The sequence below is a fragment of the Streptomyces sp. STR69 genome, assembly GCF_024519455.1.
Lineage (GTDB): Bacteria > Actinomycetota > Actinomycetes > Streptomycetales > Streptomycetaceae > Streptomyces.
The window spans coordinates 1-57671 of record NZ_JALJRY010000029.1 but is presented as its reverse complement, the minus strand read 5'-3'; the positions used below and the strand labels follow the sequence as shown (position 1 = coordinate 57671).

Here is a 57671-nt window from a genome sequence, read left to right as displayed (position 1 = left end):
CGCCCTGGAACCCAGTGGCGATCTGGTCCTCTACCAGCCAGCGCCGGGCGTGCACCAGCTCGGCGAACTGCTCCCACGCCGCGTTGTTGACGTGCCCGGAGGGCCAGGCCAGCGTCAGCTGCGCGTCCTCCTGGGAGACCAGCTCCGCCCCGTGCTCCAGCGCGACGAGCGGCTCCGCCTGCGAGGTGAGGTCGCCGTCGTCGACCTGGGAGAGCTGCTGGAACGCCTGGATCTGGTCGTCGATGATCGACGTGTACTGGTCCAGCACCTGCTGGGGCGTGATGTCGGTGGGCTTGTCCACCTGGCTGCGGTAGTACTCCAGGCTGTCCACCGACGCGACGACCGAGTACATCCGGTCCCTGATGCGGGCGGGCGCCCTCTTGATGGCGTCGGTCTGGCCCACGAGCCGGGCCACCGCCTTGTCCGTCTCCGCGCGCTGTGCCGTGAGCGCGGCCTCGGAACCGTGCGGCGAGGCCATCCAGGCCGCCGACAGACTGCGTTCCTTCTGGAGCGCGAGCGCGGCCTCGGTGCCCATGGCGCCGGTCGACCGGCTCAACTCCGTCTGCGAGCGCAGCCGTAGCCCCTCCGTGAACATCTGGGTCGTCGTCACGCCCCACATCGCGGCCAGCGTGACGCTGGGGACCAGGGCGAGCAGAATCAGGGAAAGACGTATGGAACCGACGCGGCGCCGGGCACCTGTCCGTGGAGACATCGTGGTCGTCCTCGCTACATCCTCGTACGAAGTGTCCGGTCAGCGCGTTCCGTTGGCCGCGAACTTCGCGACCGCGCCGACGTTCGTCCTCGTCACGAACGCCGGGCCGGTGAGCACGGGAGCCGCCCCGCCGCCACTGATGTTGCCGTTGGTCTTGTACAGCCACAACGAGTCCACGGCCAGATAGCCCTGCAGATACGGTTGTTGATCGACCGCGAACTGTACGGCCCCGCTCTGCACGGTCTTGACCAGGGCCGAGTTGAGGTCGAAGGTCGCGACCTTGGCCTTGCTGCCCGCCGACTTCACGGACTTGACCGCGGTCAGCGCGAACTGGGCGCCCAACGTGACCACTTCGTCGATGCTGGGGTCCTGCTTGAGCCGGTCCGTGACACTCGCGGACACGGCGTTCATGTCGGTGCCGTCCACATAGAGCATGTCGGTCTCGCCGGTGAACGCCTTCTTCACGCCCGCGCAGCGCGCCTCCAGGGCGACATTGCCCCGCTCGTGGATCACGCACAGGGCGTGCTTGGCCTGGAGCTCGTCCAGCTTCTCGCCGACGGCGCGGCCCGCGACGCTCTCGTCCTGCCCGAAGAACTCCAGCACACCGTCCGACTGCCAGGAGTCGATACCGGAGTTGAGACCGACCACGGGAATGTCCGAGGCCTTGGCCTGGGCGATCGGCGCCTTCATCGCGTCCGGCTTGGCGAGCGTCAGCGCGATGCCGTCGACCCCGTCCCGGATCGCGTCGCGCACCAGCTCGGCCTGCCCGGTGGCGTCCGGGTCGCTCGTGTACGTCAGCTCCACACCGTCCTTGGCGGCGGCGGCCTCGGCGCCCTTCTTCACCAGCACCCAGAAGGCGTCGCCCTTGCTCGCGTGGGTGACCATGGCGACCTTGAGGCGGCCGGTGCCCGCGGCACCGGCCGCGCCCGTGTCCGACCCGGACCCGGAATCACCGGTTCCGGAGCAGCCGGCGAGCAGCAGACAGACGGCGACGGCGCCGGTCAGCGCCGTGCCACGTATGCGACGGAAGGGGGTGTGAGGTGAGGGAGGAGTGTTCATGGGGGGTGCGGCACCTCGCTGTGCGGCCGAGCTCGGGGACGGGGAGAGTGCGCCCGGAGCCGTATGAGGTGCGCGACCGGGTGACTCCCGCTGGGCCGGAGCCAATCGTGTGTGACCGCTGGTAGTCAAGTGAGCGGCGACCCGGAGTGAGTTGTTGCTGCCGCATTGTGATCATCTCGACGTCGTAAGGAGGTTGAGGAGGCTGCATACAGGGGGACGGACGGTTACGTCGGCAACTAGGGCTCGTGGTGCGGGAGTTCGCCGTCAGGGGAGCCGCGGATGGAGGAAATCCGCGATCCCGGGGACCGCGCTGGAAGATACCGCCCCCACGATTCCACGCTTCGGCCATGAGACAACTGAGCACACCCGCACGGCCGGCCACCCCCGAGGGGGCTCACCCTCTGCGCGGCGGGGCGCAGCGCCGCGCGACGGTCTGGGCCGAGACGCCGAGGACCGCGGCGATCCTGCTGAAGGGCGCCCGGCCGTCGATGTGCAGGGCGTGGATCAGTCCGCGGTCCAGGTCGTCCGGCAGGTTCCCGGTCATGTCCTCCGAAGGCCGGTCAGAGGTCGAACTCGTGCGGCGGCAGGTCCAGGGTGAAGCAGGCCTCGCGGACCACGGCCTGCTCGGTCTTGTCGAAGTCGCCGTCCGCGCCGCCGATCACGATGCCGATCTGGATCACGGCCCGCGCCTCGGCGGGCTTCTTCTTCGCCTTGGCGATCTCCTGCAACACACTGACCTTGCCGAAGGCGAAGTCGGCCGTCAGCTTGTCCAGGTTCGCGTCGAAGCGCCGCTGGAGGTCCATCGCGTCGAAGTTCTGCAGCACCTCGTTGCTCGCGATGAGCTGCGCGACGCGCTGCCGCTCCGAGGGGTCGACGGTGCCTCCCCCACTGCCTAAACGGCGTGGGAGGTGCCCCCAGCAGCCGCCACGAGCGCGCACATCGCCATGCTCGCGTCGCGGAACGCCCCGCTCTTCAGATCGTTCTTCTTCGCCACGAGCTGGGTCTGCATCGTCGACGCGGACTCCTTGAAACGGTCCCACAGGGCCATGCGAACTCCATGCGTAGTAGTGGTGCGTAGTCATGCGTAGTCGTGCGTATACAAATCCGTGTCTGCGACGCCGTGGAAACTCCCCGGATCGGGGAGAAGTTCCGGCCCCCTAGACTGGGGCGGTTCGTACGAAAGCAACGGCCAGGGCGGGAGGCGACGACGGTGCAGACAGTCGGCCGCGGCTTCGACGACCCGTCCGCCGACGTGCTCGCGGAGGCCGCCGCGGCCTTCGGCCTCCTGGCCTCGCCCGCGCGGCTGCACATCGTGTGGGCGCTGGCCCAGGGCGAGAGCGATGTCACCGGACTCGCGGAACGGGTCGGCGGCGCGCTGCCCGCCGTCAGCCAGCACCTGACCAAACTGAAACTCGCCGGCCTGGTCCGCTCCCGCCGCGAGGGCCGCCGCCAGGTGTACTTCGTCGACGACCCGGACGTGGTCGACGTGGTCCGGCTCGCGGTCGCCCGCCGCACCGACCGCGCCGACCGCGATGTGCCCGCCCCCCGACTCCGTGGCCTCTGACGCCGCCGCGCACCGGCACACCCCGCTCCAGGCGCTACGGCACCTCGACACCGGCCCGCGCGGACTGACCGACCCGGAGGCCGCCGCCCGGCTCGCGGCGACCGGTGAGAACACCCTCCCGGAACGCCGTACGACACCCTGGTACCGCCTGTTCCTGCGCAGCCTGCGCGACCCCTTCACCGTCGTCCTGCTCTGTCTCGGCCTGGTCTCCGCACTCGTCGCGTCCTGGGGCACCGCCGCCGTCATCCTCGCGCTGGTCGCCGTCAGCTGTGTGCTGCGCGCCGGCGGCGAGCACCGGGCCGACCGCTCCCTGCACGACCTGCGCGAACTGGTCGCCTCGACCGCCTGCGTGCTGCGCCGCGCGGACGCCGGGGCACCGGTGCGGGCCCGGGAGATACCAGTCGCCGAACTGGTCCCCGGCGACGTGGTCCGGCTCGGCCCCGGCGACCTCGTCCCGGCGGATCTACGACTCCTGCGCGCGAGCGGGCTGACCGTGCACCAGGCCGCGCTGACCGGGGAGTCCGCGCCGGTCGCCAAGGCCGCCGTGGAACTGCCCGGTGCGGCCGTCGAGGGTCCCTTCGCCCAGCCGCACCTGTGCTTCCAGGGCAGCGGGGTCGTCTCGGGCAGTGCCACGGCGGTCGTCCTGGAGACGGGCGCACGGACGCGGTTCGCCGCCGCGCACGGCGAGCCGGTGCGACGCGAGGCGAGCGCCTTCGACCGCTCCGTGCACGGCGTCTCCTGGGTACTGATCCGCTTCATGCTGCTGACGCCCCCGCTGGTCCTGATGGCCAACGCGGCACTGCGCGGCCGGGGCCTGGAGACGCTGCCGTTCGCCGTCGCGGTGGCCGTCGGACTGACCCCCGAGATGCTTCCGGTGATCGTCACGACCTGCCTCGCGCGCGGGGCCTCGCTGCTCGCCCGTACGCACGGCGTCGTCGTCAGACGGCTCCCCGCCCTGCACGACCTGGGCGCCGTGGACGTCCTGTGCCTCGACAAGACCGGCACCCTCACCCAGGACCGCCCGGTCGTGGAACGCGCCCTCGGCCCGGACGGCCTCGACGACCCGGACGTCCTGAACCGGGCCGCCACCGCCGCCTGGTGGACCCTCCAACTCGCCGAGGCACCCGTCCCGGACGCCCTCGACGAAGCACTGCTGGCGGCGGCCGGACCGGTGGGGGAGGAGTACGACGGGATCGCGGCCGTGCCCTTCGATCCGCTGCGGCGGCTCGCCTCGGCGGTGGTGCGCGGCGAAGCCCTCGGCACACACACCCTCATCGTCAAGGGCGCGGTCGAGGACGTCGTGGAACGGTGTCTGCTGGAGCCCGGCGAACGGGAGCGGCTGCTCGCCCTCGCCACCCGCGAGGCCGAGTCCGGACTGCGGCTGCTGGCAGTCGCCACCGCCGAACTTCCGGCCCGCACGCGCGCGTACACCCCCGCCGACGAACGGGGCCTGACCTTCCGCGGCCTGGTCACCTTCCACGACGCCATCGACCCGGCCGCGCCGGAAGCCCTGCGCACCCTGGCCGACCTGGGGATCGGCGTGCGGATCCTCACCGGCGACCATCTGGCTACGGCGGCCAGGGTGTGCCGGGAACTGGGACTGGACCCCGGACAGGTGCGGGTCTCCGCCCGCTGCACCCCTCAGGACAAGGCCCGCGCGGTCGCCGCCCTCCGCGCGGCCGGACACACCGTCGGCTTCCTCGGCGACGGCCTCAACGACGTGCCCGCGCTGCGCGCCGCCGACGTCGGGATCGCACCGCGGGCCGCCGTCGACGCGGCCCGCGAGGCCGCCGACGTGGTACTCGCCGGGAAGGACCTCGCCGCGATCCGGCACGCGGTCACGGCCGGCCGGCACAGCAGCGCGAACATCGCCTCGTATCTGCGGGTCACGTTCTCCTCGAACCTCGGCAACGTCACCGCGATGCTCGCCGCGGGTCTGCTGCTGCCGTTCCTGCCGATGCTCCCGGTCCAGGTGCTCGCCCAGAACCTCTGCTTCGACCTGGCCCAACTCGCCTTCGCCCACGACCGGCCGGGCGCCGCCGCGCTGCGCAGGCCGACCGAGCTGCGACCCCGGGCGTTCCTGCGGTTCATCACCGGGTTCGGGGTGCTCAACGCGGTCGCCGACCTCGCCACCTTCGCGGTGCTCGCGCTCGCGCTGCGCGGCCCCGACGCCGTGGACGACGAGGTGCTGTTCCACTCGGCCTGGTTCACCGAGAACCTGCTCACCCAGGCCCTGGTGATGCTGCTCCTGCGGACCGGCCGGAGCCTCGCGAAGGGCGGCGGGCCGGGGCCGGTGGGGCGGGCCGCGGCCGTGCTGGCCGCCGTGGGGCTGCTGCTGCCGCCGAGTCCGCTGGGCGCGGCGCTCGGCATGACGGGGCTCGCGCTGCCCTACTACCTGCTGCTCGCTGCTGTGCTCGGCCTGTATGCCCTGGCCCTGAGGGGTCTGCGATCCACTCGTGGGTTGTACAGTTGCGCAACATAGCAACTGTTGTCAGGGACGAAAGGTCGAGATCATGCTCCGCAACGGACTGGAACCATGGCACCTGCTGGTCGTGGCGATCATGGTCATCCTGCTGTTCGGCTCGAAGAAGCTCCCCGAGGCCGCGCGCGGGCTGGGCAAGTCCATGCGCATCCTCAAGAGCGAGGCGAAGGCGATGAAGGAGGAGAGCAACCTGGCGGAGTCGGTCCCCGTGGAGCCGACCGCCGTGCACACCTCGACCGAGTCCCCGGCGACCACCGGCACCGAGCCGCCCGCGACCGCGCACTGACGGCACTGCGGGCACACGTCGAGCCCCGGCGGTTGTGACTGCCGGGGCGTGACGCCTTGGGGGCCCTACGGTCAGGCCTGGTGCTGGAGTTCCGTCTTCGTGGCCGTCTTCGCCTCGCGCTTGCGGCGCCTGCGCTCCGACCGCGGTTCCTGGTCCGGCAGCCAGCCGAACGTCATGCAGCTGCCCGCGATGCCCAGCAGCAGCCCGATGAAGAAGCCGCCGAGGTTCGAGGTGAGCCAGCTGCCCAGGGTGCACAGGATCCCGACGATCGAGTAGAACAGCCGCTGGCCCGGGCTGAAGAGGATCAGCAGTCCGCACAGGAGCATCACCACGGGGAGCAGGTAGCCGGTGACGCCCTGCATTCCGAAGTGCATCGCGACCTTCAGCGACACCTTCTCCGTGAGCAGGATCTCCGCCCCGCCCAGGGCGAGCAACAGCCCGCCCCAGAACGGACGACGGGCCCGCCAAGCACGGAAGGCGGGCCGCGTCCCTTGCCGTGACAGGTTGTCGGACATCAGCAACCCGAGTCGCTGAAGCTGAGCTTGAGGCCCGGCAGCTTGAACACACCAGCTGTGGTGGAGTAGTTGGTCTGCCGCAGGTTGTCGATGTGCACGGTGTCGGACTGCTGGCTGAAGACGCCCTTGGGACCCTGGACGCCCGCCTTGGTGAGCGTGCTGGCGTCGTTGCCGATCTCGATGTTGCCGAAGGACGCGTCACCCGACAGCTCGGTCGAGTCGGTCGTCAGGTTGGTCGCCGTCACCTTCGTCGAGCCGCTGCCCGCCTTGATCAGCAGGTTGATCCCGCCCAGGTCGACGCTCTGGCAGAGGCTGTCGAGCGTGGCGTTCTTGATGGCGGAGGTCATGACCAGCACCTGGCCGCCGGTGTCACCCGCGTTCGGGCTGTTCGGGATCATGTTGTCGAGGCCGCCGAACTGCTCGAAGCCGGTGCCGTCGAGCGACTTGGCGGTGACCGTGAACGGCATGCCCGAGATGGAGAACTGCACCCCCAGGGCGCCCTGGGCGGTGAGTATCCCGAGGGCCGCGAAGGCCAGGGTGGCCGGCACCGCCATCACGGCGGCGCGGCGCAGTCGGACCTGACCGCGTCTTTCGGGAACCTCGGCGGTCTCAGGTGCGGAACCGGTTTCCGGGTTCTCGGGGGTGTTGCCTGCGGACGAGTTGGCGTCCGAGGGTGAAGCCATGTCTGCTCCCATGTGCTGCTCTAGTCAACGCGAGTCGGTATGCAATGTGGCGCGTTGTCCTGGCGCGGACAGCGAGTGCGGCGCAGCCGTCCTCACAACTCCCGGCGGGTGCAAGGGCTTTCAGGTTACGCAGCAGTAGCCGTCGAGGAAGTTACCGGGGGTTACATTCGAGGGTCAAGGGAGTTGTGGAAAAAGAGTGTTGATGATGTGCCACCTGTGGGGCAAGCCCTGTCGGTGACCTCGTGGAGTCCGGCACCGCACACCGAACAGCGCACCAACTTGACTTGCATGTCTTGACGTTGACGGACACTCAGGTCTACAACTCTCCCTTGTTTGCCGGATCCGTGGCGCCGGATCCGGCACGTGGCAGGAGCCGCGTTCCCGGACTTCCCTTTCCACAGGGGCACTTCACTGCCCCAGAGTCCGCACCCCCGCGGCCCGGCACGGCCGCTTCCCCCCTGGTCCGTGCCGTCCGCCCCACCGCCCGGCCCGGCCGGAAGCCTTCAACCCCCGTGGGCCTCCGGCCGGTCCCCGGCCGGCCGCCGTCGCCGGCCCGTTGCGTACGGAGAAGGCGTCACGGGCCGGCGACGGCCAACTCACGCGCCCCAAGCCCCAGTTACCTCACCTCGAAAGACCCCCCTGTTCCCCCACCCCCCAAAGAACCCCCTGGTTCGGCCCTCCACTTCGGAAGAAGAGGTACACCCGCATGCGCACTCGCACCGTCCTCACCCTCGTCGGCTCCGTCGCCGCGCTCACCCTCCCCTTCACCGTCCCGGCGTCCGCGGCTGACACCCCGGTGCTCACCACCGGCAGCCTCGGCGGTACGGCCGTCGCCGTCGGCGATGTGCTGACCGCGCCCCTGGCCACCGGCACCAGCGCCACCCTGTACTCCAGCGCGACCGGCACCAGCGGCATCAAGTGCACCTCGTCGCAGTTCACCGCGACCGTCACCGACAACCCGACCGCGCCGGGCACCGCCACCGAGACCGTCTCCGGACAGACCTTCGACAGCAGCAGCTGCACCAGCAACGTCCTGGGCGTCCTCGGCGTCTCCAGCATCACGGTCGACAACCTGCCCTACACCACCGCGGCAGCCTCGGACGGCACCCTGACCGTCACCCCGGCCAGCGGCTCCACCATCCAGACCACGGTCAAGCTGACCACCCTGCTGGGCAGCATCACCTGCGTCTACCAGGCCCCCAGCCTGAGCGGCACGGCGAGCAACACCGACACCAGCATCAACTTCACCAACCAGGCCTTCACCAAGACCTCCGGCTCGTCGCTGTGCTTCAGCGCGGGCTACTTCACCGCGAAGTACGCCCCGGTGACGGACAACGGCGTGGCGGTCTACACCAACTAAGCAGCAAGCAGGGCCTGTTCGCGCCGAGTTCAGCGTCGGCGCAGTCGCAGGGCCAGGGCGGCGCCCCCGGTGAGTACCAGCACCGCGGCGGCGCCGCCCGCCAGCATGGGCGCCGAAGGGCCGCCCGAAGAGGCGTCGACGTCGGACGCCACCGGACTGCTGCCGGGCGCGGTGGTCTCCTCGGCGGGGGACGCCTTCTGCGCCGCGGCAGAAGCCGTGGCACTGGCCGAAGTGCTCGCTGCCGCAGGGGACTTGGTCGCGGACGCCGACGGACTCGCTGTCCTGTCCTTCGAACCGGCCGTCCCCGTCGTGGACTTCGACGAAGGGGTGGCGCCCCCGGGGAACACCACGTCCGAGCACGAGTAGTACGTGTCCTCGGTGCTGCTGTTCTGCCAGATCGTGTAGATCAGTTGCCGCCCCGTCCGGCCCGTCGGCAGCGTCGCCTTGATGCGGTACGCGCCACCCGTCAGCGGCGGGTCCTTCACCTCGGCGAACGGCTGCGTCGGCAGCTCGGACCAGGTGAGCGGCTTCGACGGGTCGTAACCGGCCTTCGTCAGATACAACTTGAACGTGCCGGTGTGCGCGATCGTCGACGCGTACGTCATCGTCAGCTTCGCCCCCGGAGTCAGCCGCGTCGACGGAAAGTCGGTACGGGTGATGTCCAGTCCCTTGTAGTCGGACAGGCCACCGCTGCACAGCTTCCCGTCGGGGATCAGCTGCCGGTCCCGCCCGTTGATGTCCGGGACCCGGATGTTGTCCCAGAAGGTGAAGGGCCCCCCGTTCGCCGCCACGGCCGCCTTGCAGGCCGCCGAACCGGCCGCGCTGCCGCCGTCCGGCGAGCAGGCGTACACCCGGCTGACCGGATACGTCGGCGCCCCGTGCGCCTGCGCCGGACCCGCCGCCCAGACGGTGAGCAGCAGCGGGGCCATGGCGGCGCCCACCATGGCGGTGCGATGTGCGGTCATCCGGGACATCCGGAACGTCTCCTCGGCCGGGGCAGAACGGTCTGTCCGTGTCATACGGCCCTGGGGTCCCACGCGTTCAGTCCGCCCCCACCGCCCCAGGCCCGACGCGTTCAGTCCACCCCCGCCGCCGTGAACCGGGGCACATCGGTCAACCGGCCGATGTCGAGGGCGGTTTCCGGCCCGATCGAGGGTTTCCCCCGTATCCGTATGACCTTCTCTTTGCCTATCGTTTGGCCACAGCTGACCCACAGGCAACCCCTGTTCGAGGCAGCCGCCCGCGCCCGGCGCCCGCTGGATCGACCCCACGCCGCTTCGACGACGAAGCGAATCGACCGCGGCTCCGCCCTGCTCGGAGTCCGGCCACGAAAGGCAAGCCCTTGCGCACTCCCACGGCATTCCCCACCGGACGGACCCTGATATCCGTTGCCGCGGTCTCCGCGGCCCTCCTCGCCACGGTGGCCACCTCGGCCGCCGTCGCCCAGGAACCCACCGCCCAGACCACCGCGCCGGCCCTGTCCGGCCAGACCGAGGCCGCCCCCGGCACCCTCGCCCAGCGCCTCATCGTCGGCTACAAGTCCGGTGCGGCGGAAGCGAGTTCGAACCGGGCCGCCGAAACGGACGCCACCGCCAAGGGCAAGGAGACCGGCGAGGACGTCGACTTCCAGCGCCGCCTCGGCACCGGTGCCGCCCTCGTCGGCCTCGGCGACGCCAGGAGCACCACCGAAGTCGCCGACGTCATCGCCGAGTTCAGGGCCGACCCGCAGGTCTCCTACGTCGTACCGGACCGCCTCAACACCCCGCAGGCCGACCCGAACGACACCGAGTACGGCAAGCAGTGGGACCTCTTCGAGTCCACGGCCGGCATGAACGTCCCCGCCGCGTGGCCGACTTCGACCGGCAGCGGGGTCACCGTCGCCGTCATCGACACCGGCTACGTCACCCACTCCGACCTAGCCGCGAACATCGTCGCGGGCTACGACTTCATCACCGACACCGCCGTCTCGGTCGACGGCGACGGCCGCGACAGCAACCCGGCCGACCCCGGCGACTACTACGCCGCGAACGAGTGCGGTACGGGCATCGGGGCGAGCAACTCCTCCTGGCACGGCACCCATGTGGCCGGCACCATCGCCGCAGTCACCAACAACGGCAAGGGCATCGCGGGCATCGCCTACGGCGCGAAGATCTCCCCGCTGCGCGTCCTCGGCAAGTGCGGCGGCTACGACTCCGACATCATCGACGCCATCACCTGGGCGTCCGGCGGCACCGTCTCCGGCGTCCCCGCCAACGGCAACATCGCCAAGGTCATCAACATGAGCCTGGGCGGCGACGGCGCCTGCACCTCGGCCACCCAGAGCGCGATCACCGCAGCCGCGAACCGCGGCACCACGGTCGTCGTGGCCGCCGGCAACGACAACGACAACGTCGCGAACCACTCCCCGGGCAACTGCGCCAATGTCATCTCGGTCGCCGCCACCAACCGGACCGGCGCCAAGGCCTCCTACTCCAACTACGGCTCCGGCGTGGACATTTCGGCCCCCGGCGGCCAGACCAGCACCGGCACCGCCAACGGCATCTACTCCACACTGAACTCCGGCACCAAGACGCCGTCCTCCGAGTCCTACGCCTACTACCAGGGCACCAGCATGGCCACCCCGCACATCGCGGGCCTGGTCGCGCTCATGAAATCGGCGAACTCCACGCTCACCCCGGCCCAGATCGAGTCGGCCATCAAGACCAACGCCCGCGCCCTGCCCGGCAGTTGCTCGGGCGGCTGCGGCGCAGGACTCGCGGACGCGGCCAAGACCGTCCAGGCCGTGAGCGGCGGCGGTACGACGACGGGGACCACCTTCTCCAGCAGCACCGCCGTGGCCGTCCCCGACGCGGGCGCGGCCGTCGAGTCCCCGATCACCGTCAACGGCCGTACGGGCAACGCGCCTTCGGCCCTCCAGGTCGGCGTCGACATCACCCACACCTACCGCGGCGACCTCGTCCTCGACCTGGTCGCACCGGACGGCTCGACGTACCGTCTGAAGTCCGCCAGCACCTCGGACTCCGCCGACGACGTCAAGGCCACCTACACGGTGGACGCCTCCGGCGAGACCGCCAACGGCACCTGGAAACTGCGGGTCCAGGACACCGCCGCCCAGGACACCGGAACCCTCAACAGCTGGCAGCTCACCTTCTGATTCCACAGCTCACGCACAGAAACCGACCGGCCGACCCGTAATGAGAGGTGCGCCCCCACGGGCGCCTCCCCGGGGCGGCCGGTCGTCCGTATGGCCGAGAACGGTCGTTGACACGTGCCACAGATACCGAAAGTGGTCAAGAGTCGGGGTGAGGGTGACAGAGAGGTGCAAGTGATGGGAACGTGAGGGGTGTTGGTGGTCTTCGGGGGCAAGGTCGAAGACGTCGGACGGTGAGCTACTGTGTTCAGGGGGTAAGAAAAAACGGCATGGGCCGTTGTTTTTCCTTCACGGGAGTGTTTCAGTCGATGGTGAGGCAGCTACGGGCCGAACAGACCCGCACAACGATCATCACGGCCGCCGCCGAGCTGTTCGACCGGCAGGGCTATGAGTCCACCAGCCTCAGTGACATCGTCGACCACGCCCAAGTCACCAAGGGCGCCCTGTACTTCCACTTCCCGGCCAAGGAAGACCTCGCCCGCACCATCCTGGAGATGCAGGTCAAGGCCTCGCGTCAGATGACCAAGGACATGGACAGCCGGGGCTACTCCTCACTGGAGACACTGATACGTGTCACTTTCGGCATGACCCGGCTGGCCGTCGAGGGCCCCATCCCACGGGCCGGACTCCGGCTCGCCGCAGGGGAGATCGAGATACGGCCCCCGATGCCGCACCCCTTCACGGAGTGGCTCGACATCGCCGCCCGCAAACTCGCCGGCGCGGTCGCGGAGGCCGACGCGCACCCCGACATCGACGTGGACGCCGTCGCCCGCACCCTCATCGGCCTCTTCGTCGGTATCCGCGTCATCGGGCGTGCCCTGGAACCGGTTGCCCTGCAGCCCCGCAGAACCGCCGAGATGTGGCACCTGGTGATCCGCGGCGTGGTTCCCGTCCCGCGCCGCGCCCGCTATCTCAGCCTCGCCGTGCGGCTGGAGCGGGAGATCGGCGTCGGCTGACCCGCCCGGTACGGTGAGCCGCATGCCCGACACCCCCGCCGCGCCCGTGATCCTCGGCAACGAGCCCGGCTCGTTCCCCCGCAGCGTGCTGGCCGAACGGCACCCCGCGATCATCCAGCAGGTACGCGACGCCTTTCCCTACGGCCCCGCACAGCACCGCGCCCTCGACGCCCTGCTGAAGAACTGCACCGAGGGCACGGTCCAGCCCCTCCCCACCGACGCCCCCGACCGCGCCCAGTGGGCCGGCTGGGGCACCGACGAGTACGCGGGACAGTCCTGGTACGACATCCCCTGGCTCTGGTCCGAGAGCTACTTCTACCGCCAACTCCTGGGCGCCGTAGGCTACTTCGGCCCCGGCGCCTGGCAGGGCATCGACCCGTTCCGCCCCTTCAAGCGCGCCGAACTCGACGCTCCCGAGACGGACGAGGAACTCGCCGCCCTCGACGCGCTGGAGGACAAGTCGCCCGCGGAGCGCGGGCAGGCGCTGCTGCACGGCTCCCTCTGGGGCAATCGCGCGGACCTCGGCTTCCGCCTCTCCGCCGCCGGAGCGGAATCGGCCTCGCAGGCCCCCGTCCCGGCCCTGGTCGCCGACGACAGCGACCGGTTGTGGTCGCTCCTCTCCGGCACCCTGTGCCTCGTCGCCGACAACGCGGGCCGCGAACTCATCCCCGACCTGTTGCTGATCGCCCACCTCCTCGACCGGGGGCGCATCGAACGGGCGGTCCTGCACATCAAGTCCCACCCGTACTACGTCTCCGACGCCACCACCACCGACGTCGTCGACGCCGTGCACCGGCTGACCCGTGCCCCGGGCGCGGCGGCGACGTACGGCCGCCGCCTCTGGTCGGCCATGGCGGACGGCCGGCTCACCGTGCGCGCCCACGCCTTCTCCTGCGCCCCGCTGCCGTACGCCGAGATGCCCGCCGACCTCCGCGCCGAGTTCGCCGCGGCCACCCTGACGATCGTGAAGGGCGACCTCAACTACCGCCGCCTGGTGGGTGATTGCCTCTGGGCCCCGACCACTCCCTTCGCGGACGTCACCGCACACTTCCCGGGCCCGGTGGCCGCCCTGCGCACCCTCAAGTCGGACGTGATCACCGGCCTCGACGCCGATACGGAGGCCGCGTTGATCGCGGCGGAGGAGCAGCGCTGGCGCACAGGTGGTACCCGTGCCCTGATCCAGGTGCGGCCGTGAACGGGGTGGCTCCGGCGCCCGTCGTGCGGTTGGGTCGTCACTGACGTTCTTGTCGCACGAGGGGAGTACGACCGAGATGCGTATCGGAGTGGCACCGCACCGTCTGTGGCCCGACCGGGACGAGGAGGTGGACGGGGTCCTTCAAGTCGCCGTCAGAGCCGAGGAGTTGGGGTTCGACCACATCTTCGCGAGCGGCCACGCGGTGGCCGGCGCGACCGGGGTGACCCCGGACCCGCTGATCCTGCTGGCGGCCGTGGCCGGGGCGACGCGACAGATCGGGCTGGTCACCAGCGTGCTGGTGCTGCCGCTCTACAACCCGCTGATCCTGGCCCACCAGACCGCCACCCTCGACCGGCTCTCCGGCGGCCGTTTCACGCTCGGTGTCGGCACCGGCTGGGACACCGAGGAGTACGCCGCCGTCGGCGTCCCGTTCGCGGGCCGGGGCCGCCGGACCGACGAACAGCTCGCTGTCGTACGGCAGTTGTGGCGCGGCGAGGGCTCGGCGCGGCTCGGGGTGCTGCCCCGCACCGAGGGCGGACCCGGCGTCTGGATCGGCGGACAGAGCGACGCGGCACTGCGCCGCGCCCTGCGCTTCGGCGACGCCTGGCACGGCTCCGGGGTCGACGCCGAGGGGCTCACCGGGGTGCGGGCGCGGCTCGACGCGCTCGGCGAGGGAGTGGGACGCGATTCCGGTGAACTGGCCCTGACGGCAGGGCTGTTCCTCGTGCCACCCGGTTTCACACCCGCCGTGAAGGTACCGGATCGCCCGCTGGGCGGAGCCGACGCGAGCGCCGAGAGCGTCCGGGACGAACTGGGCCGGCTGTCCGACGCCGGGCTGGTCTCCGCGTCCCTGTGGCTGCCGGTGCCCACGGAGGCGCTGCCGGACGCGCTCGCGTGGGTCGGCGAGGAAGTCGTCCCGCACCTGTCCGGACAGCCCTGACCCAGCCGTACGTCCTGCCACACCATCCGGTGGTCCGAGGTGACGACCGTGGTGCCCCGCCGACCAGCCGGTACAGCGGGTCGGTGGAGGTCGGTCGAGGCTGGGGTGGTTCATCGGGACTCCGGCGAGGGAGGGGACACGTGAACCCCCGTGGTCTGCGCGCGTAGAAGTGAACGCCACAAGATGCCCGGGAAACTCATGGGTTCACCGCCGATTCACGCGATGGTGTGATCATGTCCCCTGCCCGGGATGGCCGTCGAGAGCCACGGGTAGGGCCCGGCCATGACCCAGCCGTTCGAACTCCCGCACTTCTACATGCCGTATCCCGCGCGCCTCAACCCGCATCTGGACGAGGCCCGCGCCCACTCCTCCACGTGGGCACGCGAGATGGGCATGCTGGAGGGCTCCGGGATCTGGGAGCAGGCCGACCTCGACGCGCACGACTACGGCCTTCTCTGCGCCTACACCCACCCCGACTGCGACGGGCCCGCCCTGTCGCTGATCACCGACTGGTACGTGTGGGTGTTCTTCTTCGACGACCACTTCCTGGAGACCTTCAAACGCAGCCAGGACCGCGCCGGCGGCAAGGCCTACCTGGACCGGCTGCCGCTCTTCATGCCGCTCGACCTGGCAACTCCCGTGCCCGAGCCGGAGAATCCGGTCGAGGCGGGGCTCGCCGACCTGTGGGCGCGCACGGTGCCGTCGATGTCCGTCGACTGGCGCCGCCGCTTCGCCGTCGCCACCGAGCACCTCCTCAACGAGTCCCTGTGGGAGCTGTCCAACATCAACGAGGGGCGGGTCGCCAACCCCGTCGAGTACATCGAGATGCGCCGCAAGGTGGGCGGTGCGCCCTGGTCGGCGGGGCTCGTGGAGTACGCGACCGCCGAAGTGCCCGCGTCCGTCGCCCGGTCGAGGCCGCTCCGGGTGCTGATGGAGACCTTCTCCGACGGCGTCCACCTGCGCAACGACCTCTTCTCCTACCAGCGGGAGGTGGAGGAGGAGGGCGAGTTGAGCAATGGCGTGCTCGTCCTGGAGACCTTCTTCGGCTGCACCACCCAGGAGGCCGCCGACACCGTCAACGACGTCCTCACCTCCCGGCTCCACCAGTTCGAGCACACCGCGTTCACCGAAGTGCCCGCCGTGGCCCTGGAGAACGGGCTCACCCCGGACGAGGTCGCGGCCGTCGCCGCCTACACCCAGGGGCTGCAGGACTGGCAGTCCGGCGGCCACGAGTGGCACCTGCGCTCCAGCCGCTACATGAACGAAGGCGCCCTCGACAACTCACCGTTGAACGGACCGACCGGCCTCGGCACCTCCGCCGCCGACATCGGAGCCCTGCTCGCCTCGGCCGGTGCCGAACGGTTGCGGGCCTACACCCACGTCCCCTTCCAGAAGGTCGGCCCCTCTCAACTCCCCGACTTCTACATGCCGTTCCAGGTCGAACTCAGCCCGCACCTCGACGGCGCCCGCCACCGCCTCGTCGACTGGATGCACTCCGTCGGCATGCTGGAGGAGGGCGTCTGGGACGAGGAGAAACTCGCCGCAGCCGACCTCCCGCTCTGCTCGGCCGGCATCGACCCGGACGCCACCGAGGCGGCCCTCGACCTCAGCTCGCGCTGGCTCGCCTGGGGCACCTACGGCGACGACTACTACCCCCTCGTCTACGGCATTCGCGGCGACCTCGCCGCCGCCCGTGTCACCACGGCCCGCCTCTCCGACTGCATGCCCATCGAGGGCCCGGCGGTCATCGTGCCGGTCAACGGCATGGAACGCGGACTCATCGACCTGTGGGCCCTGACGACCGCGGAGATGCCCGTGGACGACCGGCACACCCTGAAGGAAGCGATCAACACGATGACGGAGAGCTGGGTCTGGGAGCTGGCCAACCAGATCCAGCACCGGATCCCCGACCCGGTCGACTACCTGGAGATGCGCCGCGCCACCTTCGGCTCCGACCTCACCCTCAGCATGTGCCGCATGGGCCACGGCCCGAAGGTCCCGCCCGAGGTCTACCGCACCGGCCCCGTCCGCTCCCTGGAGAACGCGGCCATCGACTACGCCTGCCTCCTCAACGACGTCTTCTCCTACCAGAAGGAGATCGAGTACGAGGGTGAGGTCCACAACGCCATCCTTGTCGTCCAGAACTTCTTCGGCATCGACTACCCGACCGCGCTCGGCGTCGTCCACGACCTGATGACCCAGCGCATGCGCCAGTTCGAACACGTCGCCGCGAACGAACTTCCCGTCGTCTACGACGACTTCGAGCTCTCGGACGAGGCACGCGAGATCATGCGGGGCTATGTGACCGACCTCCAGCACTGGATGGCGGGCATCCTGAACTGGCACCGCGAGGTCGACCGCTACAAGTCCGCCTACCTGGCCAGCCGTTCGCACGGCTTCGTGCCGGACCGGATCCCGGCGCTGCCCTTCAGCTGAGGTCCCGGACCCGCTCGGTCACTTCCTCGGCGAGCTTCCGTGCGGCCGTGGCAGCGGCGCCCGAGAGCTCGCCGAGTATCGCGTCGGCGGCGGCCAGGGTCGCGCGGGCCTCTTCCGGGAGGTCCGCGTCGGCCAGAGCTCGGGTCAGGGTGTAGTGCTCCCTGGCGATGAACCAGCCGAGGTTGACGCCCTGCCAGTGCCTCAGGGAGTCGTCGGCCGGGGTGGCCAGGATGCCTCGGACGGCGGCCAACGTCCGCTCTGCCAGGGCGAGTCGACCCAACTCGCGCTCCAGGCGTGCCTGTGTCAGCAGGGCCGAGACGCGGTCCCACGCCGTGTCCTGGAGGGCTGTGTGGAGGCGCTGGGCGCGCAGCGCCTGGACACGGTCGCCCAACTGCTCGAACTCGCGGGTGAGCGAGGACAGGGGAGACGTGTCCAGCGCCTTCGGCGCACCCGGTCGCCGCAGCACGCCCTGGTCCATCTCGATCTCGTCGAGCCTGCGGATCAGGGTCACCCTGGCCAGCTCGGTCAGGCCCTGGTCGGCGGCCAGTTCGGTCCACGTGTCCGACGGCTCGTCGGACAGGTCCGTGCCGAAGAAACAGTCGTCCAGGCCTTGTGCCCACTCCCGCAGGGCAGCCGCGTCCGCGTCCGGCCCCGGCATCTCGCTCAGTCCGCACGCGGTGTCGAAGTCCGTCTCCCGTACCTCGTGCAGCAACGGCAGATCCTCGACGTGCCCGCGGAGCCCCACCAGCACGGCGGCGAGCCGCAGTTCGTCCGTCATCGACGACTCCGTCTCGCACCGCAGGAGATGCCGCAGCAACTCCAGATCGCCGTCCGCGCGGTCGAACTGCGCGGCCCGCAGCGCCAGTCGACGCCGTACGGGATCCCCGGCCACCGCGTCCCGCACCGTACGGTCGCCCGCGCGCAGCGCCGCCAGATCCACCCGCCCCTGGGCGAGCACGGGCTCCCACAGCGGGGGACGGGGATGCCGGTCGAGGAGGGCGTAGGCGCCGCCCTCCTCCTCGTTCAGGAGCAGGAAGTCGGGTTCCGTGCGCAGCAGGGCCGCGTGCAGCATGCCGATCAGCTCGACCGGGGAACGCTCCGAGAGGCCCAGGGCGGTGCGGAGTCGGGGCCTCGCCTCGTCGAGGCCGTAGTCCTCGCGGAACTCGTCCTCCGTCTCCGTGACCGCTGCCAGGATCTTCTCCGGGCCGTCGGACGGGGACAGGTCCAGATGATCGCGCCAGCCCGGCAGACCGATCACGAGCTCCAGCGCCTCGTCGACACTGGAGCCGATGATCCCGGCCGAGCCCTCGGAGTCGGCGTACAGCACGGAACCGTCCGCGCACACGAAGTACGTACCGCCCGTGTCGTCACCCGCGACAGGCCGCAGCGGGCCGCCCGAGGCCAGCCGGACCGCCTCGCCGTGGTCTGCTCGGCGCAGGTCGAAGTCGAAGGGGAACGCGGCCAGTTCGGCCAGGTGGGCGTGCTGCTGGAGCAGCCGCAGGGCGTGATCGGTCATGTCACAGAACGTAACAGGCGGCGCTGACAACGGGCCCTGGCAACGGGAGTGAGGTGCCACGTGCGTGCTTCGCGCAGGACCGGCTTCCCTCTCCTGACCGTCGGTCAGTCTCACTCGTTCGTGGCACGTCGGGCGCCGGTGCGCCGGGTAGAGCATCTGCCGGAGGCGATCCATGGAACAGACTGCGTTGCGTCCCAAGCCGATGCCCGGCCAGGAGTCCGGCGATGGCACCAAGCCCGGCACCACCCGGCGCCCGCACGCCGCGCGGCGCCGCGGCCGACGGCTCATCACCCTGCTGTTCAGCGTGTTCGTCGGGACCGTCCTGGTGCTCTCGGGGGTCGGCCTCGGCACGGTCGGCGCCACGGTGATCGGCATGAGCAAACTCGCCGAGATGCAGCGTCAAGCGGCCCGGCAACCGGCGCGGACGGCCACCCCGGGCACCCCGGCCGACCGGTCCGCGTCCGCCGCGAGCCCGATGTCGCCGCCCACGTCGCCCACGTCCGCCACGTCGGCCACCGCGACGCTCGGTGTGGAGGCCGTGGACGCCGAGAAGGCCGGCGCCCTGATCGTCGGCGTTCACCTGCCCGGCCCCGGGTACACGGCGGGTCTGGTCCGCGGCGACGTACTGCTCACGTTCGGCGGTGCCCGGATCGACTCGGCGGCCGACCTCGCGCGTGCCGTCACCCGCGCCCACCCGGGGAAGGAGGTCACCGTCACGGTGCGCCACCGCAGTGGAGGCTTCCAGCAGTTCACCGTGGTCCCCGGCTTCGTCGTCTGACGCGCGGCAGGCCACGGAGCGTGCGGGCCGGAAGCGCGTCGTTCCCGTCGATCGGCTCGCGTGGGCCTCCGGGTGCGGGCAGGATGCTGCCCGTAGCCACCTTTCGCCCGTTCTCGGAGGCCTGAATGACCGGTAGCACGTCCGTGCCCTTCACCGCCGCCGACTACCGGGCCCGCATGGACCACGCCGCGCGGGCCGCCGCCGACGCCGGTCTCGGGGGGCTGCTCGTCGCTCCGGGCCCGGACCTGGTGTGGCTCACCGGCTACGCGCCCACCGCGCCCACCGAACGGCTCACCGTCCTCGTCCTGGCCCCCGGACGCTCCCCGGTCCTCGTCGTCCCCACCCTGGAGGCCCCCGACGCCGCCAAGGCCCCCGGCGCCGACGCCCTCACCCTGCGTGACTGGACCGACGGCAAGGACCCCTACGCGGCCACCGCCGCCCTGCTCGACGCGACCGGCCGCTTCGGCATCAGCGACAACGCCTGGGCGATGCATCTGCTGGCACTCCAGAAGACACTGCCCGACACCACCTACGCCTCCCTCACCGACGCGCTGCCGATGCTGCGCGCCGTGAAGGACGCGGCGGAACTGCGGCTCATGGCAGCCGCCGGAGCGGCTGCGGACGCAACGTACGAGGAGATCCGGAAGGTTCCCTTCGCAGGCCGCCGCGAATCCGACGTCGGCGCAGATCTGGCCGATCTGCTGCGGCAGTTCGGGCACTCCCAGGTCGACTTCACCATCGTCGCCTCGGGCCCCAACGGCGCCAACCCGCACCACGAGGTCGGCGACCGTGTCATCCAGCGGGGCGACATGATCGTCCTCGACTTCGGCGGCCTCAAGGACGGCTACGGCTCCGACACCTCGCGCACGGTCCACGTCGGCGAACCCGACGACGAGGAACAGCGCGTCCACGACCTCGTCCGCGAGGCCCAGGAGGCCGGCTTCCGCGCGGTGCGTCCCGGAGTCGCCTGCCAGGAGGTCGACCGGGCCGCCCGCGCGGTCATCGACGACGCCGGGTACGGCCCCTACTTCATCCACCGCACCGGTCACGGCATCGGCGTCACCACGCACGAGCCGCCGTACATGATCGAGGGCGAGGAACAGCCCCTCGTGCCCGGGATGTGCTTCTCCGTGGAGCCCGGCATCTATCTGCCGGGCCGCTTCGGGGTGCGCATCGAGGACATCGTCACGGTGACCGAGGACGGCGGTCGACGGCTCAACAACACGGCCCGTGAGATGGCCCTGGTGGACTGACGACGACCAGGAGCCCCGACCCCCGAACGGCAGCGGCGCGACCATGACCCAGGCACCGACACCCACCGCGGACACCGTCCGACAACTGGTCCGTTCCCTGCTCAAGGACAGTGCGGCCGACAGCACCGGACCCGAGGTCCGGCCCGTCGCCGAGGGCGGCGAGCACTCCACGTGGTGGGTCGGCACCCGCCACGTACTGCGCCTCGCCTCCGACCGCGAGGCCATCCTGCGGCAACGCCGCGAACTGCGTCTGCGCGACCTCGTACGGCCGTATCTCCCCGTCGCCGTTCCGACGAGCGTGGCACACGGCGAGTGGGCGCCCGGGCTCACCTACACGCTGGACACCAAGGTGCCCGGCCGGTCCGGCGAGGACCAGGACGTCTCCGCCGTCGGCGAGGCCGACCTCGCCGGGCTGCTCACCGGACTGCGCGAGGTGCCCGTCCGGCAGGCCGAGGCGCTCGGCGTCCCGCGCACCGCCCCGCGCTCCCTGGAGGCACTGCGCCGCGCCGCCGAACAGGCGGCCGAACGGCTGGCCGCCGCCGACGAGTTCGACGCCGCACGCCTCCACCAGCTCACCCAGCCCGGCGCGGTCCAGCTCGCCGCGCAGTCCGCCACCGCCGTCCTCGTCCACCACGACCTCAAGGGCGAGCATCTCGTGGTGAGCGCAGACGGCCGGGTGCGCGGTGTCCTGGACTGGACCGACGCGGCCCTCGGCGACCCCGCGGAGGACATCGCCGGGCTGGCGCTGGCCGTCGGCGCCCCCGCCGCCGTCCGCGCCGCCACCCTCGCCGGCTACGGCGCCCGCCCCTGCCTGCGCGGCCTCTGGCTCGCCCGCTGCGACACGGTCGTCCGCCTCGCCGACCGCCTCAAGAGCCGCGACAGCGGTCCTCTCCCACTCCTGAGAGCCCAACTGCGCCACACCTGGGAGGCGATCCTGCTGGAGCGGGTGACCGAACTGCGGGACGGGGACGGGGAGTTGTAGCGCGCAAAGGCTTGCACAAAGGCTTGCGTAAACGTATGCGCAAGCGTTTACGCCTGCGTCAGCACCACGCACGACTCCCCGGGCAGCCGCAGCAACCCGTCCGCCCCCGGTACCTCCACCGGGTCCCACGCGGCCAGGATCTCCGCCGGGCGGGTGCCCAGGGGGATCGCGGCCGGTTCCTTGCCGAGGTTCACAGCGACACGTACGTCTCCGCGTCGGAGGGCGAGCCAGCCGGCGTCCTCGTCGTAGGCCACCTTGGTGTCGCTCAGGTCGGGGTCGGTGAGGTCGGGCTGCTCGTGCCGGAGGGCGATGAGGCGGCGGTACCAGGCCAGCACGCGCGCGTGGGGCTCGCGCTCCGGTTCCGACCAGTCCAGGCAGGAGCGGTCGCGGGTCGCCGGGTCCTGCGGGTCGGGCACGTCCTCCTCGGCCCAGCCGTGTGCCGCGAACTCCCGCCGCCTGCCCCGCCGTACGGCGTCCGCGAGGTCCGGGTCGGTGTGGTCGGTGAAGAACTGCCAGGGTGTGCCCGCCGCCCATTCCTCGCCCATGAACAGCATCGGCGTGAAGGGCCCGGTGAGCGTCAGCGCCGCCGCGCAGGCCAGCAGGCCGGGGGAGAGGGAGGCCGAAAGGCGGTCCCCCTGGGCGCGGTTGCCGATCTGGTCGTGGGTCTGGCTGTAGCCGAGCAGCCGGTGGGCGGCCACGCGCGTGCGGTTGAGTCGGCGGCCGTGGTGACGGCCTCGGAAGCTGGAATAGGTGCCGTCGTGGAAGTAGCCGTCCGTGAGCGTCTTGGCGACCGCCGTGAGCGGGGCCCGCGCGAAGTCCGCGTAGTAGCCCTGCGATTCACCGGTCAGCGCGGCGTGCAGAGAGTGGTGGAAGTCGTCGTTCCACTGCGCGTGCAGTCCGAGACCGCCCTCCGCGCGGGGGGTGACCACACGCGGGTCGTTCAGGTCGGACTCGGCGACCAGGAAGAGCGGCCGGCCCGTCTCGGCGGCCAACGCGTCGACGGCGGCGGACAGTTCCTCCAGGAAGTGGCACGCGCGCGTGTCCTGCAGCGCGTGCACCGCGTCCAGCCGCAGCCCGTCGATCCGGTAGTCCCGCAGCCAGGCCAGCGCGCTGCCCAGGAGGAAGGCGCGCACCTCGTCCGAGCCGGGCGCGTCCAGGTTCACGGCGCTGCCCCAGGGGGTCTGGTGCGTGTCCGTGAAGTAGGGGCCGAACGCGGGCAGGTAATTCCCGGACGGGCCGAGGTGGTTGTGCACCACGTCGAGCACGACCCCCAGACCCAGTTCGTGGGCCCGGTCGACGAACCGCTTCAGCCCCTCGGGGCCGCCGTAGGGCTCGTGCACGGCCCACAGGGAGACACCCTCGTAGCCCCAGCCGTGCCGGCCGGGGAACGGACACAGGGGCATCAACTCGACGTGGGTGACGCCCAGTTCGGCGAGATGGCCGAGCCGGTCGGCCGCCGCGTCCAGGGTGCCCTCGGGTGTGTACGTGCCGACGTGCAGCTCGTAGAGCACCGCGCCCGGCAGCGGGCGTCCCGGCCAGTCGGCGGTACGCCACGCGTACCGCTCGTGCTCGACGACGGCGCTCAGGCCGTCCGGGCCGTCCGGCTGGCGGCGCGAGCGCGGGTCGGGCAGCGGCGGGCCGTCGTCGACCGCGAACCCGTACCGCGTGCCGTCGCCCGCCTCCGCCTCGCCGCTCCACCACCCCACGCGCTCGGGATCGCGTTCCAACGCGCGCGTGGCGCCCTCGCGATGGAGCGTCACACGGTCTGCCTCTGGTGCCCACACCTCGAACTGCACGGACGGTTCCCCTTCGTCTGCTCACCGGGATGTAGCCCGTCCATCGTGCTTCAAACGAGATCAATCCGCTTTTGAATCCACCCCTTTGGCGCAGGTGTCGTCATCTTCGCGCGCGTGCGGGCCGTTTCCGCGTCTTCTGGACACCCGGGGTTCACTGCCCGACAATCACGAACGTGACGTCGTCCTTCGAGTTCCACACGTACCCCGCGCGGTTGTCCGACGTGGAGCGCGACAAGGCGCTCAAGGTCCTCCATGACGGCGTCGCCATGGGACGGCTCTCGCACGACACGTTCATCCGCCGCATGGAGCTGGCGCTCGCCGCCCGCCGGTCCGAGGAACTCGTCGCGCTCACCGCCGACCTGCCCACCGAAAGCCGCCTCTCCCGCGCCCTGTTCGGCACCGTGGAGGCCGTCTCCGGGTTCACGGTACGGCTGCGCAGGGCCTGGCAGGCCGAGCGGCTCCCCAAGCTGCTGCTGCCCCACCCCGGCAACGGAAACCCGCTGCGGATCGGCCGCGACCCCGCCAACGGGCTGCGCCTGACCCACGAGACGGTGTCCCGGGTGCACGCCGAACTCAGCCGCCAGGGCGGCATGTGGGTGCTGCGCGACCTCGGTTCGACCAACGGCACGACGGTCAACGGCCGTCGGGTGATCGGCGCGGCCGTCGTCCGCGAGGGCGATCAGATCGGCTTCGGACGGATGGCGTTCCGGCTCGCCGTGAACTGAGCCGGACCGACTCCGGACCAACTCCGGACCGAGCCCGAACTCAGCCCCACCTCACCTCTGGCCTGGGCTTTACCCGATGTGGCGATCTTGGGTCCGCGTGAAATCCCTTTGCGTACGGCGGTGTTGACGTACCCCTCGGGTCGTGACTGACTGTGCGTACACCATGCACATCAGGTGAACCGACGGCACCACTTTCGTGGAGGTGTGCCCTGCCACCACTCCTCCGCTACCCGTCCGTGGACGAGCTGGGGGCCCAGGCCGCCGCGCTCGTCGCCCGCCGCCCCCAGGACGCCCGGCTGCGCCGTGTCGGGACCTCCCGCGCCGGTACGCCCCTGTGGCTGCTCTCCGTGGGCCACGGCAGCCGTCAGGCCCTCGTGGTCGCCGGACCGCACGCCAACGAGCCCGTGGGCGGCGCGACGGTGCTGCGCCTGGCCGAACGGGTCCTCGCCGACCCCCGGTTGAGCGAGGGCGCCGATGCCACCTGGAACCTGCTGCTGTCCCTCGACCCCGACGGCTCGCGCCGCAACGAGGGCTGGCTGCCCGGCCCCTACAGCCTCGGCCGGTATTTCCGGAACTTCTTCCGGCCCGGCTTCCTGGAACAGCCCGAGTGGCTGCCGGACGGCGCGGCCGGGGCCCGACTCCCGGAAACCCGCGCCCTGTTGGAGGTCCAGGACGAACTGCGGCCCTTCCTCCAGTGCTCCCTGCACGGCGTCGACGTCGGCGGCGGCTTCGTCGAGCTGACCCGCGACCTCCCGGGCCTCGCCCAACGCGTCGCGCACACCGCGGCCCGCCTCGGCATCCCGCGCGAACTCGGGCCGTACGACACCCTCTACTGGCCCAGCATCGGCCCCGCCGTCTACCGCATCCCCCCACCGCGCAGGGGCGATCTGGCCGCCGCCATCACCGAGGCCGCCGTCGAGTCGACCTGGTTCCACCCGCACCGGCACGGCACGGTCACCGCGGTCGTGGAGGCGCCGATGTGGGGCGTGGCCGGCGTCGAGGACGGCTCCCCGCCCGCCGACGCGGACGCGGTCCTGCGCACCGTCAGCCACACCCTGCGCCACGACACCCGCATCCTGGAGCAACTCCTCGCGCGCATACGGCCGTACGTGCAGGACGGGGCCGGCGCGGGGGCGACGGGGACAGGGGCCGCCCGGTCGAGCGCGGGCGTCGGGGACGTGGGGACGTTTTCCCGGGCCGGCGGGCCGGTGCCGCTGACGGTCGTCCGGCCGGGAACCGGCGTGGTGGGACCGCCGACGGCGGGCGCGGCCGACAGCCGCCCCCGGCACGACGTCGGTCGTCCCGCTCCCGCGCCGACGGCCACACCCGGCCTGCTGCCCCGCACCCTTCTCGTGCCCGACGCCGCGCGGCTGCTCGCGCCGGTCGACGACTACTTACTGGTCTGCCCCGGACTCGCCGACGCGTGGGATCCCGACGTCGACACCAGTGCCGCACGCCCGCTGCCGCCGCTCAACACCGCGCATCTCGCCGCCCTGCGCATCGCGGGCCGGCGCCTCGCCCTGCGCACGGCAGGGCTGCTGTACCAGCTCGTCGTCGCCTCCGGGAGCGACCCGGCCGGTGTGCTGCCGGAGCTGGACCGGCTGATCGACGAGTGGTGCGCCGACTACCGGGACGGCTTCGGGGCGCGCTGGATCTCCGTCGCACGCCAGGTCGAGTACCAGTCGCGCGTGGTGCTCAGCGCGTTCGAACTGGCCCGGCGGCACACGCCCGTGCGCTCCCGTTCGGGTGAGCCGGGCTGGGGCACGGAGGCGACGGTGCCGATGCATCCGGAATGACGTACATCTCCCGAGCGACCGCCCTCCGGGGCACCCTCCTGTCCGTGGCCGTGCTTCTCGCCGCCGGCGGTCTGACACCTGCCCAGGCGGCACCCCGGCACGGCTTCCAGGGCGACTGGCTCCAGCTCACCGTCACCCGTGGCGACAGCCGGTCCAGTGACACACGCGGGACCCTGCTCCTGTGCGACCCGCCCCAGGGTCACGCCCACGCGGCCGAGGCCTGTGCCGAACTGGCCGCGGTGGGAGGTGACATCGACGCCATCCCGGCCAGAAGCGTGTTCTGCCCGATGATCTACGCCCCGGTGACCGCCCACGCGCGCGGGGAGTGGAAAGGGCGCCCGGTCGACTACACGAGGACCTTCTCGAACGGGTGCGTCATGGCGGCGCGGACGGGAGACGTCTTTGCGCTGGACGGCTGAGCGGCACGGGCGGGGTCAGGCCGAGCGTCGGGCACGCGCGCGTGGGGCCTCGCCGACTCCGCCCGCCTGCTCGCGCGCGTACAGCGCCGCCGCCACGACCGTGCGGGACTGGTGCTCCACCTGATGCTCCAGGGGCACCCAGCGGGCGCGGAAGCGTTCCGCGAAGGCGTCGCTCCAGTTCGCGACGAGGTGTTCGAGCAGGGGCGCCGCGCGGTCGTCGGTCTCCCGCAACACCCGCAGCAGCATCGCCGCCGCCCGTAACGGCAGCCGGCGCCCGAACGCGTCCACGCTGCCGACGTACGCCATCGTGGTGTCGGCCGGAGAGGTGTGCGTCCAGTCCGCGGCCAGGCCGGGCACCAGCTCCAGCGCCCACTTGGCGGCCCGCAGCAGCGGCCCGTCGACGCCCTGGAGCCGCGGCAGCGCATCGGCGAGCACCCGCTCCACCTCCCGCCCGTCCCGCAGCAGACGGCGCGCCAGCCGCCGTAACGCCGCCGCCGGGGCGGGATGCGGTGCCGGGTCGTCCACCAGGTCGCTCGCCCACATCGGGACCTCCACGACCGCGGTCAGGCCGCCGTAGCGGTGCGCGTGGTACCAGGTGCTGTGCCGGGCGTCGTCCGGCATGCTCGGGTAGGCAGCGCCCGAACCGGGCGCCGGCATGACATGCACCCCGGGTCCCGAGGCGGGCCAGCCCGCCGCGTCCGAGGCGCCCGTCTCCACCGGGATGCGCAGCTCCGCCGCCGACTTCGCGAACGGCTCGGCCAGTCCCGGAATGTCCTTCGTCAACTGCACCCAGCTGCCGCCCAGATCGGTGCCGTGCAGGGTCACCTGGAGATAGGGCCGCAGCTCGTCGATCACCCGGATCAAGGCCCGGGTCTCCGGGGGCAGTTGATCGGGCGGCAGTACGGAGGGCGACCACTCGGGCTGCTCCGGTCCCGCCGGACGGAAGAAACCGAGGTGGTAGTCGAACAGGCTGCGCGGGGCCGGGGTGACGTGCAGGCTCGCCCCGTCCGGGTCCGCGCAGAGCAGGAAGTGCCAGGAGGTGTCCGACCTCAACTCCCGGTCGCGGACCACCCGTTCGGCGAGTGCGAGGAGTGTGGAGCCGCCGGTCGGCTCGTTGGCGTGGGCGCCCGCGACCACCAGGACGGCGCGCCGGGCGTGCCCCACGGACAGCAGATGAAGCGGCCTGCCCGCGCGGGAGACACCTACTTGGCGCAGGGTGCACAGAGCCGGCCGGTGAGCGGCCAACGCCCTGGCGGACGAGACCAGTTCGGTCACACTGGGGTATCGCAACTCCGGCAGGAGACTCACCCCCGACTACTCCGCCCCGGCTTCGCAACCGCAGTACTTCATGGCCTCTGTGAACTGTCAAGAAGACCGCGGGGGAGGCTCCAGGGGGCGCCCAGGGGCATTTACCGGCAGCCGGTAGGCGCGTTGGTGCCAGCGGGGGGCCGGGGATTTCCAGGGGGTCTCGCGAGCACCCGCGCGCACCGACGGTGACGTTCCCACCGTGCACACGCGCGTGCCCCCGCACCCGGAACACCGCCGTCCCGGCACGTCACCGCACGCCCGCGGCTCGACCCGCGCACCGGGTCCGTACGCGGGTGCGAGCCGGTGGCCGGGGACCTGTCGCACGCCGTAGGGACAGGGCGCGTCCGCCTCACTCGAACGGCCGTACGGGAGCTGCGGTCCGCGCGGTGCGGTGGTCGGCTGGGGGCAGCCGCGTGCGCGCAGGACGCGGACGACCGGCCGCGCCCCCTCGACGGCGTGCGGCGGAGCTGCGACCACGGGAGCGGACGGCGGTGCTGTGTCTCACGGACGTGACCGTCCCCCGGACCGCGGGCGCCCCCGCCCGTCCACCGGGACCACCGAGCCTGCGGACGGCCGTACAGGACCCGTATCCGCTCTACCGCACCCTCCGCACGCACTACCCGCTCGTGTACGACGAGCCGTTCGGAGCCTGGCTCCTCAGCCGCTACGACGATGTCCGTGCCGCCCTCGCCGACCCGAGGCTCGTCGCCGTGCCCGGGGGCGGGCTCCCGGCCGCACCCGAGGCGGGCCGGCTCGTGGACCGGGTCCTGCGCGGGCCCGCACTGGCCGCCCTGACCGCCGCCGTCGAACGCAGCGCCCATGTCCTCGCCCGGCGCCTCGCCGCCCGTGAGGACGCCGACCTGGTGGCCGAGTTCTGCGACTGGCTGCCCACCGCCACGGCCGTGGCCGCCCTCGGACTGCCCTACGAGGAGACCGCGCGGGTGCACCGCTGGTGCCGCACGGGACTCGGCCGCTCCGGGGGCGGCCGTCCCGAACTGGGCGCCTTCCTGCGTCCGTTGACGGCCCGGCGTCGCGCCCACCCGGGCGGTGACCTGCTGTCCGTGCTGTGCACCGCGCGGAGTGACGGCGGCCCGCTCTCGGACGACACCGTCACCGGGCTGGTGGGCACGCTGCTCGGCGCGTCCGGCGAGAGCACCGCGCGGGCGCTCGCGTCGTTCCTCGCCAACCTCCTCGACCATCCACGCCAGTTGGACGGGCTCCGCACCCGCCCCGACCTCACGCCGGGCGCCTGGGCGGAGTCCCTGCGCCGCGATCCGCCGCTGCACATCGTGCTGCGCCGGGCCGTCGCACCCGTCGGCGCGGTACCCGCCGGGGCCACCGTCGCCTGTCTGCTCGGCGCCGCCGGCCGCGACCCGGAACGCTTCACCGACCCGGACCGCTACGACGCCTTCCGCACCGACCCCGGACCGCTCGCCCACGGCACGGGTCTCGATGCCCTGCTGGCCGCTCTCACGGCCGAACACGGCCTAGGGGCCCTCCTGTCCGCCCTGCCCGGCCTCCGCCGCGCACCGGGCCCCCGGCACCAGCCCGACGACCTGGTCCGCCGCTCGCCCCGGACCCTCCGGGTGCACACCTAACCCGAGACCTCCAGCAGCACCACCGGCGACAACTCGAAAAGCTCCGCCACGCGTGCGTGCCCCGTGAACTGCCGCTCCGGAGCGAGCACATCGGCCCACCGGCCGGGCGGCAGCGGGAGCACCGTGTCGCGCCAGCCGCCCGCCTCCGCGAGCCGCGACGACAGCCGGGTCACGGCCGTGACCGCGGCCCCAGAGCGGGCGAACGCCACACAGTGCGCCGCCGCCGGGCCCTCAGCCGCCAGCGGGGCGTACGTCGCCGCGTCGCCGAAGGCCTCGGGACGGCGGGCCCGCAGCCGCAGCGCGGCGGCCGTCACCGCGCCCTTGGCGCCCGGCTCCGGGGGCGGGAACGGCACGGGCCGCCGGTTGTCGGGGTCGACCAGGGCCAGGTACTCGGCCTCGGTGCCCTGGTACAGGTCCGGCACTCCCGGCATCGTCAGCTGGAGCAGGGCGGCGCCCAGCACGTTCGCCCGGATGTGCGGCTCCAGCGCCTCGCGGAAGGCGGCCACGCGCTCACCGGGCGGCCCGCACGGGCCCGCCGCGACGAACGCGGCCACCGCCTCCTCGTACGACGGCTCCTGCTCCGTCCAGCTCGTGTGCAGGCCCGCCTCCCGCACATGCTTCAACAGGGCACCCTGCACGCGCTCCGCGTCCGCCGGGCCGAGACCGAACACCGTCTGCCAGGCCGCCCACGCCAGTTGCGCGTCCGGCACACCCTCACCGGTACGGGTCACCTCGGTCAGCGCGTCCGCCCAGCGCTCCGGCACCTCGGTGAGCACGGCCAGCGCGGCCCGTACGTCCGCACTGCGCTTGGTGTCGTGGGTCGTCAGCACGGTGCCCGCCACGGGCCAGTCGCGCTGCACGCGCGCGCAGTACGCGTGGAAGTCCTCCGGGGACACGGCCGGACTGCCCGGGTTCCCGCCCACCTCGGTCGCCGACAGCAGCGGCACATAGCGGTAGAACGCCGTGTCCTCCACGGACTTGGCCCGCAGCGCGGACGCCGTCTGCGCGAACCGGACCCGGAACTCGACCTCCTCGGGCCCGTCCCCGAACCGCCCCAGCAACAGATCCCGTACGACGTCGACGGCGCCCGCCTCCTCCGCGACGACGAACGCCTGCCGGGCCTCGGCCGCCGCCTCCTCGGTGACGACGGCCGCGGTGTCGCCCGAGGTGTACGGCCGGTAGACCTCCATGCGCACCAGGAACTCCACCAGCGCGGTCCGCAGCGCCCAGGGAGCCCGGTCGCGCAGCGCGGGCTCCGGGGACGCGGCGCACAGCCTGCTCACCACCCGGGTCAGCCGGTCCAGCTCGGCGTCCAGCTCGTGCGTGAGCACCTTGTACGCCGCCCGCCGCACCGTCGCCTCCCAGTGCCCGCCGCGGTCCGTCTGCGGGGCCGCGAACCTCCGGTACTGGCCCAGGAGTTCCCCCGCCCCCGCCGGGTCCGTGAACAGCCCGTCGACGTGCCTGAGGGCGTCGTAGCCGGTGGTGCCCGCGACGGGCCAGGACGCCGGCAGTCGCTCCCCGTCCGCGAGGATCTTCTCCACGACCGTCCAGCGGCCCCCGGTCGCCTCGTGCAGCCGCCGGAGGTAGTCGTCGGGGTCGGCGAGGCCGTCGGGGTGGTCGACGCGCAGCCCGTCCACGACGCCCTCGCGCAGCAGCTGCAGGATCTTGCCGTGCGTGGCGTCGAAGACCTCCGGGTCCTCCACGCGCACCCCGATCAGCTCCGAAATGCTGAAGAAGCGCCGGTAGTTGAGCTCGGTGCGGGCCAGCCGCCACCACCCGAGGCGGTACCACTGCGCGTCCAGGAGCCGCGGCAACGGCAGCTCCCCGGTGCCCGCGCGGAGCGGGAACACATGGTCGTAGTAGCGCAGCACGTCACCGTCGACCTCCAGGTGCTCCATCTCGGAGCCGACCGGTCCGCCCAGCACCGGCAGCAGCAACCGTCCGCCCTGGGCCTCCCAGTCGATGTCGAACCAGCGCGCGTACGGCGACTTGGGGCCCTCCCTGAGGACCTCCCACAGGGCGTGGTTGTGGCGCGGGGCCATGGCCATGTGGTTGGGCACGATGTCCATCACCAGACCGAGACCGTGCTCCCGCGCGGTGCGTGCGAGCGCCCGCAGACCGTCCTCGCCGCCGAGTTCGTCCCGCACGCGCGCGTGGTCCACGACGTCGTAGCCGTGCGTCGAACCGGGGACGGACTCGAGGACGGGGGAGAGGTGCAGGTGCGAGACGCCGAGCGACGCCAGGTACGGCACGGCCGCCGCGGCCGCCGCGAACGGGAACTCGGGCTGCAGCTGCAGCCGGTAGGTGGCCGTGGGCACTGCCGGGTCGGGTCGTTCAGGTGTCATGCAGACCTACGTACCCGCCCGGCAGCCCTTCGTGTCATCGACCCCCGCATCCGGTCCGCCGACCGGCCGACGCGGACGTCCGCCTAGGTGGGCCGCTGCAGCACCGTCATGCTGCGGTCCACCAGGGTCAGCCGGTCCCCGGCCTTCACCTTCGCGCCCGTGCCCGTCGGCACGCCCTCCGCGCGGCCGGTGTCCACGATCACCTCCCACTGGCGGCCGTGATTGACCGGCACCACGAAGTCCAGCGTCTCCGGAGAGGCGTTGAACATCATCAGGAAGGAGTCGTCGGCGATGCGCTCCCCGCGCTGCCCGGGCTCCGAGATGGCGTTGCCGTTCAGGAACACCGACAGCGCGGACGCCTGCGCCGAGTCCCAGTCCCGCTGGGCCATCTCCTTGCCCTCCGGGGTGAACCAGGCGATGTCCGACAGCTCGTCGTGGGTGCCCTCCACGGGCCGCCCGTGGAAGAAGCGCCGGCGCCGGAACACGGGGTGCTCCTTGCGCAGCCACACCAACGCGCGCGTGAAGGCCAGCAACTCGGACGACTCGGCGCCCTCCTCGGGCCAGTTCACCCAGGCCAGCTCGCTGTCCTGGCAGTACGCGTTGTTGTTGCCGCGCTGGGTGCGCGCGAACTCATCCCCGTGGCTGACCATCGGCACACCCTGGGACAGCATCAGAGTGGCGACGAAGTTGCGCATCTGGCGGGCGCGCAGCTCCAGCACGGCCGGGTCGTCGGTGTCGCCCTCGGCACCGCAGTTCCAGGACCGGTTGTGGCTCTCGCCGTCGCGATTGTCCTCGCCGTTGGCCTGGTTGCGTTTGTCGTTGTACGACACCAGGTCGTTGAGCGTGAACCCGTCGTGGCAGGTCACGAAGTTGATGGAGGCCAGGGGACGACGGCCGTCGTCCTGGTAGAGGTCGGAGGAGCCGGTCAGCCGGGACGCGAACTCCGCGAGCGCGCGCCCCTCGCCCCGCCACAGGTCCCGCACGGTGTCGCGGTACTTGCCGTTCCACTCGGTCCACAGCGGCGGGAAGTTGCCCACCTGGTAGCCGCCCTCGCCGACGTCCCACGGCTCCGCGATCAGCTTCACCTGGGAGACCACCGGGTCCTGCTGCACGAGGTCGAAGAACGACGACAGCCGGTCCACTTCGTGGAACTGCCGGGCCAGGGTGGCCGCGAGGTCGAAGCGGAAGCCGTCGACGTGCATCTCGGTGACCCAGTAACGCAGCGAGTCCATGATCAGCTGGAGCACGTGCGGGGACCGCATGAGCAGCGAATTGCCCGTCCCCGTGGTGTCCATGTAGTAGCGGGGGTCCTCCGCCAACCGGTAGTACGACGGATTGTCGAGGCCCCTGAAGGACAGCGTCGGTCCCAGATGGTTGCCCTCGGCGGTGTGGTTGTAGACGACGTCCAGGATGACCTCGATACCGGCCTCGTGCAGCGCCCGCACCGCCGACTTGAACTCCAGGACCTGCTGACCGCGGTCGCCCCAGGAGGCGTACGCGTTGTGCGGGGCGAAGAAACCGATCGTGTTGTAGCCCCAGTAGTTGTTCAGCCCCATGTCGACCAGCCGGTGGTCGTTCACGAACTGGTGCACCGGCATCAGCTCCAGGGCGGTCACCCCGAGCTCCACGAGATGCTCGATCACCGCCGGATGCGCGAGCGCCGCGTACGTGCCGCGCAGCTCGTCCGGCAGCCCCGGGTGCAGCATGGTCAGGCCCTTGACGTGGGCCTCGTAGAGCACCGTCTCGTGGTAGCCGCGCCGGGGCCGCCGGTCGTCGCCCCAGTCGAAGTACGGATTGACCACGACCGACGACATCGTGTGCGGGGCCGAGTCCAGGTCGTTGCGCTTGTCGGGGGCGTCGAAGTGGTAGCCGTACACCTCCTCGCCCCAGGCGATCGATCCGCTGACCGCCTTCGCGTACGGGTCGAGCAGCAGCTTCGCGGAGTTGCACCGCTGGCCGCGCTCGGGGGCGTACGGGCCGTGCGCGCGGAAGCCGTAGCGCTGTCCGGGCATGACGCCCGGCACGTACGCGTGCCGCACGAACGCGTCGCTCTCGCGCAGTTCCACCGCCGTCTCCGAGCCGTCGTCGTGCAGCAGACACAGCTCTACTCGGTCCGCGGCCTCGGTGAAGACCGCGAAGTTGGTGCCGGCGCCGTCGTACGTGGCACCGAGTGGATACGCCTCTCCAGGCCAGACCTGCATGGTCACGACTCTTTCAGCCGGGCCCCGCCACCGGGGCGCCTTGCCCCTGAGTCTCCCCGAAAGTGAGGGAACCACCTATGACTTACATCCCTCTTACCAAATGACCAGTGCGTACGACGTATGCCGTATGCCGAACCAAGTGGGACAGACACCACTCCCAGAGGTCCGGGGATGGACCCAGGGGGAGTAGGGGGAAATGTGCGAAGGACAGTGCACCGCCACCTGGGCAAAGTGGTGGCGGGTACGGCCATAGCGGTGGCCGGCACCGCCGTGATGGTCGCCGTCACCCTGCCGGGCACGGCGGGGGCCGACGAGTCGGGGGGCACCGGGAAGGCGGCCGGGTCCGCCCAGCAGGCGGCGGACGGAGTGGGCGCGGCGCCCGGTGTGGTCCAACAGGCCCCGGCCGAGGGCGAGAAGGGCAAGGGCCGCGACCCGCTCACCGACGACGAGACCAAGCGCGTCGAGCAGCTCGCGGTGAACCAGCAGTTCCTCAACTCCAGTGAGAACGTGGACGGGAAGCGCGGACCGCAGCGCCTCGACGTGGAGCTCGCCGCTCCGAACCCCGACGAGCTGGACAACCCGAACGCACCGCGCCGCGCGGACGTGACGTTCTACGACTACAAGGACGACACGGTCGTCACCAAGACCGTCAACCTCGACACCGGCAAGGTCGAACAGACCGGCACCCAGCACGGAGTGCAGCCGCCGGCGAGCCACGCCGAGGACGTCGAGGCGGCCGAACTGCTGCTCGCGGACCCGCTGGGCGCGGGCCTGAAGGCGGACTACAAGGACGCCACCGGCAACGAACTCACCTCGCCCGACCAGCTGTTGCTGACCGCCATGGTCTACAAGGCCACCCCTGGACGGCAGTCGGGCGTCCTCGACCAGTGCGGCGAGCACCGCTGCGTGCGGCTGTTCCCGAAGGTCAAGAACGGGCCGTGGATCGACGCCCGTGACTTCGTCATCGACCTGAGCGCCCGCAAGGTCGGCAAGCTCACCGGCTGAGCCGATCGCGCCGTCCGCACCGACCTGCGGATCGTCCCGTCCTTCGTTCACTGTCCCAACTTGCTTCTCCTGTAAGGGAGTCACTTCTTCATGCGCGTCAACAGAATCAGCCGTGCCCGCAGTCGGGGGGCCGTGGCCCTCACGGTGGCCGCCCTGGCCGCCGGTGCCACCGCGGGCGCGGGCCCGGCCGTCGCCCAGCCGAAGGCCGCCCCGAGCGCCGCCGCCCCCGGCTGCAGCGCCGCGTACACCATCGAGCAGAAGCTCTCCACCGGCACCACCTGGCGGATGTGCTGGCACTACGAGCGCGAGGCCGGCCTCGTCCTGGAGAACATCTCCTACCAGCCGCCCGGCGAGGCCGCCCCCATCAAGGTGCTCGCCGACGCGAAGCTCGCCCAGATCCATGTCCCGTACGACGACGGCAAGAACGAGTACAGCGACCTCACGCAGTACGGCTTCGGCACCGGCCTGATGAACATGCAGCCCGGCGAGTGTCCCGGCGGCACCATCAAGACCGTCAAGGTCCCCGACGCCATCGACCCGGACCACCCGAACGTCAAGGGCCTCTGTACGACGACCCGTTCGCGCGGCCACGCCTTCCGCATGCAGGGCGACAGCGCCAACAAGGTCTTCCAGACCCAGGGCAAGGACTTCCTCGTCTACACGGTCAACCAGGTCGGCTGGTACGAGTACATCACCGAGTGGCGCTTCCAGGACGACGGCACCATCAACATGAACGTCGGTGCCACCGGCAGCCTTTCGCCCTACGACTACGACGCGGGCGACGGCCGCGGCTGGCCGCTCGGCAAGGGCGCCACGGCGTACGCGACGAGCCACCAGCACGACGTCTTCTGGAAGTTGGACTTCGCCCTCGACGGCTCCTCCAAGGGCCGCGTCGAGCAGTACGACTCCGCGGTCACCACGCACGGGGCCAACACCCCCACGAACAAGACCACGTTGACCAAGGTCACCAAGGAACTCGCGGGCGACGCAAAGAACATGCGCTGGTGGCGCATCGTCAGCGCGACCGGCAAGAACAAGGACAACCACGCCCGGTCCTACGAGATAGTCCCCGGCCCCACCACCAAGTACCCGGGCCGCAGCTTCACCCAGCACGACGTGTACTTCACCCAGTACAACAAGTGCGAGCAGTTCGCCAGCGACAACCTGCCCAACTGCGGTGCGGGGCACCCGAAGCAGGTCGACAAGTGGGTCAACGGCCAGACCCTCACGCAGCCCGTGGTCTGGGTGAACGTCGGCTTCCACCACATCGCCCGCGACGAGGACCAGCAGCCGATGCCGGTCCACTGGCAGGGATTCTCGATCGCCCCGCGCGACGTCACCGCTATGAATCCGCTCACTCCCGCCGCGCTCGCCGACCAGAACGGCAATGTGAACGGCGGAAGTTGAGAAACGACCCTGTCCATCCGGCTGCACCGCCGACCGGTCCCGGAGTACCCTTCCTTGATCGTTGAGACTGGGGAGAGCTCGGGGGAGCGGAAGGCGGTGCACGGGTGGGCTCGGGAGGGCTGGAGTTGCCCCCTGGTGACGAGGGTCACGAGGGGAACTCCGCAGAAGTCCCGCCCGGCGCGGTGTCCCTGGCACGTCCGATGGACGCGGCTGGTTCCATTGGGCCGGAGTTGGACTGGGACGCCGACGCCTGGCGCGAGGTGCGTACGCGCGCCCAGCGAGCCGGCCGCGCCTACATCTGGCTGAACCTGGTCGAACAGCGGCTGCGCGCCGTCGTGGCCGCCGTTCTGCGTCCCATCTACGAACCCGTCCACGGCGACGAATGGGTCGTCGCCGCGGCCGGACCGGCCGGCCAGGAGTGGGTGCAGCGCGCGGTCGCCGTCCGCGAAGTCAGCCGCCGCAAGGGCTACTTGCTCGACCCGGCCGACGACAACGTCCTCAGCTTTCTGACCCTGCCGCAGCTGCGCGAGCTGATGGTGCAGCACTGGCCGTGCTTCGAGCCGTACTTCGACGAGCGCCGCGACGTCGAACTCGCCCTGGACGAACTGGAGGTGACCCGCAACGTCGTCTCCCGCAACCGCGCCCTGTCCGAGGCCGTCCTCAACCAGGCCGAGCGGGCCTCCGCGAAACTCCTGGAGACCCTCGGCGCCGGCAGCGACGTGCCCTCGGCGCGCCGACTGCCCGTGGACGCGGTCGAGGAACTGATCGGCGACCGGTTCGCCGACGTGGTCGCCGTCCACTCCGACCGGGTGCGGCTGATGCGCCAGTTCCCGGCCGAGGACATCTTCGGCGGCGCCCGCCGCGTCGACGCCATCGGCATCGGCCTCAACCTCCTCGTGCAGAACTTCTCCGGCCGACGACTGATCCGCCTCGCCGAGTCGGGCTGCCGGGTACGGCTGCTGTTCCTCAACCCGGCCTCCAGCGCGGTGAAGCGGCGCGAGCGTGAACTCGGCATAAAGCGGGGCGAGTTGAGCCGCGCCGTCGAGATGAACATCCTGCACATGCGGCGGGTGCGGTCCCGGCTGCGCGACCCGGGGGCCTTCGGGATCCAGGTCTTCGACGAGACGCCCCGCTTCACGGCGTACCTCGTCGACGGCGACGGCTCGGACGGCATAGCCGTGGTGCAGTCCTATCTGCGCCGCAGCCGTGGCATGGAGGCGCCGGTGCTGGTGCTGCGGAACGGCAGCCGACTGGTGAAGTCGGACGAAATAGACGACAGCGGTCTTTTCCCCACCTATCGCGATGAGTTCGAGCAGATGTGGGCGGATTCGCGACCGGTGTCCTGAGCTGTCCGAGGCCGGTCCGGCGGTAAGCGGAACGCGGTCCTCGGATTGTCAGTGGCTCATGCGATGGTGGAGACCACTGGGGGAAAGCACCACCGAGAAGGGGGGCCGTCATGGCCTGGCACCAGGAGCTGCTCATCGGCTTCGACCTGGAGACGACCGGCACGGAGCCGCGCGAGGCGCGCATCGTCACCGGCGCGGTCATAGAGGTCAGGGGCGGACGGCCGGCGGGCCGTCGGGAGTGGCTGGCGGATCCCGGCGTGGAGATCCCGGCCGACGCCGTCGCCGTGCACGGCATCACGAACGAACGGGCCACCGCCGAGGGCCGCCCGGCCGACGAGGTCGCCGACGCGATCGCGGACGTCCTCGTGACCTACTGGAAGACGGGCGTCCCCGTCGTCGCCTACAACGCGGCCTTCGACCTCACCCTGCTCTCCGCCGAGTTGCGCCGGCACGGACTGCCGTCCCTGCGCGACCGCCTGGGCGGCACCGACCCCGCCCCGGTCATCGACCCGTACACGATCGACCGCTCCGTCGACCGCTACCGCCGCGGCAAGCGCAACCTCGAAGCGGTCTGCCAGGAGTACGGCGTGGTCCTCGACACCGCGCACGACGCCTCGGCCGACGCCCTCGCCGCCGCCCGGCTGGCCGGCGCGATAGCAGACCGCCACCCCAAGGTCGCGGCCCTCGGCCCGGCCGAACTGCACCGCCGCCAGATCGAGTGGTACGCGGAATGGGCCGCCGACTTCCAGAGCTTCCTCCGCCGCAAGGGCGACCAGGACGCGGTGATCGACGCGACGTGGCCGCTGCGGGAGTTGGAGGACGAGACAGTCTGACCCGGAGAGCTTTGGAAGCGCCCTTGAGGGAAGCGCCCCAAAGGGGCGCGGGGAACTGCGCGACCAGCCACAGACGACCCGCAGTCGCCCGAATACCTAACGCCCCCGATCAATAGGCGCTCAGAACGGAAACCACCGCACCGTCTCGTCCCCGTCCCGCAAAGACCCCACCCGCCGCTCGAACTCGACCAACGCCTCCGGATTACTCGGCGCATGCTGAGCGACCCACGCACAGCTGGCCGTCTCCCGAGCGCCACGCAGCACCCCGCAACCATCCCACTCCCGCACATCCCAGCCATACGCCTCGGTGAACGAGTCGTACGCCCGGGCCGGGAAGGCGTAGCGGTCGCGGGACAGAGCCATCACCACCAGATCGTGCTCGCGCAGATCCGCGGAGAAGGTCTCCAGGTCGACCAGGACCGGACCGTCCGGACCGACGTGCACATTGCGGGGCAGCGCGTCGCCGTGGATCGGACCCGGCGGCAGATGGGGCGTGAGCGCGGCGGCGGCAGCCGCGAAGCCGTCGCGGCGCTCCCGCAGATAGGCCGCGTCCGCCGGGTCGATCGCGTCGCCCGCGAGCCGCAGCCAGCGCTCCACACCGCCCAGCAGCTCGCGGGGCGGGAGTTCGAAGGAGGGGGACGGGAGCGCGTGGACGAGGCGTAGCAGTTCGGCCAAATCCCGGGGTTCGGCCGGGCGTACGGAATCGGACAGCCGGTGCCACACAGTCACCGGGTGTCCCTCGACGAGGCGCGCCTTCGGGTCGGCGGCCCGCACCGCCGGCACGCCCGCCTCGGCCAGCCACACCGCGACCTCCAGCTCGCGCCGGGCGCGGTCGAGGAGTTCGGCGTCGCGGCCCACCTTGACGACCAGGTCACCGGCGGCGAACACCGCGTTCTCGCCGAGGGCGAGGAGTCGCGCGTCCCGCGCCGGTCCGGGCAGTACGTCCGCCGCGGCCAGTACGTCACGCGCCCGTGCCTCGTCCATCGTCCGCCTCCGTGTGATCCCTGTGCGTGTGCGTACGGCGTCGGGTTCCCGCCATCCGACGGCCAGTGTCGCATTCGTACAGGTGGGACGGCATGCGAGGTGCCTTGACGAGGCACACGGCGTTCACGACCATGACGGGGCCCGACCGGGCCGTGCAAAGGGGCTGATTCCATGACATCGGTGACGGGGGTATCGGCGACGGAGGTGCGGAGGCCGCCGAGCCGCGCGCCAAGCCGGGGCCGACAGCGGCGCGGCTCCGACCACGCGGCCTGGTTCCTGGTGTTACCCGCGCTGGTCCCGATCCTCGTGCTCAGCGTCGGCCCCCTCCTCTACGGCGTCCTGCTCGCCTTCACCGACTCCCAGTCGGGCCGCACCACGCCGACGCAGTGGATCGGCGGTCTCAACTTCCGGGACCTCCTGCACGACACCCTGTTCTGGGAGTCGTTCCGGATCGGGCTGGTGTGGGCGGTCGGGGTGACCGTCCCGCAGTTCCTGCTAGCCCTCGGTCTGGCACTGCTGCTCAACCAGGACCTACGGCTGAGATGGCTCGCCCGGGCGCTGGCGATCGTCCCGTGGGCGATGCCCGAGGTCGTCGTCGGCATCATGTGGCGGATCGTCTACAACCCGGACGCGGGCATCCTCAACGAGACCCTGCACGACTTCGGCCTCGGGAACGGCCGCGACTGGCTCAGCAGTCTGTCGACCGCGCTGCCCGCCGTGATCGTCGTAGGCGTCTGGGCGGGCATGCCCCAGACGACGGTCGCCCTGCTCGCCGGGCTGCAGAACACCCCGCGCGAACTCCACGAGGCGGCGGCGGTCGACGGTGCCGGAGCCTGGCGCCGCTTCCGCACGGTCACCTGGCCCGCCCTCAGACCGGTGGCGCTGGCGATCACGGCGCTCAACCTCATCTGGAACTTCAACTCGTTCGCCCTGGTCTACGTCCTGACCAGCGGCGGCCCCGGCGGCCGTACCCGGCTGCCCATGCTCTTCGCCTACGAAGAGGCCTTCCGCTACGGGCAGTTCGGCTACGCGGCGGCGATGGGATGTGTGATGGTCGCGGTGATCTCGGTGCTCCTCGCCGTCTTCCTCGTAGGCCGACTCCGGGGAGGAGACGACTCGTGAGGACCAGCGGCACCACAGGCATGAGGACACGCACCAGAACCCGCGCCGGACAGTACGTCGCCCTGCTCGCGTATCTCGTCTTCCTCGCCTTCCCCTTCCTCTGGCTGATCTCCACCGCCTTCAAGGCCCCGCGAGAGCTGGGCAGTCTGCACCCCACCTGGATCCCCCGGCACCCCACCCTCGCCAACTTCCGCCAGGCCTTCGACGAACAGCCGCTGCTGCACGCCGCGTCGAACTCCCTGCTCGCCGCGCTCGGCGCCGCACTGATCGCCGTGGTGATCGCGACCCCGATGGCGTGGGTCATGGCCCGGCGCCGGACCCTGCTCGCACGGGCCGCGACCGGGTGGGTGGTGGTCAGCCAGGCGTTCCCGTTCGTGCTGGTGATCATCCCGCTGTTCCTGGTGCTGAAGAACCTGCGGCTGATCGACTCCCTGGCCGGCCTGGTGATGGTCTACGTGGTGTGGTCGCTGCCGTTCGCGCTGTGGATGCTCGTCGGCTATGTACGGGCGGTACCGGCCGAGTTGGAGGAAGCGGCGGCGGTCGACGGGGCCGGGAAGCTCCGCATCCTGGTGTCGGTGACGGCACCGCTGCTCGCGCCCGGCATCGTGGCGACGGCACTGTTCGCGTTCGTCACCGCGTGGAACGAGTTCTTCTTCGCGCTGGTCCTGCTCAAGACCCCGGAGCACCAGACCCTGCCGGTCGTCCTCACCCACTTCATCGGCGCGGAGGGCGTCGCCGACCTCGGCCCGCTGGCCGCCGCCGCGTTCCTCGCGACCCTCCCCTCCCTGCTCGTCTTCGCGCTGATCCAACGCCGGATCACGGGCGGCATGCTCACCGGGGCGGTGAAGAGCTGATGCGCCCCCGATGGATCCTCGCCCTTGCCCTGACCCTGCTTCTCGCCGGCTGCACGAGCGGCGGCGGCAACGGCTCCGCGAACGGCAGGATCACCCTCCACTTCCAGTCCCTCGCCTGGCAGGAGGAGTCCGTCACCGCCAACAAGGAACTGGTGAAGGAGTGGAACGCCACCCATCCGGACATCAAGGTCGAGTACGTGCAGGGCAGTTGGGACAGCGTCCACGACCAGCTGCTCACCTCCTTCGAGGGCGGTGAGGCGCCGGACATCATCCACGACGCCTCCGACGACCTCGCGGACTTCGCCTACGGCGGCTACCTCGCCGACCTCAGGGACCTGCTGCCCGCCCGGCTCAAGTCCGACATCCCGCAGCGCAGTTGGAAGACCACGACCTTCGGGGACGGGATCTACGGCGTGCCGTTCCTCCAGGAGCCGAGGGTGATCGTCGCCAACGCGACCTGGCTGAAGCAGGCGGGCGTACGCATTCCTACCCCCGAACACCCGTGGACCTGGCCGGAGTTCAGGGCCGTCACCCGGCAGCTGAGCGGCGACGGGAAGTACGGCGTGGCCTGGCCGCTCAAGGAGCCGGTGTCCGCCACGCTCAACCTGTCGCTCTCGGCGGGCGGTGAGCTGTTCCACCGGGGTGCGGACGGCAAGGTCACCGTGCGCTTCGACGCGGCCGACGAGGTCGTACCGCGCACGATCCACGACCAGGCGGACGTGGACCACAGCGCCTCGCCCACGACGCTCGGGAGCGGCGGCTCGGACACCCTGCCAGGGTTCTTCGGGGGCAAGTACGCGATGGTCCCGCTCGGCTTCTCCTACCGCCAGCAGATCGTGCAGCAGGCGCCGAAGGGCTTCGACTGGCAGGTGCTGCCCGCCCCGGCCGGAGCCGACGGGCTCACTCAGGGCGTCAGCCCGCAGACCCTGTCCATCGCCGAGGACAGCCCGCACAAGAAGGAGGCCGCCGAATTCATCGACTTCCTGCTCCAGCCCAAGAACATGGTCCGCCTGGCCCTCGGCGACTGGATGCTCCCCACCGGCACCCAGGCCCTCAAGGACCCCGCCCTGCACACCACCAAGGACGACTGGGCCACCGGCACAGCCCTCGCCGACGACCTCACCTCCGCGCCCGCGCAGTCCGTACGCGGCTACCCGGAATGGAAGGACAAGGTGGCAACCCCGGCGTTCCAGGAGTACTACAGCGGCGCGATCAGTTTGGCCGAACTGCGCCAACGGCTGGTGAGGGACGGCAACTTGGTCCTGGCGAGATACCAACGCTGACGTGTAATCCCAGGAGGCTGCAACCTCCTAGGGGCGCGGGGAACTGCGCGACCAGCCCCTACGCACCCGCACCTGCCAATCAGCCGCACCCCCTCCCCGGAAGGCGCTTCCCGCACAGAAATCCCGTTGCCCCGCCCCACCCGCTCCACCTAGCGTGAGCGCATGTCAGCCGCGAACGCGATCACGAACTCCGGTCTCGGCCGGAGCTGCACGTATGCGATCCGCATGCGGCGCGGCCCCGGTGCCCTGACCGGCCCGGGCGTGCACGCCCGCTGACACTTCCGCCGACTCGACGCTCGTTCGGTCCGCGGTTCTCCCTCTGCTCTTCCGGTCGGGGCCTTCGTCTGCCCGTATGCCCTTCACGGAAGACAAGGACCGCAGGCCATGGCCCGCCCCACCCACGTTTCCCGCGCGCTCTCGCAGAACTTCCTCGCCGACCGCGCCACCGCCGAATACGTCGCCCAACTGGCCGTCCCGCACGGCCGGCAGATCCCCCTGCTTCTCGAAGTGGGCGCGGGGAAAGGCGCGTTGACCGCGAAGCTCGCGCCCCGTTGCCGGGAACTGCACGCCCACGAGATCGACCCCCGGCTCGTACCGAAGCTCCGCACCCGCTTCGCCACCACACCCCAAGTGCACGTCATCGCCGGGGACTTCATGGACGCCCGGCCCCCGCACGAACCGTTCTCCGTCGCCGGCAACGTGCCCTTCTCCCGTACCGCCGACATCGTCGACTGGTGCCTGCGCGCCCCCGCCCTCACCGACGCCACCCTGCTCACCCAGCTGGAGTACGCCCGCAAACGCACCGGGGACTACGGGAGTTGGACCCTGCTGACGGTACGCAGCTGGCCCCGTCACGAATGGCGGCTGGTCGGGCGGGTCGACCGGAGGAGGTTCAGTCCCGTGCCACGCGTCGACGCCGGGATCGTACGCATCGAGCGGCGCCGGACCCCGCTGCTCGAACCCGCCGAGCTGCCCGGCTGGCGACATCTGGTCGAGCTGGGCTTCTCGGGGGTGGGAGGCTCCCTGCACGCCTCCCTGCGCCGGGCACATCCGAGGCGCCGAGTGGACGCCGCGTTCCGCGCCGCGCGCCTCGACCCGCACGTCCTCGTCGGCGAGGTGACCCCGGACCACTGGCTGCTGCTGTACAAGGAGCTGACGTCGTAGCAGAGGTCGTAGAAAGGACGTCGTAGAAAGGTTGTCGTAGGACAGCAGTGAGGGCCTGCTGGTTCCCCCGGGATACCAACAGGCCCTCGGTCAGAGGGAGTTAGACGCGCACGGGCTCGCTCTCGCCCGCCACCGCGGACGGGATCGGCTCCGGGGCCTCGTCGTGGGTGAGGTCGGGGAGGCGGTGGAGCCACTTCGGGAAGTACCAGTTGCGCTCGCCCAGCAGGGCCATCACCGCGGGGAGCAGGACGCCCCGGATGACCGTGGCGTCGATGAGGACCGCTGCCGCGAGGCCGACGCCCATCTGCTTCATCGACTGCATGGACAGCGTGCCGAAGATCGCGAAGACGGCGACCATGATGATCGCGGCGCTGGTGACGACGCCCGCCGTGGTGACCACGCCGTGCTGGATCGCGTCCCGTGTCGTACGGCCGCGCAGCCGGGCCTCGCGGATGCGGGACACGACGAACACGTGGTAGTCCATCGACAGGCCGAACAGGATCACGAAGAGGAACAGCGGCAGCCAGGTGACGATCGCGCCGACACCCTCCGCGCCCACCAGCGAGGCGCCCCAGCCGTGTTGGAACACGGCGACGAGGATGCCGTAAGCCGCGCCCACCGAAAGGAGGTTGAGGACGATCGAGGTGATCGCGACCGTCAGGGAGCGGAACGAGAGCAGCATCAGCAGGAAGGCGAAGACCACGACGAACGCGAAGACCGGTACGACCGATCCGAGGAGCTGGTCGTTGAAGTCCTTTGATCCCGCGACGTTTCCGGTGATCGGTGCCTGGACGCCGTCGACCTTGCCGAGGGTGGCGGGCCGTACCTCGTCGCGGAGTTTCTCCAGGCTCTTCGCGGCCTTGTCCTGGTCGGAGCCGCCGACGAGCGGGACGTAGACGAAGGCGACGTTCTGCGCGTCGTGCAGCTTGATGTCGACCGGGCCGAGCGAGGCGCCCGAACTGACCGCCTGTGCCTTGAAGTCGGCCAACGCCTGCTTGACCTCGGTTGCGTTGATGTCCTTGGCCTTGACGACCACCTCGGCCGGTTCGGAGCCGCCGGGGAAGGCGTCGTTGACGCGGTTGTACGTGCCCACGATCGGGAGGGAGTTGCCGAACTCCTGGTCCAGGGTGAGGTTTTCGGTCTTCATGCCGACGGCCGGCGCGGCGATCGCCAGCAGCGCGCCGGCCGCGACGAGGACGGAGACCAGCGGCTTGGCGAGCACGCCCTTCAGGACGGCGGTCCAGAACCGGCTCTCGCCGTTGCCCCGGCGGCTGCGCCGACGCAGGAACGGGATCCGGCCCTTCTCGACCCGCTCGCCCAACAGCGAGAGCAGCGCGGGCAGTACGGTCACCGAGCCGACCATGGCGACCGCGACGACCATCAGCGAGGCCAGACCCATCGCCTCGAACTGGGCGAGCCCGGTGAACAGCATGCCCGCCATCGCCACACACACCGTGACACCGGAGACGATGATGGCGCGGCCACTGGTCGCGGCGGCGATCCGCAGCGCGGCCCCGGCGTCCCGGCCGGCCTCGCGCTCCTCGCGTTCGCGGCGCAGATAGAACAGGCAGTAGTCGACGCCGACGGCCAACCCCACAAGCAGCATTACGGAGTTGGCGGTGTCGCTCATCGGCTGGACGTGGCTGACGATGCCCATCAGACCCATCGTCGCGATGATCGCGGTCATGGCCAGGGCCACCGGCAGCAGTGCCGCGACCAGCGCGCCGAAGGCGATGAGGAGGATACCGAGGGCGACAGGGACGGCGGAGTACTCGGCCTTCTTGAAGTCGTCGCCGAACGCGTCCTTGTACTGCTTCGCCATGCTGGCGCCGCCGATCTCCTCGATCCGCAGCGAGCCGTGGTCCTTCTGCACCCCGGCGACGGCGTTCAGTACCGGCTCCACCCGGTCACCCGCGGTGTCCGAGTCGCCCCGCATGTCGAACTGGACCAGCGCGCTCCGGCCGTCCTTCGAGATCGTCTTCGTGTCGTACGGCGAGGTGACGTCGGTGACCTTGCCGGTCCCCTCGACGGCCTTGACGACGGAGGTGACCGCGGTGCGGAACTCGCTGTCCGTGGAGGTGACCGACGCGTCCTTCGACTGGATCAGGATGGTCTCACTGGCCGGTTCCTTGATTCCGGCGTCGTCGATGATCTGGGCGGCGGTGTGCGTCTCGCCCTTCAGCTGGTCGCTCTCGTCGACGTCCACCCGGCCCGCCGCCGAACCGATTCCCATCGCCAGAACCACGAACAGCACCCAGATGCCGACCGCGGCCCACCGGTGCCGGGCGCTCCAGCCGCCGGCCCGGGCGGCTAGGCCCCGCACCCGCGAATCTCCGTTCCCCATGACGGGCTTGCCCCCTTGTGCACGGTGACAGCCGCCTGCCGCCACCTCATGGTTCGAAGGTATGTGCGGGATAAGAACGTCTCCTCGTGCTGACCGGTGAAGTACCGGGCGCCCGGCTCCTCCGCACGGACCCCGGGTCCTCACCACTGGGGAGGACGACGGCCCCTTACATCTATCCGGGCGGCTCGGGGGTGGTGATCAGGGTGTCCGATGCGTCGGCAGGGGTCCGCTTTGTTATTAAGAAACCTTGTTGAACAAGTCACAGGTGCTTGTAGGTGTGCCCTCAGGTGTTGATCCGGAGCCACCTCATCCGCCAGAGTTTCCGCGCACCCGCGCACCGCATGAAGCGGCCGTCGTGCCCACCCCCACGGGGCACGAAGGCCGCTCTATGGTGTGCGGATGACGACGACGTATGCGGCGCTGCTGCGCGGGATCAACGTGGGCGGCAACAAGAAGCTCCCGATGGCCGAGCTGCGCACGCTCCTCGAAGGCCTCGGACACGACGACGTCCGCACCTATCTGCAGAGCGGTCAGGCCGTGTTCGCGAGCGGTCACGGGGACGAGGAGTCCCACGCGGCGGAACTCGCCCGGGCCATCGAGGAGCGGTTCGGCTTCACGGTCGACGTCGTCGTCCGCGACCACGCCTACCTGAAGGCCGTCGCCGACAACTGCCCGTTCCCGGCCGCCGAGTTGGAGGCCAAGCAGCTCCATGTCACCTACTACTCGGTGCCGGTCTCGGAGGACCGTTTCGCGGAGCTGGACCAACCCGCCTATCTCCCCGAGGAGTTCCGCCTCGGCGACCGCGCGCTGTATCTCTACGTCCCCGACGGCCTCGGCCGCTCCAGGCTGGCCGTCGAACTGGCCCGGCCGCGCCTCAACAAGGGACTGATCGCCACCACCCGCAACTGGAACACCGTGCTCAAACTGGTGGAACTGACCGGCAGTTGAGATCCCTCGTGGAGGCAGAGATCCACACTGTGCGAGGCTCGTCCCCATGCGCTACATCATCATCGGAGCAGGGGCGGTCGGCGGAGCCATCGGTGGCCGGCTGGCCGGGGCGGGGTGCGAGGTCGTACTCGCTGCGCGGGGTGCGCAACGGACGGCGCTGACCGAGCACGGCCTGCGGCTCAAGGTGCCGGACGGCGAGTCGACGTATCGGCTGCCGGTCGTCGAACAGCCGGCGGAACTTGGCGAGTTGAGAGCCGACGACGTACTCGTGCTGGCCGTAAAGACGCAGGACAGCGAGGCCGCGCTCGCGGTCTGGGGACCCGCGCCGGTCGCCGGCGGCGGTACGGCGGCCGAGCGGCTGCCCGTCGTCTGCGCGCAGAACGGGGTGGAGAGCCAGCGCCTGGCGCTGCGCCGCTTCCGGCAGGTGTACGGCGTCTGCGTCTGGCTGCCCGCGACCTTCGTCGAACCGGGCGTCGTCGCCGCCGAAGGCGCTCCCCTCACCGGCATCCTGCACCTCGGCCGCTATCCGCACGGCACGGACGAGACCGCCCGGCTGATCGCGGCCGACCTGGAGAAGTCGAGGTTCGAGGCGCCGGTCGTGCCCGACGTGACGCGTTGGCAGTACGCGAAGCTGCTCGGCAACCTCGTCAACGCGATCGAGGCGGTCACCGTGCTGCCCGACGGCGAAGCGGGCCTGGCGCTCTACCGGCGGGTGCGGGCCGAGGGCGCGGCCGTGCTCGACGCGGCCGGTGTCGGGTACGCGAGCGCCGAGGAGGAGAAGGAGGCGCGCGGCGACAAGATCCAGCTGGTGGAGATCGACGGCGCCCCGCGCGGCGGCGGCTCCTCCTGGCAGTCGCTGAACCGGGGCACCGGCACCATCGAGGCCGACTACCTCAACGGCGAGATCGCGCTGCTGGGCAGGCTGCACGGCGTACCGACACCGCTCAACGACCTGCTGCAACGGCTGGCGAACGGCTTCGCGCGCGAGCGCAGGGCGGCCGGTTCGCTGCCGTTCGACGAGTTGGTCCGCCTCGCCGACGACGCTGTCGCGTTTGTTCAAGAGTCCTGACGGCGCCCTCTCTAGCGTGGCGGGCATGAGCAACCACGACCTGCACCCGTACATGATCGAATGCGCCGCCGAGGCGGCCCGTGTCGCGCGCGGTGTCCGTACGACACAGCTCGACGACCCCACGCACTGCCCCGACTGGGACGTCCGCGCCATGGTCAACCACTGGGTCCTCTACACCTCGCACGGCCTGGAGCACCGCGCCCTGCGCAAGCAGCTCTCCGAGGAGCTGACCGCCCGCGACTTCACCGCCGACCCCGACTGGGCGGAGGCCTACGCCGCCCAGCTGGACCGGGCCGTCGCCGCCTGGGCCGACCCGGCGGTGTGGGAGGGCGAGGTCGACCTCGGCATGGCGTCGATGCCGGCCGGTGAGATCGCTCCGATGATCATCAAGGAGCTGGCGGTCCACGGCTGGGACGTCGCCACGGCCACCGGCCAGGAGTACCGCGTCTCGGACGGCGCCGCCCGCCTCGTCCTCGACGTGGTCGAGAAGCACGGCGCGCTCTACCGACAGTACGACGGCTTCGCCGACCCGGTGCCGGTACCGGACGACGCTCCGGTCTTCGAGCGGGCCCTCGCGTCCAGCGGACGGGACCCCCGGCAGAAGGCCATGGGCAAAGTGGACCACTGAGGAATCGACCGATTGGGTCAAGCCTTCGTCCCAATTGGCGACTAGCGTTCTCGGTATGAGCCACGACGACACCGTCCGCGTCGACTTCTACTTCGACCCCGCCTGCCCCTTCGCCTGGATCACCTCCCGCTGGCTGCTGGAGGTCGAGCGCGAACGCCCGCTCGACCTCCGCTTCCACGCCATGAGCCTCTACCTCCACAACATCGGCAACGAACTCCCCGACTGGTACCGGGAGTTGGTCGACAAGTCGATCGGCCCGGTACGCGTCGCCGTGGCCGCCGCCGAACAGCACGGCGACAAGGTCCTGCGCGACCTGTACACGGCCTTCGGCGTCCGCATCCACGAGCGGCGATACGACGACTTCGACGCCGTGATCGCCGAGTCCCTCGCCGAACTCGGCCTCCCCGCCGCACTCGCCGACGCCGCCCACGATCCGTCGAACGACGACGCCGTGCGCCGCAGTCATGAGGCGGGCGTCGAGGCGGAGTCGGGCGGATACGTGGGGACGCCGACCCTGCACGTCGACGGGACGGTGTGGTTCGGTCCGGTACTGCGGGCCATTCCGCGTGGTGCGAAGGCGGCCGAACTCTTCGACAGTTTCCGGGTGTTGGCCACGCACCCCGATCTCTTCGAGCTGAAGCGGACGCGTACCGGGGGACTGTCTTTCGCATGAACCCGAAGAGTTGTAGTCGCGCAGTGACATAAACACGACGAGTGGCGCAGTACAAAGAGCGACCCCCGCGCCAAGGCTCACGCCTGCGGGGGCCGTGCTGCGGACGGGCCGTCCGGGGTCCGGCATCACAGGGGAGTGCCGGACTTCGGGCGGCGCCTCCCTGCCGGTCGCCGGGATGGGTCACACGCCGGGATGTTCGGCGCGCCGTCCCCGCCCCGACAGCCGTCCCGCGAGGCGCCCGAGCGTGCCCGGGCGGTTCCAGGCACGGAACGCGTCGAGTTTGCCGCGGCCCGAGCGGTCCAGCGCCGCCTCGACCTCGCCCTGCTCCCGCACGGACAGCGCCCGCACGGCCGGCCGCAGCACCTTGGCCAGCAGGGTGGTACGGGTCTCGTCCCAGCCGGGATACGTCCCCGAGAACGCGCTCCAGTCGCGGAACCGGTCGGCGAGATATGCGGAGTCGGCCCGCAATCGGTCCCCCACCCGCTCCGAGCGGGCCGCCCGCTCGTACGCCGCGAGCAGCCGTGGCTCGCCCGAACGGGCCAGCGTGTACAGCTCGTTCTCCGGTGCCGCCCCCTCCAGAAGCCGCGACGCCAGGGCCTGGAAGGCGCGTTCGGCGACGGTGTCCGGCACCGGATCGGCGACGGCACCGGACGTGAGGTCCAGCACCCGGCCGACCCACTCCTCGCCCTCGCTCCCGGTGCCCAGCCGCCCGGTGAACTCCAGCAGGAGCAGGGCCGTGCGCCGGCCCGGCCCCAGTTCCGTGGTGAAGCAGCGGAGCAGATCGGTGGCGAGCGCCGGTATGCCGGGGTCGTCCGGGGGAGCGGCGAGTGCCGCCTCGATCAGCAACTCCCGGGTGCCGGCAGCGCGGTGGGTGTCGGAACCCAGTTCGTTCAGCAGCAGGCTCGCCTCCGCGCCGGTCGGCAGTTCACCGCCGGGCCAGGTGAGACGGAGGGCGGTGCGCAGCACCGTCGGATCGGCGTGCGGCGAGACCCCGGCCGTGCGGAGCAGAGCGTGGAGCCGGTCGAGCCGGTCGTCCGACCCGTCCGGTGAGACACACATCCGCAGATGCGGAAAACCGGACTGCTGGAGGTCCAGCGGCAGCCCCGACCCCTTCAACACCCTTGTCGCGGGCGCCGGTTCGGCAGCGGCGAGCGTCTCGAGCGAACCGAACAGCGCCACCCGGAGCCCGGGGTGGGTGTGCACCGCGTCGAGGAGCGCGGGCGGACAGCCCACGTCAGGAGTCGCGCCGTTCGACGGGGACGCGGTCGGCGCGTTCACCAACTCCCGCGCCAACCGCTCGGCCAGCTCCGGCAGTTGGTCCTGGCAGTCGACGTCGAGGAGGTCGGCGGCCCGGAGCAGCGCGAGGGGCCGTCCGGCGGCGGGCTCGGCCGTGTCCGCGATACCGGCCCGCAGAGCGGGTGCGAGATCGCGGGCCAGGTCGTCGTGGTCCCGCGCGGTGAGGGACCCGGCGCGCAGCGCGGGCACCGGCCCATGGGCGAGGACCGCCGACGCCAGCACCCGCGCGGCGAGCGGCGCCGACACCGCGGCCGTCACACGTCCGTCCAACCGGGCCAACAGCGCGGCCAGCGCGACCTGTTCGGCCGCACCGGGCAGGGTCTCCGAGGGGGAGCCCAGGTGCGGTACCGGGCCGCCGCACAACCCGGCGACCAACGCGGTCAGGGTGTCGTCCGGCAGTGTGCCCGCCTGCTCGGCCGCCCAACTCGCCGCCACCGCACGGGCGTCCGTACGCAGGTCGATCCCCGCGACGAGGGCGGCCACCGCCAACGGGCCCAAGTCCGCGGGGTTGTCGTGGAGCAGGTCGGGGCGACCCGCACGCCAGACGCGGGCGCACACCTCGGCCCAGGTGTCCGTGACGGGCCCGGACGGCGGGCGGCGGGTGCAGTCGTGCACGCGGTAGCGCGGGTCGTCGGCGACGGGCTCGGAGGACGGCAGGGCGCCGACGACCTGCTGGCGGGCCTGGCGGGGGTCGCGGCTGTACGTCGTGAAGGTGAGCCGGTGCGCCTGTTCGCGGGGCAGGACCGTGCAGGCGAGCGCGATCCACCGGGCCACGTCGGCGCTGTCGTGCTCCACCACCACGATCTGCCCGGCGCCCGGGTCCGCGGCCACCGCCCGCAGATCGGCGAAGAACGGAGCGAGCCACGCGGCCCGGGACGCCGCGAACGCGGTCAGCACCTCTCTGCGCAGCAGGCCGGAGGGTTCGACGCGGTCGACGGGCTCGGACCTGCCGTCCGGGGGAGTCGAGACGGCCCAACGCGGGGACTCCCAGGTGGAGATGGGCAGGACGCCATCCGGCAGCCGGGTCCCGGCCGGCAACAGGACGGCATGCGCGTGGAAGGAGACCGGGCCCCCGGCCCAGTCCGTGCCGGTACACACGGAGCGGCTCAACAGCCGCCCGCCGTCGGCGAGTTCACTGAAGCCGAAGACCGTGGGAAACCTCTTGAGCTGCTCGGCGTCGGGCTGCTCCGGGCTGTCGGGCGGTGGCTCGTACCCGAGGAGCCGCTCCGCCTCCCGCAGCACGCCCGGCGGCACCTGTGCGCCGACCGCCGTGAACCGGGGGCCGGAATCCTCGGAACCGGACGGCGCCGAGGTGTAGTGCAGCTGGGCCGGCACAGGCCCTTCACGATGCCCGAACTCCTGACCCGCCACGTGTACTTGCTCCCCACTAGCCTGCAGAGGAACCATCCCAGCAGATCCGGGACCCGGGGGAGACCCCTTTCCGGGAAACCGGGCAGGTGGGAACCGTGAACGCGCTACGCGCCGACGGCCGCGAGCGCCGGTGCCAGGGCTGCCGCCGCGTCATAGCGCTCCAGCAGCACCCGCGCCACCTCCGGTGCCGGGCCCAGCACATCGGCCAGCACATCCGCCTCCGCCGCGCCTCGCGCGATGCGGTCGGGGAGGAAGCCGGGGGCCAGGACGTACGGGGCGACGGCGACGCGTTCGCAGCCCAGGGCACGGAGTTCGCGTACCGCGCCCTCGGTGCGGGGCAGGGCCGCGGAGGCGAACGCGGGCCGTACCGCGCACCAGCCGGTATGCCGCCACTGGTGCGCGATGTCCGCGATCACCGCGATGGCCTCCGGGTCGGTCGACCCCGCCGAGGCCAGCACGATCCCGGTCGTGGACTTGTGGGCGGGCGTCAACCCGGCTTCGTAGAGCCGCCGTTCGAGGGCCCGCAACAACAGCGGCGACGGTCCGAGGACCTCCGCCTGCCGGATCCGCAGCTGCGGCGGCGCGTCCCGCAGGACCGCGGGGATGTCCGCCTTCGCGTGGAACGCGCGGGTCAGGAGCAGCGGGAGGGCCACGACGTCACGCACACCCTCCTCCGCCAGTGACTCCAACACCCCGTGCACGGAAGGGATGTTGAAGTCCAGGAAGCCGATCTCCACGCGCAGCCCGGGCCGCCGCGACCGTACCCGCCGGACGAGGGCGTGGACGGTCGCGGCGTGCCGCGGGTCGCGGCTGCCGTGGGCGATGACGAGGAGGACCGGCCTCTGGTGCACGGGAATCAGCTCAGCTCTTCACCAGCAGACCGCGGCTGCGCAGGACCCATCGCTCCAGCGGGCTGAAGATCAGCAGGTCGATGGCGATACCGACGAACAGGATCAGGATGATGGCCTCGAAGACCATCGCCATGTCGCTGTTGGTACGGCCGTTCTCCAGCAGTTGGCCGAGGCCCACGCCCAAGTCCGGGAACTGCGCGATGATCTCGGCCGCCATCAGCGAGCGCCACGAGAACGCCCAGCCCTGCTTCAGGCCCGCCACATAGCCGGGGAGCGCGGCGGGCAGTGTGACGTGCCAGATGCCCTTGACGCCGGTCGCGCCCATCGTGCGGCCCGCACGCAGGAACAGCGGCGGCACCTGGTCGACGCCGGAAACCAGGCCGTTGGCGATCGAGGGGACCGCGCCGAGCAGGATCACCGCGTACATCATCGAGTTGTTCAGACCCAGCCAGATCACGGCCGGCGGTACCCAGGCCACCGACGGCAGCGACTGGAGGCCGGACAGGATCGGGCCGATCGCCGCGCGCACGAACTTCACCCGCGCCACCAGCAGACCCAGCGGGGTGCCGATCAGCAGCGCGAAGAAGAAGCCGAGCAGACCGCGCGAGACGCTGGTCCAGATGTAACCGAGCAGATCCCCTGCCAGCCAGGCGTTCTTGAACTCGGTGCCCACGGCGCCCGGCGAGGGCAGCTTGCTCGGGTCGTCGACGATCGGGGTCAGGATCAGCCACACCGCCAGGACCACCGCGAGCGCGACGATCGGCGGGAAGATCTTGTTGACGAAGGTCTGCCGGAAGGTCGGGCGGCCGGTGACCGTGGTCTCCAGGGCGTCGAGGCCCGCCTCGACGCTCCCGCCGTCCTTGACCGTCGTCGTCTCAGTGCTGGCCATGACGGCGGATCTCCCCACGCAGTACATCGGTGATCTCAAGGGACAGTTCGGCCACGGGCGCGTCCTCGATACGGCGTGGCTGCGGGATGTCGACCGTCCACTCGCGGGCGATCCGGCCGGGCCGGGAGGACAGCAGGATCACTCGCTGGGCGAGCCGCACCGCCTCCCGCACGTTGTGCGTGACGAACAGGACGGAGAGTCCCGTCTCGCCCCAGATACGGGTCAGTTCGTCGTGCAGGACGTCCCGCGTGATGGCGTCCAGGGCCGCGAACGGCTCGTCCATCAGCAGGATGCGGCTCTCCTGGGCGAGCGCGCGGGCCATGGCGACGCGCTGCCGCATACCGCCCGACAGTTCGTGCACCCGCTTGCCGTACGCGCCCGGCAGCCGGACCAGTTCGAGGAGCTCCTCGGTCCGGCCGCGCCGCTCCTCCTTCGGAACTCCCCTGAGTTTCAGGGCGAGTTCGATGTTCTTGCCCGCGGTGAGCCAGGGGAACAGGGCGTGCTCCTGGAACATCAGCGCGGGGCGGCCGTCCGTCGTGATGGACCCGGTGGTGGGCTTGTCGAGGCCCGCCACCAGGTTCAGCAGGGTGGACTTGCCGCAGCCCGAGGCCCCCAGGAGGGTGACGAACTCGCCGGGCGCGACATCGATGGTGATGTCGTCCAGGACGAGCTGCTGCCCGCCCGGCGTCGCGAAGGACTTCGAGACGTGCTCAAGGCGTGCCGCGTGCTCGACCGACGCGGTGGTCTCCTTGGCGAGGGTCGTGGCCATGGTCGTCACCTCCTGGGAAGTCATCGGGATCCCTCGATCAGCTCGTGCCGAGACCGGCGGCGTCGACCGTGCTCTCACCGTCGGCCTTGAGGACCTTGTTGAGGAGCGTCAGGTCGTAGATGCCGCTCAGGTCGGGCTTCTCCAGCAGACCGGCCTTCACCGCGTGCGCCGCCTCGGTGTTGAGAGTGGCGGCCAGCGGGTCGTTGGTGAACTGGATCGAACTCCACGCCGGGTCGAGGACGTTCGCCTTCAGCGCCTTGCCCGAGTCGGCCGCGAGCTGCTTGTTCGCGGCGGCCTTGGCCTCGGTCGGGTTGGCGTTGATCCACTTGTTGGCCGCGACCGAACCCTTCAGCACGGCCTCGACGACCTTCGGGTGCGCCTTGAGGAACTTCTGCGACACGATGATGTTCGTGATCACGAACTTCTTGTCGGGCCACAGCGACGACTCGTCGAGGATCGTCTTGCCGCCCTCGGCGACCAGCTTGGACGCGGTCGGCTCCGGCACCCAGGCGCCGTCGATCGAACCGGCCTTGAAGGCGTCCGGGGTGATCTTGTTGTCGGTGCGGACGACGGTCACGTCACCCTTGCCGCTCTGCGCGTCGACCTTCCAGCCCTGGTCCGCGATCCAGTTGAGGAACGCCACGTCCTGCGTGTTGCCCAGCTGAGGCGTCGCGATCTTCTTGCCCTTGACGTCCTTCAGGGACTTGATCTTCTTCGGGTTGACGACCAGCTTCACGCCGCCGGACGCCGAACCGCCGATGATCTTCAGGCTCTTGCCGTCGGACTTGGTGTAGCCGTTGATCGCCGGGGAGGGGCCGATCCAACCGATGTCGATGGAGCCCGAGTTGAGCGCCTCGATCTCGGACGGACCCGCGTTGAAGGTCGCGTACTCGGCCTTGGTGGCGCCCAGTTCCTTCTGGAAGAGGCCCTGTTCACGGCCGACCAGCGCGGTCGCGTGGGTCAGGTTGCCGAAGTAGCCGATCTTCACGGAGTCGAGACCGTCGATCTTGGAGGACCCGGCGGCGACCTTCTCCTTGGAGTTGGTGCTCTTGGAGTCCGACCCGTAACCGCAGGCGGCGAGGGTGAGCAGGGGGAGCGCGGCGATCACGGCTATGCCGCGGCGCAGGTAAGTCGAGCGGTTGGCAGGCACGGGAGGTGTTCCTCTCGTTGGCCCGGCGGTCACGGTCTCAGGTCGTGGCCGGGAGGTCGGCAGGTCTTCGTTTTCGTCGCGTCCGGGACGGCGGGTGGGGGGACGGGGCGCGCAGGCAGTGCGCGTACGTCAGCCCGCACATCGCGCCACTCCGCCCTGTCCGCTGCCGAGGGCGCCGCTGCCGACCCGGCCGCCCTCCTTCGCGAACGTGGAGTAGAAGTCCCTCGACGTCATGTCAGAAGTCCCAACCGTCGTCGTCCGTACCGTCCTTGACCGGCTCCGGCGCCGCGAACGACTCGCCGACCATGCCGGCGGTGAGCGTCGTGCCGTCGGCCGGGTCGATCAGGATGAACGAGCCCGTGCGGCGCGAGTCCGCGTACGAGTCCACCGGCAGCGGCTCCGCGGTGCGGATCTTCACGCGGCCGATGTCGTTGGCGACGAGCTGTCCCGGATGCGGGTGCAGGGACAGGTCGTCGAGTGTGAGGCGGGACGGGATGTCCTTCACGATCGCCTTGACCGTGCGGGTGCCGTGCTTGAGGAGCACCCGGTGGCCCACGGTCAGCGGCTGGTCGGCGACATGGCAGACCGTCGCCTCGATGTCCTGCGTGGTCGCCGGCGCGTCCTTGCTGGGCACGATCAGGTCACCGCGCGAGATGTCGATGTCGTCCTCGAGCAGGAGGGTCACCGACTGCGTGGTCCACGCCGTGTTGACCGGCTTGCCGAGCAGGTCGATCGCGGAGATCCGCGTGGCCCGCCCGGACGGCAGCACCGTCACGGCCTCGCCGACGCGGAACGTACCGGCCGCGATCTGGCCCGCGTAGCCCCGGTAGTCGGGGAGCTCGGCGCTCTGTGGCCGGATCACGTACTGCACGGGCAGCCGCGCGTGGCAGTGGCTCAGGTCGTGGGCGACCGGCACCGACTCCAGGTGCTCCAGGAACGTGGGCCCGCCGTACCAGTCCATGTGCGCGGACGGCTCCACCACGTTGTCCCCGGCCAGCGCCGAGATCGGGATCGCGGTGATCTCCGGGACGCCCAACTCGCTCGCGTACGCCGTGAACTCCTCGGCGATCACGGCGAACACGGACTCCTTGTACTCGACGAGGTCCATCTTGTTGACCGCGAGCACCACGTGCGGCACCCGCAGCAGCGCGGCGATCGCCGCGTGCCGCCGGGTCTGCTCGACGACACCGTTGCGGGCGTCGACGAGGATCACCGTCAGCTCGGCCGTGGAGGCACCCGTCACCATGTTGCGGGTGTACTGCACGTGACCGGGCGTGTCGGCGAGGATGAACCGCCTGCGCGGGGTGGCGAAGTAGCGGTAGGCGACATCGATGGTGATGCCCTGCTCGCGCTCGGCGCGCAGTCCGTCGGTGAGCAGCGCGAGGTCGGGCGCGTCCTGGCCGCGATCGGCCGACACCCGCTGTACGGCTTCGAGTTGGTCGGTGAGGACCGACTTGGAGTCGTGCAACAGCCGTCCTACGAGCGTGGACTTGCCGTCGTCGACGGAGCCCGCCGTGGCGAACCGCAGCAGCGTGGTGGCCGAGAGTTCCTCGGTCGTGATGGTGCTCATGGTTAGAAGTACCCCTCGCGCTTGCGGTCTTCCATCGCGGCCTCGGACAGCTTGTCGTC

General features: G+C 71.1%; 46 protein-coding genes and 2 pseudogenes (1 of these 48 running past the window's edge). 28 read left to right on the top strand and 20 right to left on the bottom strand.

Annotation, left to right across the window (positions count from 1 at the left end):
- The 4 genes and pseudogenes from OC490_RS38560 to OC490_RS38545 form a co-directional block, all read right to left on the bottom strand.
- Nucleotides 1-712, bottom strand: the beginning of a protein-coding gene (locus OC490_RS38560) for a nitrate- and nitrite sensing domain-containing protein (protein ID WP_262062706.1). 1652 nt of this gene lie to the left of the window's left edge; 712 of the gene's 2364 nt are visible here — the first part of the coding sequence; the start codon lies at nucleotides 710-712; its stop codon lies off the left edge, out of view.
- 39 nt (nucleotides 713-751) lie between these two features.
- A complete protein-coding gene (locus tag OC490_RS38555) occupies nucleotides 752-1771 on the bottom strand; it encodes a substrate-binding domain-containing protein (RefSeq protein ID WP_262062705.1) in 1020 nt (339 codons plus the stop codon).
- 418 nt (nucleotides 1772-2189) lie between these two features.
- Nucleotides 2190-2315: pseudogene (locus OC490_RS38550) on the bottom strand (AsnC family protein); the annotation flags it as partial.
- A 16-nt stretch (nucleotides 2316-2331) separates the two neighbouring features.
- Nucleotides 2332-2819 (bottom strand): annotated as a pseudogene (locus tag OC490_RS38545) (tellurite resistance TerB family protein).
- A 162-nt stretch (nucleotides 2820-2981) separates the two neighbouring features.
- Between OC490_RS38545 and OC490_RS38540 the strand changes: the two are divergent.
- From OC490_RS38540 to tatA, 3 genes are read left to right on the top strand one after another with little or no spacing between them, the layout of a single operon-like run.
- A complete protein-coding gene (locus OC490_RS38540) occupies nucleotides 2982-3335 on the top strand; it encodes an ArsR/SmtB family transcription factor (RefSeq protein WP_262062704.1) in 354 nt (117 codons plus the stop codon).
- Nucleotides 3304-5817, top strand: a complete 2514-nt coding sequence (mgtA, locus tag OC490_RS38535; RefSeq protein WP_410099228.1) for a magnesium-translocating P-type ATPase — start codon at nucleotides 3304-3306, stop codon at nucleotides 5815-5817. Before OC490_RS38540 ends, mgtA begins: the two co-directional genes overlap by 32 nt.
- A 31-nt stretch (nucleotides 5818-5848) precedes the next feature.
- A complete protein-coding gene (tatA, locus tag OC490_RS38530; protein ID WP_262062702.1) occupies nucleotides 5849-6103 on the top strand; it encodes a Sec-independent protein translocase subunit TatA in 255 nt (84 codons plus the stop codon).
- 71 nt (nucleotides 6104-6174) lie between these two features.
- Here the strand turns inward: tatA and OC490_RS38525 are convergent, their stop codons facing one another.
- Both OC490_RS38525 and OC490_RS38520 read right to left on the bottom strand, forming a co-directional pair.
- Entirely contained in the window at nucleotides 6175-6618 is a 444-nt protein-coding gene (locus OC490_RS38525; protein WP_262062701.1) for a DUF6114 domain-containing protein, read from the bottom strand.
- Nucleotides 6618-7301 (bottom strand): DUF6230 family protein, encoded by a 684-nt coding sequence (locus OC490_RS38520; protein ID WP_262062700.1) that lies wholly within the window; start codon nucleotides 7299-7301, stop codon nucleotides 6618-6620. Before OC490_RS38520 ends, OC490_RS38525 begins: the two co-directional genes overlap by 1 nt.
- Nucleotides 7302-8007: 706 nt before the next feature.
- Between OC490_RS38520 and OC490_RS38515 the strand changes: the two genes are divergently transcribed.
- A complete protein-coding gene (locus tag OC490_RS38515) occupies nucleotides 8008-8661 on the top strand; it encodes a Tat pathway signal sequence domain protein (RefSeq protein ID WP_262062699.1) in 654 nt (217 codons plus the stop codon).
- 29 nt (nucleotides 8662-8690) lie between these two features.
- Here OC490_RS38515 and OC490_RS38510 read toward each other — a convergent pair whose 3' ends face one another.
- Entirely contained in the window at nucleotides 8691-9635 is a 945-nt protein-coding gene (locus OC490_RS38510; protein ID WP_262062698.1) for a lytic polysaccharide monooxygenase, read from the bottom strand.
- Nucleotides 9636-10003: 368 nt separating this feature from the next.
- Between OC490_RS38510 and OC490_RS38505 the strand changes: the two genes are divergently transcribed.
- The 5 genes from OC490_RS38505 (at nucleotide 10004) to cyc2 (ending at nucleotide 17339) form a co-directional block, all read left to right on the top strand.
- Entirely contained in the window at nucleotides 10004-11815 is a 1812-nt protein-coding gene (locus OC490_RS38505; protein WP_262062697.1) for a S8 family peptidase, read from the top strand.
- 305 nt (nucleotides 11816-12120) lie between these two features.
- Nucleotides 12121-12768: a ScbR family autoregulator-binding transcription factor gene (locus tag OC490_RS38500; RefSeq protein WP_262062696.1), complete on the top strand. Its 648-nt coding sequence runs from the start codon at nucleotides 12121-12123 to the stop codon at nucleotides 12766-12768.
- A 22-nt stretch (nucleotides 12769-12790) separates the two neighbouring features.
- A complete protein-coding gene (locus OC490_RS38495; RefSeq protein ID WP_262062695.1) occupies nucleotides 12791-13963 on the top strand; it encodes a damage-control phosphatase ARMT1 family protein in 1173 nt (390 codons plus the stop codon).
- Between the two features lie 76 nt (nucleotides 13964-14039).
- A complete protein-coding gene (locus tag OC490_RS38490; RefSeq protein WP_262062694.1) occupies nucleotides 14040-14903 on the top strand; it encodes an LLM class flavin-dependent oxidoreductase in 864 nt (287 codons plus the stop codon).
- A gap of 282 nt (nucleotides 14904-15185) precedes the next feature.
- Nucleotides 15186-17339: a germacradienol/geosmin synthase Cyc2 gene (gene cyc2, locus OC490_RS38485; protein WP_262062693.1), complete on the top strand. Its 2154-nt coding sequence runs from the start codon at nucleotides 15186-15188 to the stop codon at nucleotides 17337-17339.
- Here the strand turns inward: cyc2 and OC490_RS38480 are convergent.
- Nucleotides 17332-18855, bottom strand: coding sequence for a hypothetical protein (locus OC490_RS38480; protein WP_262062692.1), 1524 nt, complete (start codon nucleotides 18853-18855; stop codon nucleotides 17332-17334). The genes cyc2 and OC490_RS38480 overlap by 8 nt on opposite strands.
- Nucleotides 18856-19027: 172 nt before the next feature.
- Here OC490_RS38480 and OC490_RS38475 point away from each other — a divergent pair, with 172 nt between their 5' ends.
- From OC490_RS38475 to OC490_RS38465, 3 genes are all read left to right on the top strand, one after another.
- Nucleotides 19028-19633, top strand: coding sequence for a PDZ domain-containing protein (locus OC490_RS38475; RefSeq protein ID WP_262062691.1), 606 nt, complete (start codon nucleotides 19028-19030; stop codon nucleotides 19631-19633).
- A 125-nt stretch (nucleotides 19634-19758) separates the two neighbouring features.
- Entirely contained in the window at nucleotides 19759-20886 is a 1128-nt protein-coding gene (locus OC490_RS38470; RefSeq protein WP_262062690.1) for an aminopeptidase P family protein, read from the top strand.
- A gap of 43 nt (nucleotides 20887-20929) precedes the next feature.
- The gene (locus tag OC490_RS38465; protein WP_262062689.1) at nucleotides 20930-21868 is read left to right on the top strand and encodes an aminoglycoside phosphotransferase family protein; all 939 of its coding nucleotides are present in this window, start codon (nucleotides 20930-20932) and stop codon (nucleotides 21866-21868) included.
- Nucleotides 21869-21915: 47 nt separating this feature from the next.
- On the opposite strand, the gene treZ is transcribed toward OC490_RS38465, so the two are convergent.
- Nucleotides 21916-23664 carry a malto-oligosyltrehalose trehalohydrolase gene (gene treZ / locus OC490_RS38460; protein ID WP_262062688.1) on the bottom strand — a complete coding sequence of 583 codons (1749 nt, stop codon included), beginning with the start codon at nucleotides 23662-23664 and terminating at the stop codon, nucleotides 21916-21918.
- A 173-nt stretch (nucleotides 23665-23837) separates the two neighbouring features.
- Here treZ and OC490_RS38455 point away from each other — a divergent pair, with 173 nt between their 5' ends.
- The 3 genes from OC490_RS38455 to OC490_RS38445 all read left to right on the top strand — a co-directional run bounded on the left by OC490_RS38455 (nucleotide 23838) and on the right by OC490_RS38445 (nucleotide 26604).
- Complete coding sequence (locus OC490_RS38455; RefSeq protein WP_262062687.1) at nucleotides 23838-24389, top strand: DUF1707 and FHA domain-containing protein; 552 nt, start codon at nucleotides 23838-23840, stop codon at nucleotides 24387-24389.
- 236 nt (nucleotides 24390-24625) lie between these two features.
- A complete protein-coding gene (locus tag OC490_RS38450) occupies nucleotides 24626-26185 on the top strand; it encodes a M14 family zinc carboxypeptidase (RefSeq protein WP_262062686.1) in 1560 nt (519 codons plus the stop codon).
- On the top strand, nucleotides 26182-26604 hold the full coding sequence (locus OC490_RS38445; RefSeq protein WP_262062685.1) for a subtilase-type protease inhibitor: 423 nt from the start codon (nucleotides 26182-26184) through the stop codon (nucleotides 26602-26604). Before OC490_RS38450 ends, OC490_RS38445 begins: the two co-directional genes overlap by 4 nt.
- A gap of 15 nt (nucleotides 26605-26619) precedes the next feature.
- Here OC490_RS38445 and OC490_RS38440 read toward each other — a convergent pair whose 3' ends face one another.
- Entirely contained in the window at nucleotides 26620-27912 is a 1293-nt protein-coding gene (locus tag OC490_RS38440; protein WP_262062684.1) for a M14 family zinc carboxypeptidase, read from the bottom strand.
- 491 nt (nucleotides 27913-28403) lie between these two features.
- Here OC490_RS38440 and OC490_RS38435 point away from each other — a divergent pair, with 491 nt between their 5' ends.
- Nucleotides 28404-29510 (top strand): cytochrome P450, encoded by a 1107-nt coding sequence (locus OC490_RS38435; RefSeq protein ID WP_262062683.1) that lies wholly within the window; start codon nucleotides 28404-28406, stop codon nucleotides 29508-29510.
- Here the strand turns inward: OC490_RS38435 and treY are convergent.
- Both treY and glgX read right to left on the bottom strand, forming a co-directional pair.
- Entirely contained in the window at nucleotides 29507-31855 is a 2349-nt protein-coding gene (gene treY, locus OC490_RS38430; protein ID WP_262062682.1) for a malto-oligosyltrehalose synthase, read from the bottom strand. The two genes, OC490_RS38435 and treY, sit on opposite strands and share 4 nt — an antisense overlap.
- An 83-nt stretch (nucleotides 31856-31938) precedes the next feature.
- Nucleotides 31939-34056: a glycogen debranching protein GlgX gene (gene glgX / locus OC490_RS38425; RefSeq protein WP_262062681.1), complete on the bottom strand. Its 2118-nt coding sequence runs from the start codon at nucleotides 34054-34056 to the stop codon at nucleotides 31939-31941.
- A gap of 198 nt (nucleotides 34057-34254) precedes the next feature.
- On the opposite strand from glgX, the gene OC490_RS38420 reads away from it, so the two are divergent.
- From OC490_RS38420 to OC490_RS38405, 4 genes are all read left to right on the top strand, one after another.
- Nucleotides 34255-35061 carry a Tat pathway signal sequence domain protein gene (locus OC490_RS38420; RefSeq protein WP_262062680.1) on the top strand — a complete coding sequence of 269 codons (807 nt, stop codon included), beginning with the start codon at nucleotides 34255-34257 and terminating at the stop codon, nucleotides 35059-35061.
- Between the two features lie 90 nt (nucleotides 35062-35151).
- On the top strand, nucleotides 35152-36468 hold the full coding sequence (locus OC490_RS38415; RefSeq protein WP_019071463.1) for a copper amine oxidase: 1317 nt from the start codon (nucleotides 35152-35154) through the stop codon (nucleotides 36466-36468).
- A 104-nt stretch (nucleotides 36469-36572) separates the two neighbouring features.
- Nucleotides 36573-37814, top strand: a complete 1242-nt coding sequence (locus OC490_RS38410; protein ID WP_262062679.1) for an SAV2148 family HEPN domain-containing protein — start codon at nucleotides 36573-36575, stop codon at nucleotides 37812-37814.
- Between the two features lie 110 nt (nucleotides 37815-37924).
- On the top strand, nucleotides 37925-38647 hold the full coding sequence (locus tag OC490_RS38405) for a 3'-5' exonuclease (protein WP_262062678.1): 723 nt from the start codon (nucleotides 37925-37927) through the stop codon (nucleotides 38645-38647).
- Between the two features lie 120 nt (nucleotides 38648-38767).
- Here OC490_RS38405 and OC490_RS38400 read toward each other — a convergent pair whose 3' ends face one another.
- A complete protein-coding gene (locus OC490_RS38400) occupies nucleotides 38768-39631 on the bottom strand; it encodes a phosphotransferase enzyme family protein (protein ID WP_262062677.1) in 864 nt (287 codons plus the stop codon).
- Between the two features lie 171 nt (nucleotides 39632-39802).
- Here OC490_RS38400 and OC490_RS38395 point away from each other — a divergent pair, with 171 nt between their 5' ends.
- The 4 genes from OC490_RS38395 (at nucleotide 39803) to erm (ending at nucleotide 44054) form a co-directional block, all read left to right on the top strand.
- Nucleotides 39803-40753: a carbohydrate ABC transporter permease gene (locus tag OC490_RS38395; RefSeq protein WP_262062676.1), complete on the top strand. Its 951-nt coding sequence runs from the start codon at nucleotides 39803-39805 to the stop codon at nucleotides 40751-40753.
- Between the two features lie 20 nt (nucleotides 40754-40773).
- Nucleotides 40774-41607: a carbohydrate ABC transporter permease gene (locus OC490_RS38390; RefSeq protein ID WP_262062752.1), complete on the top strand. Its 834-nt coding sequence runs from the start codon at nucleotides 40774-40776 to the stop codon at nucleotides 41605-41607.
- Nucleotides 41607-42890 carry an ABC transporter substrate-binding protein gene (locus OC490_RS38385; RefSeq protein ID WP_262062675.1) on the top strand — a complete coding sequence of 428 codons (1284 nt, stop codon included), beginning with the start codon at nucleotides 41607-41609 and terminating at the stop codon, nucleotides 42888-42890. The genes OC490_RS38390 and OC490_RS38385 overlap by 1 nt, the downstream gene beginning before the upstream one ends.
- A gap of 384 nt (nucleotides 42891-43274) precedes the next feature.
- Nucleotides 43275-44054, top strand: coding sequence for an ErmE/ErmH/ErmO/ErmR family 23S rRNA (adenine(2058)-N(6))-methyltransferase (erm, locus tag OC490_RS38380; RefSeq protein ID WP_262062674.1), 780 nt, complete (start codon nucleotides 43275-43277; stop codon nucleotides 44052-44054).
- 100 nt (nucleotides 44055-44154) lie between these two features.
- On the opposite strand, the gene OC490_RS38375 is transcribed toward erm, so the two are convergent.
- Nucleotides 44155-46398, bottom strand: a complete 2244-nt coding sequence (locus OC490_RS38375; RefSeq protein ID WP_262062673.1) for an MMPL family transporter — start codon at nucleotides 46396-46398, stop codon at nucleotides 44155-44157.
- A gap of 399 nt (nucleotides 46399-46797) precedes the next feature.
- Between OC490_RS38375 and OC490_RS38370 the strand changes: the two genes are divergently transcribed.
- The 4 genes from OC490_RS38370 to OC490_RS38355 are packed head-to-tail and all read left to right on the top strand — an operon-like array spanning nucleotide 46798 to nucleotide 49716.
- Nucleotides 46798-47346 (top strand): DUF1697 domain-containing protein, encoded by a 549-nt coding sequence (locus OC490_RS38370; RefSeq protein WP_262062672.1) that lies wholly within the window; start codon nucleotides 46798-46800, stop codon nucleotides 47344-47346.
- A 46-nt stretch (nucleotides 47347-47392) separates the two neighbouring features.
- Complete coding sequence (locus tag OC490_RS38365; protein ID WP_262062671.1) at nucleotides 47393-48415, top strand: ketopantoate reductase family protein; 1023 nt, start codon at nucleotides 47393-47395, stop codon at nucleotides 48413-48415.
- 25 nt (nucleotides 48416-48440) lie between these two features.
- Nucleotides 48441-49043, top strand: coding sequence for a TIGR03086 family metal-binding protein (locus OC490_RS38360; protein ID WP_262062670.1), 603 nt, complete (start codon nucleotides 48441-48443; stop codon nucleotides 49041-49043).
- Nucleotides 49044-49098: 55 nt separating this feature from the next.
- Entirely contained in the window at nucleotides 49099-49716 is a 618-nt protein-coding gene (locus OC490_RS38355; protein ID WP_262062669.1) for a DsbA family protein, read from the top strand.
- Nucleotides 49717-49896: 180 nt separating this feature from the next.
- Here the strand turns inward: OC490_RS38355 and OC490_RS38350 are convergent, their stop codons facing one another.
- From OC490_RS38350 to OC490_RS38325, 6 genes are all read right to left on the bottom strand, one after another.
- Nucleotides 49897-52347, bottom strand: coding sequence for a GTPase-associated protein 1-related protein (locus tag OC490_RS38350; protein WP_262062668.1), 2451 nt, complete (start codon nucleotides 52345-52347; stop codon nucleotides 49897-49899).
- Nucleotides 52348-52487: 140 nt separating this feature from the next.
- Nucleotides 52488-53234, bottom strand: a complete 747-nt coding sequence (locus OC490_RS38345; protein ID WP_262062667.1) for a sirohydrochlorin chelatase — start codon at nucleotides 53232-53234, stop codon at nucleotides 52488-52490.
- Between the two features lie 10 nt (nucleotides 53235-53244).
- A complete protein-coding gene (locus OC490_RS38340; protein WP_262062666.1) occupies nucleotides 53245-54123 on the bottom strand; it encodes an ABC transporter permease in 879 nt (292 codons plus the stop codon).
- Nucleotides 54110-54892, bottom strand: coding sequence for an ABC transporter ATP-binding protein (locus tag OC490_RS38335; protein WP_262062751.1), 783 nt, complete (start codon nucleotides 54890-54892; stop codon nucleotides 54110-54112). The genes OC490_RS38340 and OC490_RS38335 overlap by 14 nt, the downstream gene beginning before the upstream one ends.
- Nucleotides 54893-54929: 37 nt before the next feature.
- Nucleotides 54930-56042 carry an aliphatic sulfonate ABC transporter substrate-binding protein gene (locus OC490_RS38330; RefSeq protein ID WP_262062665.1) on the bottom strand — a complete coding sequence of 371 codons (1113 nt, stop codon included), beginning with the start codon at nucleotides 56040-56042 and terminating at the stop codon, nucleotides 54930-54932.
- 235 nt (nucleotides 56043-56277) lie between these two features.
- The gene (locus OC490_RS38325) at nucleotides 56278-57612 is read right to left on the bottom strand and encodes a sulfate adenylyltransferase subunit 1 (protein WP_262062664.1); all 1335 of its coding nucleotides are present in this window, start codon (nucleotides 57610-57612) and stop codon (nucleotides 56278-56280) included.
- Nucleotides 57613-57671 lie beyond the last annotated feature (59 nt).

Coding starts and splice junctions, on each gene's coding strand:
- OC490_RS38555 (WP_262062705.1), bottom strand. CDS start 1,771: ATGAACACTCCTCCCTCACCTCACACCCCCTTCCGTCGCATACGTGGC.
- OC490_RS38525 (WP_262062701.1), bottom strand. CDS start 6,618: ATGTCCGACAACCTGTCACGGCAAGGGACGCGGCCCGCCTTCCGTGCT.
- OC490_RS38370 (WP_262062672.1), top strand. CDS start 46,798: ATGACGACGACGTATGCGGCGCTGCTGCGCGGGATCAACGTGGGCGGC.
- OC490_RS38340 (WP_262062666.1), bottom strand. CDS start 54,123: ATGGCCAGCACTGAGACGACGACGGTCAAGGACGGCGGGAGCGTCGAG.
- OC490_RS38415 (WP_019071463.1), top strand. CDS start 35,152: ATGCGCGTCAACAGAATCAGCCGTGCCCGCAGTCGGGGGGCCGTGGCC.
- OC490_RS38465 (WP_262062689.1), top strand. CDS start 20,930: ATGACCCAGGCACCGACACCCACCGCGGACACCGTCCGACAACTGGTC.
- tatA (WP_262062702.1), top strand. CDS start 5,849: ATGCTCCGCAACGGACTGGAACCATGGCACCTGCTGGTCGTGGCGATC.
- OC490_RS38520 (WP_262062700.1), bottom strand. CDS start 7,301: ATGGCTTCACCCTCGGACGCCAACTCGTCCGCAGGCAACACCCCCGAG.
- OC490_RS38510 (WP_262062698.1), bottom strand. CDS start 9,635: ATGTCCCGGATGACCGCACATCGCACCGCCATGGTGGGCGCCGCCATG.
- OC490_RS38470 (WP_262062690.1), top strand. CDS start 19,759: ATGACCGGTAGCACGTCCGTGCCCTTCACCGCCGCCGACTACCGGGCC.
- OC490_RS38445 (WP_262062685.1), top strand. CDS start 26,182: ATGACGTACATCTCCCGAGCGACCGCCCTCCGGGGCACCCTCCTGTCC.
- OC490_RS38335 (WP_262062751.1), bottom strand. CDS start 54,892: ATGGCCACGACCCTCGCCAAGGAGACCACCGCGTCGGTCGAGCACGCG.
- OC490_RS38390 (WP_262062752.1), top strand. CDS start 40,774: ATGAGGACACGCACCAGAACCCGCGCCGGACAGTACGTCGCCCTGCTC.
- OC490_RS38355 (WP_262062669.1), top strand. CDS start 49,099: ATGAGCCACGACGACACCGTCCGCGTCGACTTCTACTTCGACCCCGCC.
- OC490_RS38500 (WP_262062696.1), top strand. CDS start 12,121: ATGGTGAGGCAGCTACGGGCCGAACAGACCCGCACAACGATCATCACG.
- erm (WP_262062674.1), top strand. CDS start 43,275: ATGGCCCGCCCCACCCACGTTTCCCGCGCGCTCTCGCAGAACTTCCTC.
- OC490_RS38375 (WP_262062673.1), bottom strand. CDS start 46,398: ATGGGGAACGGAGATTCGCGGGTGCGGGGCCTAGCCGCCCGGGCCGGC.
- OC490_RS38490 (WP_262062694.1), top strand. CDS start 14,040: ATGCGTATCGGAGTGGCACCGCACCGTCTGTGGCCCGACCGGGACGAG.
- OC490_RS38400 (WP_262062677.1), bottom strand. CDS start 39,631: ATGGACGAGGCACGGGCGCGTGACGTACTGGCCGCGGCGGACGTACTG.
- OC490_RS38395 (WP_262062676.1), top strand. CDS start 39,803: ATGACATCGGTGACGGGGGTATCGGCGACGGAGGTGCGGAGGCCGCCG.
- OC490_RS38495 (WP_262062695.1), top strand. CDS start 12,791: ATGCCCGACACCCCCGCCGCGCCCGTGATCCTCGGCAACGAGCCCGGC.
- cyc2 (WP_262062693.1), top strand. CDS start 15,186: ATGACCCAGCCGTTCGAACTCCCGCACTTCTACATGCCGTATCCCGCG.
- OC490_RS38515 (WP_262062699.1), top strand. CDS start 8,008: ATGCGCACTCGCACCGTCCTCACCCTCGTCGGCTCCGTCGCCGCGCTC.
- OC490_RS38475 (WP_262062691.1), top strand. CDS start 19,028: ATGGAACAGACTGCGTTGCGTCCCAAGCCGATGCCCGGCCAGGAGTCC.
- OC490_RS38405 (WP_262062678.1), top strand. CDS start 37,925: ATGGCCTGGCACCAGGAGCTGCTCATCGGCTTCGACCTGGAGACGACC.
- OC490_RS38365 (WP_262062671.1), top strand. CDS start 47,393: ATGCGCTACATCATCATCGGAGCAGGGGCGGTCGGCGGAGCCATCGGT.
- OC490_RS38325 (WP_262062664.1), bottom strand. CDS start 57,612: ATGAGCACCATCACGACCGAGGAACTCTCGGCCACCACGCTGCTGCGG.
- OC490_RS38360 (WP_262062670.1), top strand. CDS start 48,441: ATGAGCAACCACGACCTGCACCCGTACATGATCGAATGCGCCGCCGAG.
- mgtA (WP_410099228.1), top strand. CDS start 3,304: ATGTGCCCGCCCCCCGACTCCGTGGCCTCTGACGCCGCCGCGCACCGG.
- glgX (WP_262062681.1), bottom strand. CDS start 34,056: ATGCAGGTCTGGCCTGGAGAGGCGTATCCACTCGGTGCCACGTACGAC.
- treY (WP_262062682.1), bottom strand. CDS start 31,855: ATGACACCTGAACGACCCGACCCGGCAGTGCCCACGGCCACCTACCGG.
- OC490_RS38385 (WP_262062675.1), top strand. CDS start 41,607: ATGCGCCCCCGATGGATCCTCGCCCTTGCCCTGACCCTGCTTCTCGCC.
- OC490_RS38480 (WP_262062692.1), bottom strand. CDS start 18,855: ATGACCGATCACGCCCTGCGGCTGCTCCAGCAGCACGCCCACCTGGCC.